We start from the raw sequence: 42,072 nt of genomic DNA, 5'->3' as shown, positions 1-42,072 counted from the left end.
CGTTCATCTACGCCCGCCTCGACGCCAAGGGTCTGTCCATGACCCTGAAGCAGGCGAAGAAGTGGGTCGAGAAGGAACGCAAGGAAGTCTGGGACATCCTCGACGAGGTGATCCGCGAGCACCCGGTTCTGCTGAACCGCGCGCCGACGCTGCACCGTCTGGGCATTCAGGCGTTCGAGCCCGTGCTGATCGAGGGCAAGGCGATCCAGCTGCACCCGCTGGTCTGCTCGGCCTTCAACGCCGACTTCGACGGTGACCAGATGGCCGTCCACGTGCCGCTTTCTCTGGAAGCCCAGCTGGAAGCGCGCGTGCTGATGATGTCGACCAACAACATCCTGTCGCCCGCCAACGGCAAGCCGATCATCGTGCCTTCGCAGGACATGGTGCTGGGCCTGTATTACCTCTCGATGGACCTCGAGGGTGAGCCGGGCGAGGGCAGCATGCTGGGCGACATGGCCGAGGTGCATCAGGCTCTCGAAGTGGGTGCGGTGACGCTCCACTCGAAGATCGTGACCCGCGTCCCGCAGTCGGACGAGGACGGCAAGACCTATCTCAAGCGCGTGGAGACCACTCCGGGCCGCATGCTGATCGGCGAATGCCTGCCCAAGAACCACAAGGTTCCGTTCGAGGTTGTTAACCGCCTTCTGACCAAGAAGGACATCGGCGACGTCATCGACCAGGTCTATCGCCACACCGGCCAGAAGGACACGGTGCTGTTCGCCGACGCCATCATGGTGCTGGGCTTCCGCCACGCGTGCCGTGCGGGCATCTCGTTCGGCAAGGACGACATGATCATCCCCGACGCCAAGGAACCGCTGGTCGAGGAGACCAAGAACCAGGTCGCGGAATACGAGCAGCAGTACCAGGACGGCCTGATCACCTGGCAGGAAAAGTACAACAAGGCGATCGACGCGTGGAGCCGTTGCGGCGACCAGGTCGCGGCCGCCATGATGGACGAGATCAAAGCCCAGCCCAAGGACGAGGACACCGGCCGTCTCAAGCCGATCAACTCGATCTACATGATGTCGCACTCCGGTGCGCGTGGCAGCCCGGCGCAGATGAAGCAGCTGGCCGGCATGCGCGGCCTGATGGCCAAGCCTTCGGGCGAGATCATCGAGACGCCGATCATCTCGAACTTCAAGGAAGGCCTGACCGTCCTTGAATACTTCAACTCCACCCACGGCGCCCGCAAGGGCCTCGCGGACACCGCGCTCAAGACCGCGAACTCGGGTTACCTGACCCGCCGACTGGTCGACGTGTCGCAGGACTGCGTGATCGTGGAAGAGGATTGCGGGACCGAGAAGGCGCTGGAAATGCGCGCGATCATCCAGGGCGGTTCGACCATCGCCTCGCTGGGCGAGCGTATTCTGGGCCGCACGCTGGCCGAGGATATCGTTCACGCCAAGACCGGCGAAGTGCTGGCGACCAAGGGTCAGCTGCTGGACGAATCCGCGATCAAGACGATCGAGGAAGCCGAGACGCAGGTTGCCAAGATCCGCTCTCCGCTGGTTTGCGAAGCGCAGCAGGGCGTGTGCGGCAAGTGCTATGGCCGCGACCTCGCTCGCGGTACGCCGGTCAACATCGGCGAGGCTGTCGGCGTGATCGCCGCGCAGTCGATCGGTGAGCCGGGCACGCAGCTGACGATGCGGACGTTCCACATCGGCGGCGCGGCGCAGCTCAACGAAACCTCGCACCTCGAGGCGGTGTCGGACGGCAAGCTGGTCTATCGCGACATGCCGACCATCACCGACAAGCGCGGCCGCCGTCTGTCGATGGCCCGCAGCGGCGAGATCCTGGTGATCGACGCCGAAGGGCGCGAGCGCGAGATGCACCGCGTGCCTTACGGTACCGTCATCCTGTTCGAGGATGGCGCCGAGGTGAAGCAGGGCGACCGGATGGCCGAATGGGATCCGTTCACGCTGCCGATCATCACCGAGCAGTCGGGTGTCGTGAAATATCAGGACATCATCGACGGCAAGACCATGACCGAGCAAGTCGACGAGGCCACGGGCATCGCCCAGCGCGTCGTCACCGAATACCGTGCCGCGGGCCGTTCCAAGAAGGAAGACCTGCGTCCGCGTATCACCCTGCTGGGTCAGGCCGGAGACGAGACCGAGGCGGCGCGCTATATGCTTGCCCCGGGCACGTCGCTGTCGGTCGAGGACGGAGCGGAAGTGCAGGCCGGTGACATTCTGGCCCGTGCAAGCCGTGAAGCCGCCAAGACCCGCGACATCACCGGCGGTCTGCCGCGCGTTGCCGAGCTGTTCGAGGCACGCAAGCCCAAGGACAACGCGGTCATCGCCAAGGTGTCCGGCCGGATCGAGTTCGTCCGCGACTACAAGGCCAAGCGAAAGATCGCGATCATCCCGGAAGAGGGCGATCCGGTCGAGTACCTGATCCCCAAGTCGAAGGTGATCGACGTTCAGGAAGGCGACTTCGTCAAGAAGGGCGACAACCTGATCTCCGGCTCGCCCGATCCGCATGACATTCTGGAAGTTCTGGGGATCGAGGCGCTGGCCGAGTATCTCGTGAACGAGATCCAGGAAGTCTACCGACTGCAGGGCGTGAAGATCAACGACAAGCACATCGAGACGATCGTGCGCCAGATGCTGCAGAAGGTCGAGATCACGAACGGCGGCGACACCACGCTGCTGCCGGGCGAACAGGTCGATCTGGAAGAGATGCTGGAATACAACGCCAAGCTGGGCAAGGGCAAGGAACCGGCCGAAGGCAAGCCGGTCCTGCTGGGCATCACCAAGGCGTCGCTGCAGACCCGCAGCTTCATCTCGGCCGCTTCGTTCCAGGAAACCACTCGCGTGCTGACGCAGGCGGCGGTCGAAGGAAAGCGGGACTCGCTGATCGGTCTGAAGGAAAACGTGATCGTGGGCCGCCTCATCCCCGCCGGTACCGGTGCGGGCATGAACCGGGTCCGCGTGACGGCCAACAGCCGGGATGCCGCCCTGCGCGCCCAGTATCGCAAGATGCAGGAAGCGCTGATCGCGGCCGACACCGCCGCAGCCGAGCACGAGGCCGAACTGGCCCAGGGCCCGGAAGCGGCGATCGGCGACGATCCGCTGGCGGCGGTCGAGGGCGAGACCCACGGCACCGATGCGGATGCGGGCGATTACCTGAACCCCGATGCGGCGGACGGTGACGACAACGCCTGAATGACGACAGGCCGGCCCCGCTCTCATCTGCAGAGCGGCCGGTAACAGGAACGGGCCCCGGACCGAACGCGACCTTGCGCCGCGTTCGTCCGGGGCCTTTTCTTATCTTTCCTGACCAACCCTGTCCCGCTGCGCAGGGATTGCCACGGACACGTTTTTACAAGGATATTAACTTCTTACCCCTAGGCAAATGCCGGCAGGACTGGTGGGGGGCGAGCTTAGGGCGATGGGTGCGAAGCAGGCAGCGGTGATGAACCGCGACGAATTGCTGCTTGCCCGCCGTCTGGGCGATTATGCCTCGCGCGCGCCGGTGGCGGCGATGCTTTCCGCCCTATCGGCCCTGATCGTGTGCGTCATCAGCCAGCAGGGTCGCACCATGGTCTGGCACGTGGTTTGCGCGATCTGGCTGCTGGCGGTTGGCGCGATCAATGCGCTGCGCGTCAGGCATGCGCACCGGATCGAGGCGGATACCATCGATTTCCGCTATATCCGGCGGCAGGTTCGCCGCGCGGAGAGAATGGCGTTTGGCGATTCTCTGTGCTGGGCACTGGGCCTTGCGATCATCGGACCGACGCTGGATTATCCTGCACGGGTCACCGTCGGCATCCTGCTGACCGGCATGCTCGCCACTGCGGCCATCACGCTGCGATCGCTGCCGCGGATCGGGATTTCGCTGACCGCGGCTTTCGTGATCGGCGGCTGCGCGGCCATTTACATGCGCGATCAGCCTGGCGATCTGGCCAATGTCCCGATCATGATCTTCTATGCCGCGGTCATCCTTCATTGCTTTCGCGCCGATGGCGCCACCTATGAAGCGCGCTTCCATGCCGAACTGACCGTTTCGGAAAGCGCCGAGACGATCGGCCTGCTCCTCCACGATTATGAAGCGCAAAGCGCCGACTGGCTGTGGCGCGTCGATCATGCGGGCTGTCTTGTCGGCGTGTGCGACCGGTTCGGCGAGGCGGCGTCGATGCCCTGCGCCGAGCTGGAGGGGAAGGAGCTGGTCAGCCTGTTCAAGCCCGGCCCGCAGCGCGAGCACCTCTCGCACAGGCTGCTGCGCCGCGAGGCGTTTCGCGACCTGACCGTCCAGCTGGCCGATGCCGACGGAGCGACCGGGGGCGGGCGGTGGTGGATGCTGTCGGCTTCGCCGCGCGAAGACGGCACCACCCGCGGCGTCGCGCGCGACGTGACCGCGACCCGCCAGACCGAACAGCGCGTGGCCTATATGGCGCATCACGACGGGCTGACCGGCCTTGCCAACCGATTCCTGTTCGGAGAGACGCTGGCGGGCCAGCTTGCGCGGCAGAGAAAGGGCGACAGCTGCGCTCTGCTCTATCTCGACCTCGATCATTTCAAGATCGTCAACGACACGCTTGGCCACAGCTGCGGCGACCTGCTGCTGACCGAGGCGGCGCGCCGGATCGCCAGCAAGGTGAAGGACCACGACCTTGTCGCGCGGCTGGGCGGGGACGAATTCGCCGTGCTGCTGACCCGGTTCCGCGGCGAGGAGGAGGCGCGCGCTGTGGCCGACCGGATCGTCACCGCGATTACCGAGCCTTTCCGGATCGAGGGACAGAACCTCAATATTTCGACCAGCGTGGGCGTGGCGTTTCATCGCGGGCCGGGGGGCGCTTCGGACGATCTGCTGCGGCAGGCCGATCTGGCGCTCTATGCCGCCAAGGCGCGCGGCCGTGCCTGTTTCGCCGAATTCGAACCGTGGATGGAGGAGCGCGAACGCGAACGCGCGGCGCTGGAGGCCGATCTTCGCGTCGCGATCAAGGAAGGGCAGTTCGCGCTGCATTTCCAGCCCTTGGTCAATATCGACACCGCCGAGGTGGCCGGGTTCGAGGCGCTGGTGCGGTGGGAGCATCCGCGGCTTGGCGTCGTCATGCCGGGCGAGTTCATTCCCATCGCCGAGGACACCGGGCTGATCGTGCCGCTGGGCGAATGGATCATGCGCAACGCCATCATGCAGGCCGCCTGCTGGCCCGATAATCAGCGCGTGGCCATCAATCTCTCGCCCATCCAGATGCGCAGCCCGCGCCTGATGGCGCAGGTCGTGACCGCGATCGCGCATACCGGCATCGACCCTTCGCGCATCGAGCTGGAGATTACCGAGAACGTGCTGATGCAGGATTCGGAGGCCAATGTAGCGCTGCTTTACAAGCTGCGCGAGCTGGGCGTGCGGATCTCGCTCGACGATTTCGGGACGGGCTATTCCTCGCTCAACTATCTGCGCAGCTTTCCCTTCGACAAGATCAAGATCGACAAGTGCTTCATCACCGATCTCGAAACGCGCGACGACTGCAAGGCCATCGTGCGCGCGGTCACCTCGCTGGCGGGCACGCTGGGCATGGATACGGTGGCCGAGGGGGTGGAGCGCGAGGAGCAGCTGGAATGGCTGCGCGCGGCGGGCTGCAGCGAGGTGCAGGGCTATTTCATCTCGCACCCCGTCAATATCGAGGAGCTGAGCGACGGCCGCCCGCTGGACGGCGAGCCCGAGCCGTGGCGCACCTCGCTGCGGCGGCTGAAGGACGCGGCCTAGGCGCGGGCGGGCCCTGCCGCTTGATGGCGGGGGAAACCGCCTGCTTTTGCAGTTGTCGGCCCGCCATCGGCTTTCTAGACGATAGGCATGGCCGATACGCTTACGATTACATTCGCCCAGCATAACCAGCGTGTCGGCGATATCGCCGGGAACGCCAATGCCATGCTGGCCGCCCGCGAACGCGCCAAGGCGGCGGGCGCCGACCTCATCGTCTTTCCCGAAATGCACCTGATCGGCTATCCGCCCGAGGATCTAGTGCTGAAACCCGCGCTCATCGAACGCGCCGCGGCCGAACTGGAACGGCTGGCCAAGGCGACCGGCGAGGACGGGCCGGGCATGCTGGTCGGCAGCGTGTTCGTGCGCGACGGGGCGCTGCACAACGGGGTGGCGCTGCTGGACGGCGGGCGCATCACGGCGACGCGTTTCAAGCACGAGCTTCCCAATTACGGCACCTTTGACGAGCAGCGCCTGTTCACGCCGGGCGACATGCCCGATCCGGTGCTGTTCCGCGGCGCGATGCTGGGCCTGCCGATCTGCGAGGATATCTGGCACCCCGACGTCTGCCGCCATCTGGCCGACATGGGCGCGCAGATGTTCATCTGCATCAACGGCAGCCCGTACGAGATCGACAAGGACGTGTTGCGCATCGACGGCGTGGCCAAGCGGCGCGCGATCGATACCGGCCTGCCGCTGGCCTATCTGAACCGCGTCGGCGGACAGGACGAGCTGGCCTTCGACGGGGCAAGCTTCGTCATCAACGGCGACGGCACGCTGGCCGCGCAGATGCCCGACTGGGAAGAAGTCGAGATCTCGACCCGCTGGGTCAAGGGGCGCGATGGCTGGTCCTGCGTGCCGGGGGCGCTGCACCGGCTGGCCGACCACCCCGAGGATATCTATTGCGCGATGGTCACGGCCTTGCGCGACTATGTCGAGCATAACGGTTTTCCCGGCGTGCTGCTGGGCCTGTCGGGCGGGATCGACAGCGCGCTATGCGCCGCCATCGCGGTCGATGCGCTGGGTGCGGACCGGGTCTGGTGCGTGATGCTGCCCAGCCGGTTTACCAGCCAGGAAAGCCTGGACGATGCACAGACCTGTGCGAAGGCGCTGGGCTGCCGATTGTCGACCATTCCCATCCAGCCTGCGGTATCCGGGTTCGACGCCATGCTGGAGGGCGATTTCGCGGATCGCGATGTCGACCTGACCGAGGAGAACATCCAGTCGCGTATTCGCGGCGTGACGCTGATGGCGCTGTCGAACAAGTTCGGCCACATGCTGGTCACCACCGGCAACAAGAGCGAGATGAGCGTCGGCTATGCGACGATCTATGGCGACATGGCGGGCGGATACAATCCGCTGAAGGACGCTTACAAGACCACGGTGTTCGAGCTGGCCAAGTGGCGCAATCGCGCGCGCGCCAAGATCGGCAAGGGGCCGGGCGGAGAGGTAATCCCAACCAATATCATCGCCAAGCCGCCCAGCGCCGAATTGCGCGCCGATCAGAAGGATTCCGATTCGCTGCCGCCCTATGATGTGCTGGACGCCATGCTGCACGGGCTGGTCGAGCATGAGAAGAGCGTCGACCAGCTGGTGGCCGAAGGGTTCGACCGCGCGACGGTCACGCGGATCGAGAAACTGCTCCACCTTGCCGAGTACAAGCGGCGGCAGGCAGCGCCGGGCGTCAAGCTGGGCGCGCGCAATTTCGGGCGCGACCGGCGCTATCCGATCACGCATAGTTTCCGGTCCGCCTGATGCGCTGGTTGGTCGCCTGTGCTTTCGCGTTGGTGGCGTGCTGCGGTCCGGCGCAGGACGATGCGCCGCCACCCGCCGGGCAGGATGAAGTTCAGGACATTCCGCAGCCTTCGGGTTCGCGCGTCGATACTCTGGCGGGCGAATGGCGCGTGGCGGGGATCGACGGAGAGCCGTTCGATCAGGATTATGGCATCGCGCTGTCGGCTACGGCGGACGAGATCTGGTGGGAACCGCGCTGCGCCGGGATCCTGCGGCGCTATCGGATCGATGGCGACGCCGTGACCATGATGCCCCCCGAACCGCCGCCCGCGCAGGACGACCTGCCCCGGCCGCCGCCTGCCCTGTGCACCATCGGCGTGCCGGTCGGCGTCGAACGGGCCTTTGTTGCACTGGATGCGGCAGAGACGATCACGCGCACGCCGCAGAACGGCATCGAATTGTTGGGCGGGGGTCATTCGCTGACGCTGTTTTCGCAATAGGGGGTTCTCGCAATAGGGGCGCTTTAATCGCGGGCAAAAGCGCCTATAGCGCTGCGCATGACCGTAACCCGCTTCGCTCCTTCGCCCACCGGGCGTCTTCACGTCGGCAATATCCGCACCGCGCTGCATAATTTCCTGCTGGCCCGCAAGGGCGGCGGGCGGTTCATGCTGCGCATCGACGACACTGATGCCGAGCGCTCGAAGGAGGATTATGTCGAGGCGATCCGCGCCGATCTCGACTGGCTGGGCCTGACGCCCGACGGCGAAGCGCGGCAGTCGGCGCGGCTGGCGATCTATGACGAGGCGTTCGAGCGGCTGAAGGCGGCGGGGCGCGTCTATCCCTGTTACGAGACCGGGCAGGAGCTGGATCTCAAGCGCAAGATCCTGCTGGGGCGCAAGCTGCCGCCGATCTACGACCGCGCGGCGCTGGAACTGACCGAAGCGGATCATGCGCGTTTTGCCGCCGAGGGCACCGCACCGCACTGGCGCTTCATGCTGGACTACGGCGAGGCGATCGAATGGGAAGACGGCGTTCGCGGGCCGCAGCATTTCGACGCGTCGACCATGTCCGACCCGGTGGTGCGGCGCGCCGACGGATCGTGGCTGTATATGCTGCCAAGCTGCGTCGACGATATTGAAATGGGCATCACCGACGTGCTGCGCGGAGAGGATCACGTGTCCAATACGGCGGTGCAGGTCCAGATGTTCACCGCGCTGGGCGCCGCGCCGCCGCATTTCGCGCATGAGGCGCTGCTGGTCGGTGCGGAAGGCAAGCTGTCGAAGCGGCTGGGTTCGACCGGCATCGCCGAATTCCGCGAGCAGGGGATCGAGCCAATGGCGGTGAACTCTCTTCTGGCGCGCATCGGCACATCGCAGCCGGTCGAAGCGCGGGCGGACATGGCGGCGCTGGCAGAGGGTTTCGACCTCTCCACATTCGGCCGTGCGCCTGCCCGTTTCGACGAGGCGGAATTGCTGCGGCTGAATGCCCAGCTGGTGCATGCGATGGAATATGCCGATGTCGCCGATCGCCTGCCGCAGGGCATGGATGAGGCAGCGTGGCTGACGATCCGCCCCAATCTGGAAAGGCTGGGCGATGTGCGGGAATGGTGGCGGGTGGTGACGGGGCCCGTGGCGGCCCCCGCCCTATCGGCCGAGGATGCCGCCTTCGCCGGTGACGCAGCCGATGCCGCCGCCGCAATCCAGTGGGATCAGGGCGCGTGGAAGGCGTTGACCGAAAGGCTCAAGCAATCGTCGGGCCGCAAGGGCAAGGCGCTGTTCCTGCCGCTGCGGCTTGCGCTGACGGGCATGGATCACGGGCCGGACATGAATGCATTGCTGCCGCTGATCGGCAGGGAGCGCGCGGTCGAAAGGCTGCGTCAGGCGGCGTAACCCGCCGCCGGGACGCGGCCTTTCGTCGCGGTCAGGCTGCGACCCGCTCCGGCTCGCTTGCTTCGGGCATCACGACCGGGCGATTGGCCGCGGTGCCGTCCACGGGCTGCACCACCGGTTCGCTGACGAAGGGCGTTTCGGCAGGCTGGGGCGCGGCGGGCTGGGGTTCGGCTGGCTCGGCAGGCTGAACGGATTCGGGCGGGGCCGCTTCGGGGGCGGCCTCGGCGGGCGGTACGTCTTCGTCCGTGGACAGGCCCTGCGCGCCCTGCGATCCGTCGATCAGCGTGGTGCTTTCGCGCACGAAGTCGGTCGGCTGGCCCATGCCGGTCGGCGTCTCGCTGATCGCGATGTCGCAGTTGAATTCCAACCGCTCGCCGATTTCGCCGAGGTCGGGGTTCGCATTGCCCTTCAGCGCCTCGATCTCCGCCTCGCGCTGGATCAGATAGAGGTCGCGTTCGGCGGCGTAGGGATCGCCGCATTTCTCGCGCACCGATGCGATCTGCGCGTCCTTGTCGACGCGGTCGTTCAGCGAATTGAGCGTGCCCGCGGCGGTCGCGTAATAGGGATTGTTGAGCGGCTGGCCCACCGCGGTCGGGACGACCGAGAGGTCGGCGATACGCCCGAACAGGTCGCGCACCGTGGTCGATCCGATCAGCGGCAAATAGAGATAGGGACCGGGGCCGACGCCGTAATAGCCCAGCGTATTGGCAAGCCCGTTACGCTGGTGTTCGAGGTAGAACGGTTCCTTTGCGGCGACATCGAAAATGCCGGCAATGCCCAGCGTCGTGTTGATCGCAAACCGGCCCAGCGTTTCCAGCGCGCGGCCGGGCTTGAGCTGAAGCAGATAGTGCAGCGCGCTGACCGGCTCGCCCAGATTGGTCAGGAAATTGTCGACACCATCGCGGATCGGTTCGGGGATGGCGCTGCTATAGGCATCGGCGACGGGCTTTACGACGGCCGTGTCGACCGCATCGACGACTTCATAGCTGAGTGCGTTGACGCGTTCGGCGGGATCGCCCTCGGGCGCGCCGACTTCGCCGGAAACGATGATTTCACCGCCTGCAGCCGCATCACCGGCGGGCGGTACGTCGGGCTCGGTCGCATCGGCGGGGGGTGTCGCCGCATCGGCGGGGGCCTGTTCGCCCGGCTGGGCGGGCGCGGCGCCCTGAACGTCCTGCACCAGCGGCAGGCGCATGACATTGTCGACCTGCTTGCTGTCGAGCACGCGCAGCAATTCGGCGGGCAGCGGGGTTGCCGCCGCCAGCGCGGTGCGGGATGCCGTTTCACCATGAAAAACATGCGCGCGACCCGTATCGTCGGCAACGCCGGCGCCGCCAAGGGCGATCGCCGCCGCCAAACCAGAAATTACCATTCCACCTCACCTGATACGATCCCCGCGGGACCGTCCCCGTTGCCAGCAAGCGCCCGATGATCCGGCCCGATCAGCCGAAGGGCCTCTTGCGATAGCAGGGCGTTATAAACCGTGACTTAACTCACCGGACGGCAATTTGTGCCGATCGCGGCGGGTTTCGCCGAAACTGTGTCCGCTAGGCCGCGGCTTCCTCGGTCGCCCGGACGGCCTCGAGCAGTTTCGCCTCGATGGCCTTCATGCGGCTTTCCGAATGGATCTTGTCGCCCAGCAGATCGGTCACATAGAACGTATCGGCCGCCCTTTCGCCATAATTCGTCACATGCGCCGACTGTATCATCAGCCGCTCCTCGAACAAGGCGCGCGCCAGGCGGTTGAGCAGGGCGGGGCGGTCGCGGGCGCTGACCTCGATCACGGTGAAGCGGTTCGAGGCGTCGTTGTCGAATTCGATGCGGGGCTTCACCTCGAACGCATGGGCGCGCGGGCGCGGCAGCGGACGGGCGGCGAGTTCGGGCACCAGCTCGTTCCGGTGGGCCAGCGAATCCTCGATCGCCTGCTTCAGACGGTCGATCTGATGCTGTTCGTGGAATGGGCGGCCCAGCGGGTCCTGCACCAGCAGATTGTCGACCGCGACGCCGTTGCGGCTGGTGTGGAAGCGCGCGTCGATGATGTTGCCCCCCGCCAGATGGATGCCGCCTGCGATGCGGCTGAACAGGCCCGGATGGTCGCCGACGATCACGGTGACCAGCGTCGCGCCGCGATTTTCCGAATAATGGCATTCGATCGACAGGTTGCGGTGGCCTTCCATCGCCTGAATCTGCCGCAGGTTGGGGACGATCACCTCGGGCGCCTCGGCGATCCAGTAGGATGCCAGCATCGCGCTGCCCGCGCTTTCGATCAGATCCTTGTCCTCGCCCAGCAGCTCGGCGACCTGCGCCTTCTTGATCTCGACGCCCTTTTCGCGGCCCACACTCTTGTGGCCCAGCCTAATGCGTTCCTCCGCGGCGTGGAACAGGTCGGACAGCAGCTGGCTCTTCCAGCTGTTCCACACGCCGGGGCCGACCGCGCCGATATCGACGACGGTCAGCACCATCAATTGCCGCAGCCGTTCCAGCGACTGCACCTCGGCCACGAAATCGGCGATGGTCTTGGGATCGGCAAGGTCGCGCTTGAACGCGGTCGCGCTCATCAGCAGGTGCTGGCGCACCAGCCACGAGACAAGCTCGGTCTCGGTCTCGTCCAGCCCTAGCCGCGGGCCGACCTTCAGCGCGTCCTCGGCCCCCAGTATGGAATGGTCGCCGCCGCGCCCCTTGGCGATATCGTGCATCAGCACCGCGACATAGAGCGCGCGGCGATATTTGATCTTGCCGACGATCTCGGTCGCGGTCGGGTGGGTTTCGGCGCTTTCGCCCGATTCGATCTGGGCCAGCGCGCCGATCGCGCGGATCGTGTGCTCGTCCACCGTGTAGTGGTGGTACATGTCGAACTGCATCTGCGCCACGACGCGCCCGAATTCGGGCATGATGCGGCCGAACACGCTGGCCTCGTTCATCCAGCGCAGCGCCAGTTCGGGATTGCCGCGGCTGGTCAGCAGGTCGAGGAACAGCGCATTGGCGCGCTTGTCGCGGCGGACATTGTTGTCGATCAGCCCCGAATCGCGGTCGGCGAGGCGCATGGCATTGGGATGGACCTCCACCCCCTCGGCATTGGCGAGGGTGAAGATCTCGACCAGACGCACCGGGTCCTGCTGGAAGAAATCGTCGCCGGGCACGTCGATGCGCCCGCCCGAGATCTCGAACCCGTTCACATGGCGGGTCCGGTCGCGGAAGCGGGTCATCAGGCTGGGTTTCTTGGACCGCGCGAACTGGTCGTCCAGCTGGGCGAGGAACACGCCGGTCAGGCTGCCCACGCGCTTCACCTGCAGGAAATAGAACCGCATGAAGCGTTCGACCGCGCTCTTGCCCGGGCGGTCGACGAAATTCATGCGCGCGGCCACCTCGCGCTGCATGTCGAAGGTCAGGCGGTCTTCCTCGCGCCCGGTGATGGTGTGAAGATGGCAGCGCACCGCCCAGAAGAAGTTCTCCGCGCGGCGGAACGCGCGATATTCGGTGCGCGTCAGCAGGCCGGCATCGACCAGTTCGGCGGCCCTGCGCACCTTGTGGATGTACTTGCCGATCCAGTAGAGCGTGTGCAGGTCGCGCAGGCCGCCCTTGCCCTCCTTGACGTTGGGTTCGACCACATAGCGCGAATCGCCCATGCGCTTGTGCCGCTCCTCGCGCTCCTCCAGCTTTTCGGCGACGAACTGCTTTTCCGATCCGGCGACGACTTCGCTCCAGAACCGTTCGCTGGCTTTCTGGTAAAGCGGCTGGTCGCCCCACAGAAAGCGTCCTTCCAGCAGCGCGGTGCGGATCGTCAGGTCCTGCTTGGCCATCTTGACCATGTCGTCGAGGCTGCGGCTGGAATGGCCGACCTTCAGCCCCAGGTCCCACATGAAATAGAGCATCGCCTCGATCACCTGTTCGCACCACGGCGTGTTCTTGATCGGGGTGATGAAGGCGATGTCGACATCGGATTGCGGCGCCATCTCGCCGCGGCCGTATCCGCCGACGGCGACAAGCGTCAGCCGCTCGCCCGCGCTGCGATTGGCGGCGGGATAGACATGGGTGATGACATGGTCATGGATCACGCGGATCAGCTGGTCGATCAGAAAGCTTTGCGCCGCGGCCGATTTGTGGCCCGCCGACGGCTCGGCGATCAGCCGGTCGGCGATTTCCTTGCGCCCGCTGGCCAATGCATCCTTGAGCACCGCCATGACCTTTTGCCGCGCGGATTTGCCGCCGCCGCCCTTTTCGACCGCCGCGTCAACGGCGGCGGAGACCTTGCGCCTGTCGATGATGGCGCGCTGATTGGGTATGCGGGGCTGACTCATGCAAATCCGTGTGGGTTGGGGATGGGGTCGGGCGATCCGTCCCTGTCATATGGGGCTGCCCTACCGGTTTTTCCAATTGCTTTCCAATCGGGGCGCCGGTGATGTGCCCGTGAATTGCGCCGCCCGGAAAAGCGTCTCTTTCATAGGGCAGCGCCCTGTGCCAAAGAGCGCGCGCTGTGCGGGCGGCGACGAACCATTCGACAGGCCGCCCGCCATCCGACAGGAGAATTGCGAGTGTCGCTCGAACTGGCCGCCGCGGCGGCGAATGCGCCGATCTATTGGGAGAACCTCGGCCTCAGGCCCGGTATCGACCTCGGCTTCTTTACGCTGCGCTGGTATTCGCTGGCCTATCTGGCGGGCATCGCGCTGGGATACTGGCACCTGACGCGCATGATCAAGTCGCCCGGCGCGCCGCTGGCACAGCGCCATGCGGAGGATCTGTTCTTCTGGTGCACCATCGGCATCATCTTTGGCGGGCGGCTGGGCTATGCCACTTTTTACGAGCCTTCGCTGTGGTCCGACCCGATGGCCCTGCTATCGGTGTGGAACGGGGGGATGAGCTTTCATGGCGGCCTGATCGGCACCGTGCTGGCGATCGCGTGGGTGTCGTTTCGCGGCAAGCTCAATTTCATCCGCGTGGCCGATTATATCGCGGTCAACGTGCCCTTCGGTCTGTTCTTCGGGCGGCTGGCGAATTTCGTGAACGGCGAGTTGTGGGGCCGCGCGGCGGGGCCGGATGTGCCGTGGGCGATGGTCTTCCCCATGGGCGGACCGGTCGCGCGCCACCCCAGCCAGCTGTACGAGGCGGCGCTGGAAGGGCTGGTGCTGGGCGCGGTGCTGCTGTGCCTGTTCTGGCTGACACGGGCGCGCTGGCGGACCGGGCTGCTGGTGGGCATTTTCACGCTGGGCTATGGCCTTTCGCGCTTCATCGTCGAGTATTTCCGCGAGCCTGACCAGCAGCTGGCCGATTTCGCGGTGCGGACCGGATTCTCGATGGGTCAGTGGCTGACGATGCCGATGATCCTTGTCGGGCTGGCGCTGATCGCCATCGCGCTGATGCGCCCGCCGCAGGGCGCCGCGACCCGCACCGGCAAGCCTGCCGCATCGGCGTAAGGCCGGGGGTGAGCGGAGAGCAATCCAGTCTGGCCGGGCGCCTTGCGCGCACGATCGCGAATCTGGGGCCGATCCCGCTGGCGCAATACATGGCCGAGGCGAATGCGCATTATTACGCGCATCGCGATCCGCTTGGCGTGGCGGGCGATTTCATCACCGCGCCCGAGATCAGCCAGATGTTCGGCGAGATGCTGGGCGGCTGGCTGGCCGATATCGCGGTGCGGGCGGGGGTGCGGAGCGCCTGTTATGTCGAGCTGGGACCGGGACGCGGTACGCTGGCGCGTGATGCGCTGAGGGTGCTGACGCGCACGGGTGTGCAGGCCGAGGTGCATCTCGTCGAAGGCTCGCCCGCGCTGCGAGAGGCGCAGGCCCGCCTGCTGGCCGATCGCGCGCCAGTGTTCCACGACAGCGCGGCCAGCCTGCCCGATGACCGCCCCCTGCTGATCGTGGCGAATGAATTCTTCGACGCGCTGCCGATCCGGCAGTTGGTGCGCAGCGCGCAGGGCTGGCGCGAAATCGTGGTGGCGCTGGCGGGCGATAGCGCCACGGGGGAAAAGCAAGCGCAGCGTTTTGTGCCCGTTCCGGGCGACCGCCCGATGGATTCGGCCGTTCCCCAGGCGCGGGCGGACGCTCCCGAAGACACGATCATCGAGGTGTGCCCTGCCGCCAATGCGATCATGCACGAGTTGGCAGGGCGGATCGCGCGGCAGGGCGGGGCGATGCTGGCCATCGATTACGGCCATCTTGCCAGTTTCGAGGGGTCGAGCCTGCAGGCGGTGCGCGCGCATGAGAAGGTCGATCCCTTCGCCGATCCGGGCATGGCCGACCTGACCGCCCATGTCGATTTCGCGGCGCTGGCCGAAACCGCGGCTTCTGCGGGATGCCGCGTCGACGGCATGGCGGAGCAGGGCGAATTCCTGTTGTCGCTGGGCATCGCGCAGCGCGCATCGGTACTGGCGCGCACCAATCCGCAGTCGGCTGGCGAGGTCGCACAGGCGCTCGACCGGCTGGTGTCGCCGCAGGCGATGGGGGCGCTGTTCAAGGTTCTGGCGCTCGCCTCGCACGCTTGGCCGACGGGGGCGGGACTGACCCCTGCGCGATCATAGGTCAAAATCGCTGTTGGAAATTTGCAGCTTCGTGTCTATGGGGTCCCCGGAACAAGGCTTGCCGCCGCCTTGGGTTTCGTGAATCTCACGGACACGGGCGGCGAATGGACGGGACGCATGCTTCACGCTATCGGCCCTTCCCGGGACTTGGAACATTCGTAGCGAAGCGGTGGGCGCATGTCGCGTGCCTCCGCGCAGTCAGTTCAGGGATTTGGCATGGCAGACGCGACCATCGACACCACAGGGACCGTCGAGGGTACCAGCGAAGGCGAGACCGGGGTCCGCCGCCGCGACTTTATCGAGATTGCGGCCGTCAGCGCGGCTGGCGTGGGCGGTCTGGCGGTGCTCTATCCGCTGATCAGCCAGATGGCGCCGTCGAAAGACGTGCTGGCCGAATCCACGACCGAGATCGATCTTTCGGCCATCCAGCCGGGCCAGGCGATCAAGGCCGTTTTCCGCAAGCAGCCGGTATTCGTTCGCAACCTGACCGAACGGGAAATTGCCGAAGCGGATTCGGTTCCGCTATCAGCATTGCGCGACCCGCAGACCCTGGAAGAGCGCACGGCGGTCGATCACGTCAACTGGCTGATCACCATGGGCGTGTGCACCCATCTGGGTTGCGTGCCTCTCGGCGCTGCCGAAGGTGAGAACAAGGGCGAGTTCGGCGGTTATTTCTGCCCCTGCCACGGTTCGCACTACGACACTGCCGGCCGCATCCGCAAAGGGCCTGCGCCGTCCAATCTGGAAGTGCCGGAGTACGAGTTCACTTCCGACACCACCGTGGTTCTGGGCTGAGGATAGAGTACGATGAGCTTCCCCTGGGCAAAGCATTACGAGCCGAAGCTGCCGGTCATGAAGTGGCTGGACGAGAAACTGCCGCTTCCGCGCCTCGTCTATAACGCTGTCGGTGCCGGCTATCCCGTGCCGCGCAACCTCAACTATTTCTGGAACTTCGGCGTGCTGGCAGGCTTCTGCCTGATGCTGCAGATCGTCACCGGCGTGATCCTGGCGATGCACTATGCGCCGAACGCGCTGGTCGCCTTCGATTCGACCGAACACATCATGCGCAACGTCAACTGGGGCTGGATGCTGCGCTATGCGCATGCCAACGGCGCCAGCTTCTTCTTCGTCGTGGTGTATATCCATATTTTCCGCGGGCTGTTCTTCAGCTCGTACAAGGCCCCGCGCGAGATGATCTGGCTGCTGGGCGTGGTCATCTTCCTCCTCATGATGGCGACCGCCTTCATGGGTTATGTGCTTCCCTGGGGGCAGATGAGCTTCTGGGGCGCGAAGGTGATTACCGGCCTGTTCGGCGCGATCCCGCTGGTGGGTGAGCCGCTGCAGATCTGGCTGCTGGGCGGTTTCGCGCCCGACAATGCCGCGCTGAACCGCTTCTTCTCGCTGCACTTCATGCTGCCCTTCGTGATCGCGGGCGTCGTGATCCTGCATATCTGGGCGCTGCATATTCCCGGTTCGTCGAACCCGACGGGCGTGGAAGTGAAGCAGGAATCGGACACGGTGCCGTTCCACCCCTATTACACCGCGAAGGACGGTTTCGGCCTGGGCGTGTTCCTGGTGCTCTATACGCTGTTCGTGTTCTTCATGCCGAACGCGCTGGGTCACCCGGACAACTATATCCCGGCCAACCCGCTTTCGACGCCGGCGCATATCGTGCCCGAATGGTACTTCTGGCCGTTCTACGCGATCCTGCGCGCCTTCACCCAGGACTTCCTGTTCATGCCGGCCAAGCTGATGGGCGTGATCGCGATGTTCGCCGCCATCCTCGTCTGGTTCTTCCTGCCGTGGCTGGATCGCTCGCCGGTGCGTTCGGGTCTCTATCGCCCGCTGTTCCGCAAGTTCTTCTGGTTCGGCCTCATCCCGACGATGGCGGTGCTGTTCTATTGCGGCGGCGCGCCTGCCGAGGAACCCTATGTGATGCTGAGCCAGATCGCGGCGCTGTATTACTTTGCCCACTTCCTCATCGTGCTGCCGCTGGTGTCGAGCTTCGAAACGCCGAAGCCGCTGCCCGGTTCGATCACCGAGGCGGTGCTGGGCGACAAGACCGGCGGACATGACGCGGTTCCGCTGGGTACCACCAACGATGCCCCCGCGGGCCGTCCGGCCACGGCCTGAGACTGACGAGACAAGAGAAAGACGCGTAGAAAATGGCACGCCTTATTTCAATTTTCGTCGGTTTGGCCTTTGTCGTCGTACTGGCCTATTCGTTCATCGTCGGCGCCTATACCGCGGCGACCGACGATGCGGCGCCGACCGCAGAGCACGAATTCCACCTGCACCCGCGCGACGCCCATCTGCAGAGCGCGGGCTGGACCGGCACCTTCGATTTCCAGCAGGTCCAGCGCGGCTATCAGGTGTACAAGGAAGTGTGTTCGGCCTGCCACTCGCTGCGCCACATCGCGTTCCGCAACCTGGCCGAGCTTGGCTATAGCGAAGCGGAAGTGAAGGCCGAGGCTGCCAGCTGGCAGGTTCCGGGCATCGATCCGAACACGGGCGAGCCGGCCATGCGTCCGGCGCTGCCGACCGACAGCTTCCCGATGGTCTATCCGAACAATGTCGCGGCCGCGGCGGCGAACAACAATGCTGTGCCGCCCGATCTGTCGCTGATCACCAAGGCGCGTCACGACGGCGGCAACTATGTCTATTCGCTGCTGACCGGCTATGCGGACCCGTCGACCTACACGCATGACGGCAAGTCGCTGATGGAGGAATTCCCGGACTTTTCGACTCCGCCGGGCCTGCACTTCAATCCCTATTTCCCGAACCTCAACCTTGCGATGGCCCCGCCGCTCGCGGGTGACGGGCAGGTGACCTATGCCGACGGTACCGAGGCGACCGTCGACCAGATGGCGCGGGACGTTTCGGCCTTCCTGGTCTGGACGGGTGAGCCGACGCTGCAGAAGCGTCACCAGACGGGCTTCCCGGTGGTGCTGTTCCTGATCTTCGCGACCGTGCTGGGCTTCCTTGCCTATCGCAACGTGTGGCGGAACATGAAGCACTAAGGCTTCGGGCACGCAAAGCGAAAAGGGGGCCGCCGGCATCTGCCGCGCGGCCCCCTTTTTTCGTGCTGGCGTCACAAGATTGATGCGATCGGCAATTGACGAATGCCCCTGCATGATGGCAAGCAGCGCGTCGCCCACAGGCCGGAGCCGAGCGGGTATAGCATAGTGGTAATGCTCTAGCCTTCCAAGCTAGCTAGAGGGGTTCGATTCCCCTTACCCGCTCCAGCCTTTCGTTCGGTCCTCACCGCAGCGGCAGCCTTGCGCGCCTGCAGGCCTGTCATGCTTTCGAACCGGCCGCGTCGTCCTCGGTCCTGACCCTGCGCGCTTCGATCCAGCGCGTGGCCGAAAGCACGATCCCGAACAAGGTGACGCCGATTCCGACTCCCAGTGTCGTCGGTTCCACTCCTCCCTCGACAAAGGGGAGGCTGGCGGAATAGGCGCCGCCGATCACGGCCGCACCCAGACCGGTCACCGAAATGGCTGGCGGCCTGTTTCGATCGAGCCGCTCGGTCAGCAGGGGGATCTGGTCCGGGGCGGTTTCCAGCGCCTTCTGGATGGAACGGTTGATCAGGAAGCTCGATAGCATCCGGCGAAGCTCTGCCAGTAGAAATACGGGCGTCGCCATGACCACCGCGACCAGAACAAGCTCGTCCAAATTATCCTCCTGTCGTCAACGCTCAAACGTCGTCGGCGCTGATCATCTCGGCGCGGTCGATCTCGCCCGTCATCACCGCCACGGTGGTTGCCACGGCGGCGTCACCCGACACGTTGGTGGTGGTGCGCATCATGTCCATGATCCGGTCCACGCCCGCCACGAAGGCGATGGTCTCCAGCGGGACGCCGACGCTTGAGAACACCAGCGTCATCATGATCAGCCCCGCGCCGGGAATGCCCGCCGCGCCGACCGCGCCCAGCGTCGCAGTGATCGAGATCATGAAGTAATCGGCCCACGACAGATCGACGCCGAAGATCTGCGCGCCGAACAGAGTGGCGAGCCCCAGATACATCGCGGTGCCGTTCATGTTGATCGTCGCGCCCAGCGCGATCACGAAGCTGGCGACGGAGTTGGACACGCCCAGATTGCGCTCTGCGCAGCGCAGCGTGACGGGCAGGGTCGCATTGGAACTGGCGGTCGAATAGGACACCGCCATCGCGTCGATGATACCGCGAAAGAAATCGCGCACCGGCAGTTTGGCCAGGAATTTGATCATCAGCGAATAGATGCCGAAAATGATGATCAGGCAGCCGAGGTAATTAAGCCCCACCAGCTTGGCGAGCGAGAGCAGCGCGTCGACGCCAAAGCTGCCCGCGACCCATGCCATCAGCGCAAAGACGCCGAAGGGGGTCAGCTCCATCACGATCATCGTGACCTTTTGCATGACCACCGATCCCGCATCGAAGATCCTTGGCAGCGGATGGCCTTCCTCGCCCGCCATCAAGATGCCGATGCCGATCAGCAATGCGAACACGATCAGAGGCAGCACGTTGACGTCGGCCATCACCTGCACGGGGCTTTGCGGGACGATCGACAGGATCATCTCACGCCAGCTTTGCGTCGCGGCTTCGGGCACGGTGCCCATTTCGATGCGCGACTGGTCAAGCCCTTCGCCGGGTTTCAACAGGGTGCCCATGGCCAGCCCCAACCAGACCGCGATCTGGCCGGTGACGACGAACAGGATCAACGCCCGTCCGCCGACCGCGCCCAGCTTTCGCAGATCGCCGATGGCAGCCACCCCTGACACGAGGCTGAAGAAGATCAGCGGCACGACCAGCATCTTGATCGAGGCGATGAAGACATCGCCGATGATCTTGATGCTCTCCGCCTCTGGCCCCCAGGCCAGACCGACAATGACGCCGAGGACGAGCGCAGCGATGACCCGCTGCCACAAGGGGATACGGAACCAGGTGGAAAGCATGGAGGCTGAGAGATCCCTTGCGAAAGCGGAAGCCGGAAAACGGCGGTCAGACCGGTGTTAGTGCCCGTCTGCCGTTCCGCCCGCAAGGGGGGGCCGGGGTTTGCGCGGAACTGCGTGGGGGTCTAGGGCGCGGCGGATGCGGATCATCGACAAGATCATCTCGGACCGCGGGTCGAAATATGCGGTGTCGGGCGCGCCCTGTGCTTCGGCGGCCGAGGCGGCGGAGCTGCTGGCAGAGCTGAAGCGAGGCAAGCGTTTCGCCAATGCCACGCATAACAGCTGGGGCCTGATCTGCAGCGCCGACGGGGGCGATGGCGGCCCGATCAAGAATGACGACGGCGAGAGCGGAGCGGGCATGGTGATCCTGCGCATGCTGGAGCGCGAGGGGCTGAACGATCACCTCGTCGTCGTGACCCGCTGGTATGGCGGCAAGCATCTGGGCGGCGACCGCTTTCGCCATGTGCAGGACGCGGTGCGCATCTATCTCGACGCGCTGAAAACCGACCCCTAAAGCGCCAGCGCCGCGCGCGCCGTGCGTTCGTATATGCCGACCAGCGCGTCGAGATCGGCCAGCGCAATCGCCTCGTCCCTCTTGTGCATGGTGGCGTTGCAGGGGCCGAATTCGATCACCGGGCAGATGTTCTTGAGGAAACGCGCGTCGGAGGTGCCGCCGCCGGTCGACAATTCGGGCTCCATGCCCGTTTCGGCGCGGATCGCGTCGGCCAGCAGCGTACTGAAATCGCCCGGCTCGGTCAGGAAGGGTTCGCCGCTGATGACGGGGCGGGCGATGCCGCCGTGCCGCCGGGCGATCTCGGTCACGCGGGCGGACAGCTGCGCGCCGGTGTGCAGATCGTTGAAGCGGATCGACAGGCGTGCCCTCGCCACCGCGGGAATGACATTGGTTGCGGGATTGCCAACCTCCAGATCGGTGATCTCGAGGTTCGAGGGCTGGAACCAGTCCGTCCCCTCGTCCAGCTGCAGCGCGTCGAGTTCGGCCAGCATGCTGACTAAGCGCGGGATCGGATTGTCGGCGAGATGCGGATAGGCGACGTGGCCTTCGTTGCCATGCATCTCCAGCCAGATGTTCACGCTGCCGCGCCGGCCGATCTTCATCATGTCGCCCAGCCGCTTCACGCTGGTCGGTTCGCCGACGAGGCACAGGTCGGGCACGATGTCGCGCGCGGCCATATGCTCCATCAGCGCCAGCGTTCCAAAGCGGGCGGGGCCTTCCTCGTCGCCGGTGATGATGAAGCTGATGGTGCCTTCGTCGGCCGCGATGCGGGCGGCGGCGGCGACCATGGCGGCGATCTGGCTCTTCATATCGACCGCGCCGCGGCCATAGAGCAGCTCGCCGCGCACTTCGGGGGTGAACGCATCGCTCGACCAGCCATTGCCGGGGGGAACGACGTCGAGATGGCCTGCAAACGCGAAATGGCGGCTGCCCGACGGGCCGGGGCGTACGGCCAGCAGGTTCTCGACCGGACCATCGGGCGCATCGCCGTCGAGCGTGCGCAGCACGTTGAAGCCGAGGGGGCGGAGCATGCCCTCAAGCGCGTCGAACACCGCGCCGGTGGCGGGTGTCACGCTGGGGCAGGCGATCAAACGGCTGGCAAGCTCCAGCGGCGACATGGTGGCGAGTCCGGTCATCGCCGGTGGGACTAGCCCAACCCGGCGCATCCGCAAAGAGCGTCAGCAGGCCGCGGCGTGCGTAACCGGTTCAGAAGGGAAAATAGGGCCCGGCGAGGATCAGCGCGGCGGCGCTGCCCGCGACGATGGCGAAACGCGCAATGCCGGCCATGGCCGCCGCCGTATCGAAGGCGGGCTGCAAGGTGACGGCGCGGGCGATTCGTTGGGCCATGCAGACATCATGCACCGCCAAACCCTACCAAAAGGTAAATGCGTGCTTAACCTTCGGCCAGCCACAGATGCAGCGCGCCAAGGCAGCTGCGCCCCAGCTGCATGGATCGTTCCGCGCTCCATCCTTGCACGGGGTCGGCCATGTCGTCGTGATCCTTGAACGGCATTTCCAGCGTCATCGAAACGCAGCCATATCGCGAGGCAAGCTGGTTCGTCGCCATCGCCGGATTGCCGCGCCCGGCGGGCGTAACCGGATAGCCGTGAAGGGTCTGGAAATCGGGCGTCTGGGCGGCGAGCAGCGCGCCATAGCGGTCGAAGCCCGGCTTCTGGTGGTCCTGCAATCCGGCCATGCCTTCGAACCCGGCCAGAAAGACATGCGGAATGGCTTCGTCGCCATGGACGTCCATCGCGAAATGCACGCCGGTTTCGTCCATCGCATTGCGGATGGCGAGCACCTCGGGCGAATTCTCGGCGGTAGGCTCGTTCCATTCGCGGTTGAGGTTGGCGCCCGCCCCATTGGTGCGCAAATGGCCGCGAAACGATCCGTCGGGATTGCAATTGGGCACGATGTGGAACCGCGCTTTCTGGCGGAGAGACCGTGCGACCGGGTCGCTGCGATCGGTGAGCCGGTCGAGCGCGCCTTCCATCCACCATTCGGCCATGCTTTCGCCCGGATGCTGGCGCGCGATCAGCCAGACATGCTTGTCGCCTTCGCCCATTTCGAGGCAGTCGATCGGCCGCCCGTCGAGCGACCAGCCCAGCACGCGGTGATCCACGCCCTCGGCCAGAGCGCTGCGTGCCACCAGTTCCATGTGCCGTTCGAGCGAAAAAGGCGCGAAATAGGCGAACCATGCCAGATCGCCCCTGGGCGTGAAGCGGATGGTCAGCGTGCCGCCATCCTCGTTCTGGTCGAAGCTGCTGGGCGCGCGGTTCCAGCTCAGCCGGTCCTCGCTGACGCAGGCGTTATAGTCGGGCCAGCCCGCGGGATAGGCCGAATTGTTGAGATCGCTGATACGCAGCACCAGCTCGCGCCCCGCTGCGCCGGTGACGCCGAAATGGAACCATTGCTTGAAGGCGTTCCCCGGATCGGCGCGCAATTCCAGCCATGCTTCGGCCCCGGCGATGCGGCGTACTTCGATATTGCCGCTGTCGAAGGCGGCATGGACGGCGATAGGCGGCACGAAACGATCCTTATGCGCAATATGGGCGGTCGGCGAGCGGTTACTTCTGCTTTACGTCGTAGGTTTCGCCGTTCTCGCCCGGAAAGTCCACGAACAGCGCCTGCGCCAGCTTGCGCGCCGAAGCGGCAGGCTGGGCCAGGTCCTGGTTGGTCGGGATCACCTGTTCGGCGCGGCCTTCCCATACCGACTGACCGCTCGACCGGTCGCGGATCACGACCGAGACCTGCGTGGAAACCTGTTCGGGCGGGGGACCGGAAAGGTCGATGCCCAGCCCGACGCCGACGCCCGATCCATAGCTGCCCGTCGATCCGCCGACGCCGACGCTGACGGGGCTGCCGTCGCGGCCGGGCTGCCACGTGCTGCGGTCGAGGCGGATTTCGGCAACCCGCTCGCCCTGGCCTGCGGCGGCGGGGGTGAAGCCGATCTGCGCCAGTTCGGCCATGACCGCGTCGCGATAGGGGGCAAGCGCCAGCGAGTCCTCCGTCCCCGGCGCGGGTTCGACCGCAATCGAGCCATACGGACCCTGCGGCGCGAGTTCGGGCGCGTGAAAGCGCGTCACTTCGATCGGTTGCAGCGACGGGGCGCAGCCTGCCGTCAGCGATGCCGCGAGCAGGGCAGGAAGAAGCGCGGCGGGGCGCAGCGGGAACTGGATCATGGGCGTATTGCCTTCGCAGGACCCGCGAAGTGCAGGCCGTTGGCCTATCGATTTGGGGCGAAAGGCGCGGCAGTTCAAGTCGCTAGGGCGCAGAGGGCCCTCAGGAAGCGAGGATGAAGATGAGCATGGCCGCCATAAACAGCGAGATCACCCCGATGCGCGGCAGCCACAGGCGGCACCAATCGCGCAGATGGGAAAAGTCGCGGATTTCCTTGAACTCTGCCTCTACGATGGCGTTCGTCTCGCGGTAGCGCCTTTGCCCCCGCGAGTGTTTCAGCCTCTCAAACCGCTGGGAAGACAGGCCCACGGGATCCTGCGGGCCGCCGGCAAAGCGGCTGGAAATGCCGTCGAAGAACGAGGTGAAGCGGTGATGCTCTTCGCGGTAGCGGCCATTGCCGGACACGACCAGCGTGCGCCTCTGCGTCTGGGCCGTGATCTCGGAGCGCCCTTCGCCCGGCTGCCACCAGCGCGATCCGCATTCGCCGCAACGCATGTCGCGCCCCTCGCCAATGAAAAGCTGGCTGGGGACGCTGTAGTTTTTCTCGCAATGATCGCAGGTGATGCGCATGGTCAGAGCCGTTTGCTTTCAATAGTTTCGACTTTCAAGCGAGCGACCGGGTTCTAGCGAGTTTTGCTGTGGGTTTAGACCACAGCATTAACGGCTCCTATTCCCCATGGGTAGTCCGCATTCGACCTTTCGGGCAGGGCCGGCATGGGGCAGGGTCCCGGCCATGTCAGAGGATCTCCATCCGAGTCCCGCGCGGGCGGCTGCTGCCTGCGAGGCATATGCTGCGCCAGATGACGCGGGAGAGCCGGTTGGGGCAGCGCGCCCCGGTGTGGTGCTGCGCAGCGCGACGATCATCGGTATTGGCGCGCCGCTGCTGCTGGCGGGCGCAGCGCTGACGGTCTGGGCGCTGGCGGGTGGCGATTCCGCGCCATCGACCAGCGTGTCGGTAGCCACGGCCGCGCCCGTCGCTGCCGGATTGCCGCCGGTGCAAAAGGCTGCCGAAGAGACGGCGGCGCTGCAGCTGATGGAAATCGACGAGGAAAGCGCTTCGCTTATCAACGAAGAGCGGCCTTTCGACGGCAAGCCTGAAATGCCTGCCGCCTTCCGCTTTGGCGCGGGTCTGGAAGACCGCGACCGTGCCGCCGATTGCCTGGCCGCCGCCGCGTTCTACGAGGCCGGTGCGGACCGTGAGGGGCAGCGCGCAGTGGCGCAGGTCGTGCTCAATCGCGTGCGTCATCCGGCCTATCCCAAGAGCGTGTGCGAAGTCGTCTTCGAGGGGGCCGAGCGCCAGACCGGTTGCCAGTTCACCTTTACCTGCGACGGCGCGCTGCGCAGGCGGCCCAGCGACCGGCAGTGGCGCGATGCGCAGCAGGTGGCGCAGGAGGCATTGGGCGGCGCGATCGACAAGTCGGTCGGCACCGCGACCCATTATCACGCGTCCTATGTCGTGCCGTACTGGAGCCCAAAGCTGCAGAAGATCGCGCAGGTGGGCCCGCATATCTTCTATCGCTGGCCCGGCGGCTTTGGCAGCCGACGCGTCTTCCGCGACCAAGGCAAGCGCGACGAGCCGCGGATCGCGAAGCTCGCATGGCTGGGCCATCATGGTGAGGGCGATGACAGCCTGCCCCTTGGCCCCGAACCGGCCAGTTTCGCCGAAATGGTGGCGGCAGGCTCGCAAGCGGTAGAGGCGAAAGCCGGTCTGCCGGTGGCAGGACAGCGGATCGTGCTGGGTCTGGACATGAAGCAGGCGCCGGGGCGCTGGGCGATGACGGCGCTGGATGAATGCGACGGGCGCGCGGATTGCCAGGTGGTCGGCTATCCCATGGGGCGCACGCCAGGGGGGCGGCCCGCGTTTCTCTATACGCGTGACGGCAATTCGGGGCTGGACCGCGCCTTGTGGGATTGCCGCACCGTGACCCGGCCATCGGCGGACCAGTGCCTGCCTGAGGACGAGGCGGCCCTGCGCCATATGATGCGCGACCGGTCCCGGCTGGCCGCGAACTAGGCGCGGCGCTCCGCCCGACGCTCAAAAGAGCTGACGCTCAAAAGACCAGACGCTCCAAGGAAAAGGGCGCCGCGATCCCCCCGACCGCGCCGCCCTTCCTTTTTGAACGCCAGCCCGGCTTACATCGCCAGCAGCTGCGCCCCCATGGACGAATGGGCACCCACGCTTTTGTTCGTGGCCCAGATGGCGGCCTGCGTACGGTTGCCGACCTTGAGCTTGCGCAGGATCGCCTTCACGTGAACCTTGACCGTCGCTTCGCTGACATCCAGCGAGCGGGCGATCACCTTGTTCGAATGGCCCGCCATCAGGCAGCACAGAACGTCGGTTTCACGCTGCGAGAGATTGGCCGAGTCCAGCGCCTTTTCGGCACCGGCCGGGTCGGAGAAGCTGATCGCCTGACCCTCGAGCGCGTCGATCACGTTCGGCGGCACGATCTTCTGGCCCTGCGCCGCCAGCTTGAGCGTGGTGACGAGCGGGACATAATCCATGTCCTTCACCAGATAGGCATGCGCACCGGCGCGGAATGCGTCGAGCATCACCCGCATGTCCAGCATGTCGACCAGAAGCACGCACTTCAGCGTGGGGTTCTGGGCTAGGATGGACTGGACGGCGCCGACCGCGTCGGTCGTCATATCGGTGTCGATCACCGCCAGCGCATTGCCGTCGGTGGCCGCCCAGTCGATGTCGCGCACGTCGGCAGCGGACGAAAGAACGTCGAAATCCGACGCCGACAGGATCCGGGCGAGCCCTTCACGTTGAAGCGGATTACGGCAAACAAGAGAAACAAGATCGGTCATTATGGAACCCCCACATCATGGCCGGTAGATCGGCCAGTTCGACACTTTCGGATGAGGTACTTCGCCACCAATCCCCCCCAGGAGGTGTCGAATCATCCGTTCGCAGTCGCAACAAATGGGAATCCGCGCCGAAACGCAATTTCAAAAGTTTACGGATTTTTAATGTCTCGATCTGGGACAGTTAAAGGAACGATTCCTCGATGATAACCGTGTCGCCCGGAGCGATCATAAGTGGTTCATCCGTAAGCTTAATTGCACGGGGCGTCGACCATGCCGCGCGCTGCAGCACGACCATCGTCTTGTTGGCGCGCGGCGTAAAACCGCCGGCCTTTGCAATAGCCTGAAAGAACGTGAGGTCCGGAGAATAAGGATATTCACCCGGCTGATCGACTTCGCCCAGTACATAGACCGGACGATACGCAAGCACTTCGACCGAAACCTTGGGGTCGAGTACATAGCCGCCCGACTTGAGTTCGGTTCCGATCGCCTGCGCGACCTCGTTCGGGGTCTTACCGGTCACCGACACCTTCTCGATCAGCGGCATGGCGAGGTCGCCGGAGCTGTCGACCTGAAACTCGCCGGTCAGCGACGGTTCGTCGAACACGGTGATCTTGATATTGTCGCCCGCCGCCACGGCATAGCCCGAATCGACCGAGGTATTGGCCTCTGCGACGCTGGCGGAGGGATAGCCGGTGCTGGCGCAACCGGAAAGGGCAAGGGCCATGGCGGCCATCGCGCCGGATATCAGCGCTGCGCGGAAAGGCGGCAGGCCCGGGCGACTGCTGGAACGCGCATCGGCGCGTTTAAGCTCGGCAGGCCGTCGAAGCTCGCAAGGCAAGACCATCTCTTCATTCTCCCGTCGAAACAGATCTTTCGCGACTCCCCATGCAGAAGCTCGCATGGGTGAACTTTAGGGTTCCCGAACGTTTTCAACCATTACCAATAGGAGACAACCCCTTTTGCCTCCCCGTATCGCCCCACCGGATAGGCAGGGGTAAGTCCTATGCGCGTTTGCCCCAAAGCGACGCTCGGGCGATCATGCACGATAGATTGATGTCATATGGATTGCGAATTGCTCGACTGTTTCACACCATTTTCCGGACACGACCATGACGATTCCCGGCCGGGTGCCGGCGATCGGCGCATGGCCGATCCCTCGCGTCAGCCCTCTTTCCGTGGTGGGCGCCGGGTGCCGTCCAGCGGCGCGGCGGCCGATCGGCGTGCGCTGGATGCGATCGATGCGCTGGCCGGATCGCTGACGCCGGCGATGCGCGCGGAATGCCGCAAACGCGCCGAAAAGCGGGCTTTTTCCGGTCTGGGCGATGTGTCCGACCCGTGCATCTGCGGAGAGGCGCAGCTCTTGATGGAGGCCGCGCGGCAAGGTGCCGGACGCGCTCCGGCTGCGTGTTTCGACGGGCTGGGTGACGTTCGGTGAACGGGCATGACCGTAAGCCGGAGGTGGCCGCTGCACTGGCTGGATTCGGAGGAAACCGAAGATTCACAGTTAATGTCCATAAGGCTGCCACGGACGCCGCTGGGGCGACCGTGGGGGAGCTTTCCTTGGCGAAGCATTCAAGTAGCCGAGATCGAAAGAGTTACGACTTTTGGGGGTCAGAAATCATTCGTACGAATAGAGGGGGCGCATTCGCCCGTCAGATGTCGCGCAAATTCTCGCGCCAGCTTTCCCGCCAGGCGTCCAGGGGCCTGCGCCGCGGCGTACCCGGGCTAGGCCTGCTGGGTCGGCCTGCGATGCGTGTTTCGGTGACCTTTGCCGCGGCGCTGGCCGTGCAGGGCGCCGCGCATGCACAGCCGCTGGACGTCGATACGCCCGAAAGCCTGCTGCTGCGCCCCGAGACCGAGGGCGTGCGGGTCAATGGTGTGGTCGTGTATCCGCAGATCGAGTTCGATCTCGCGCACGATACCAATATTTACAACACCGAGAGTTTCGAGATCGAAGACACGGTGGCGATCTTTCGTCCCAGCGTGATGGTGCGGCCCGATCTGGCTCGCCATGAAATCGCGCTTGAGGCCGATGCGCTGCTGCGCCGCTATTTCGACACCACCAGCGAGAATTCGGACCAGTGGGGCGTGCAGGCGCGCGGCAGGCTGGATTTCGCCGAACGCACCTCGGCGAATGGCCTTGTCCGCTATGCGAGCCGGATCGAACCGCGCGGTACATTCGGCGACCAGTTCCTGACGGACGAGCCAATCAGCTTCGACCTGTTCGAGGTTCGCGGCGGGCTTGAGCGCACCGGCGGCATTCTGGAACTGCGGGCGGGCGCCAACTGGTCGAAGGTCAGCTATGACGATTCAACGCTGAACGGCGAGCCGCTGGACAATATCTGGCGCGACGAAAACACGCTGGGCGGCTTTGTCCGCGCCGATTACGAGGTGTCGGGCAAGCTGCGCACCTTTGTCGAGCTGAACGGCAACCGCACCGATTACCGCGACAATCCGCTGGACGCCCCGCGCGATTCCGACGGTTTCGGCGCGCTTGTCGGCGTGCGCAGCGAGGTGACCGACCTGATCGATGCCGAGGCGGCGATCGGCTATACCCACCGCAGCTTCGAAGATCCGACGGTGGACGATTTCAACGGGTTCAACTTCCGCGTGTCCGGCCGCTGGACGCCGACGCCGCGCTGGCTGTTCGGCCTGGAAGGCGCCCGCACGTTCGAGCGTTCGCCGCTGATCGAGGTGCCCTCCGTTTTGCAGACGCGCCTGCGCGGCGTGGCGCAGCGCAGCCTTGGCCGCCGTCTGCTGACGGGTGTCGAGGTGACCTACGACAACTGGGATTACCAGGGCATCGATCGCAGCGAGAACCGCTTCGGCGGCGAAGTGACGATGCGCTACCTCCTTCTCGACCAACTGACGCTGCTGGCCGGTGCCGGCTATCGCAAGCAGACCGGGTCGGGCGACGTACCCCGCGTTTACGAAGGGGCCAGCTTCCGCGTCGGCCTGTCGGTATCGCTTTGATACCGACGCCGCGCCTTTCAGCCACGGCACGTGCCGCGGCGTCCCGGCCCTTACGGTGCCAGAGTGTGGAATGGACATGCCGATGAACGTCTCTCAGCAGATCATGCAGCCGGGTGTTCCGGGACGGGCGCTTGTCGAGGTGGGCGATCAGCTTCCCGCCCATACCGACCGCGTCGACATCTCGAAGTCGATCTCTTTCCTGCAGCGCCATTTCTGGCTGATCGCGGCCGTGATCGCGGCCTGCATGCTGGTGGGCGCGCTCTATTCGGTGCTGGCGGACAAGACCTATACGGCCACCGCGGTCACCAGCCTCGAGACATCGAACGAGGAGCTGGTGAACACCAGTTCGCAGCAGACCGGAACCCCCGCACCCGATCTGTCGGCCGCGTTTATCGAAACGCAGGTAGAGATCATCACCTCGCGCGAAATGGCGAGCCGGGTGGCCGAAGCGCTCGAGATGCTGGAAGGCGCGGATGCGCCGGAACGGCGGCAGATCGTCGATACGCTGCAGGACAACGTGGCCGCCGGGCGTTCGGGCGAAAGCTATGCGCTGTCGATTTCCTATGACGCGCCCACGCCGGAGGAGGCCGCGAAGATCGCCAACGAGTTTGCGCGCCAGTTCACCTTGTGGAACGTGCTGGCGACCCAGACCCGCACGGGCGAGGCGATGGGCACCATTAGCGAGCGGCTGGAGGAGCTGCGCGCGCAGGCACAGGCCGATACCGCCGATCTGCAAAGCTATCGCATCGCCAACGACCTGCTGTCGACATCGGGCAGTTCGCTGACCGAGCAGGAAATCTCGAGCTATAACCAGGAAGTGACGCGCGCCCGCGCCGAGGCATCGGAAGCGCAGGCGCGGCTCAACACCGCGACCGCACAGCTGCGCAGCGGGTCGAGCGGCGAGGATGTCGGTGCGGCGCTGGGTTCGGGCGTCATCGGTTCGCTGCGTGCGCAGGAATCGACGCTGGCCGGACAGGTTGCGAACCTGTCGTCGCGCTATGGTCCCAACCACCCCGAACTCGTACGTACCCGCGGCGAGCTGGCGGAAGTACGCCAGCGTATCCAAGCCGAGATCAACCGCGTCATCTCGAACCTTCGGGCCGAGCGTGACGTGGCCAACCAGCGGCTTGCCTCGCTAACCGGATCGCTGGGCGCGGCGCAGGCCAAGCTGTCGCGGTCGAATGCCGCGATGGTCGGGCTGAGCGAGCTTGAGCGCAAGGCCGAGGCATCGCAGGGCCTCTATGAAACCTATCTGTCGAGCTACAAGCAATTGCTCGCCGCCGAGGGCACCGAGCGGCCCAATGCGCGGATCATCACGCTGGCGGAAATTCCGAGCAAGCCAAGCGCGCCGAACACGATCCTCAACATGGCGCTGTCGCTGGTGCTGGGCGTCGGGCTGGGCGTGTTCGCCGCGATGATAGCCGATGCGACCAGCAAGGGCATTTCGACGCCCGAGCAGATCGAGCAGGAGCTGGGGCAGAACTATCTCGCCTCCATCCCGCTGCTGCAATCGGTCAGCAAGGGCGCGACGGGCGTGGGCGCCGTTCTGGAAGAACCGCGCTCTCCGTTTACCGAGGCGTTCCGTTCGCTGATGATCGCGGTCGAACAGCAATGCGAGACGCCGCCGCAGGTGATCGCGATCACCTCGACCCTGCCCAAGGAAGGCAAGACGGTGACGTCCACCTGCCTTGCGCAGATGCTGGCAATGCAGGGGCATCCGACGCTGCTGGTCGATTGCGACTATGTGAAGCGCGGCGTGTCGCGCCTGCTGAACCTGTCGGACGAGACGCAGGGTCTGCTTGACGTGCTGTCGGGCAAGGCGACCCTGTCGGAAGCGATCCGCCAGGGCAGCGAAGGGCTGGCCATCCTGCCCATCGTTTCCACCAGCGAGCGCGCGGAATCGCTGATGAGCGGGCCCGAGTTCGAGGAATTCCTGACCGCGCTGCGCCAGGGCTTCAAATATGTGATCCTCGATCTGCCGCCGGTGCTGCCGATCGCGGCCACCCGTTCGATCGCGCAATATGCCGATACGACGATCATGCTGGCGCGCTGGCGCAGCACGACCGTTCCCGCGGTGCAGGCGGCGCTTCGCCAGTTGCCCCGCGGCCGCGTTTCGCGCGCGGGCATCGCGCTGACGCAGGTCGACCTGCGCAAGCGCGGGCTTTTCTCCAAGCGCGATCCCAATTTCTACTACAAGGAATATCGGGAGTATTACGCGTGAATGCGCTTCAGCCCGTAAGCCTGCGTATGGACGACGATGCGCCCCGGCCCCGCTTTTCGCAGCCGAGGGTGGCGATCATCCACTATTGGCTCGTGTCGATGCGCGGCGGGGAGCGAGTGCTCGAACGGTTGATGCACCTGTTTCCGCAGGCCGATATCTTCACCCATGTCTATGACCCGACGAAGATGTCGAATGTCATCAACGAGGCGAAGGTCACCACCAGCTTCATTAACAAGATGCCGCTGAGCCGCAGGTGGTACCAGTATTACCTGCCGCTGATGCCGATGGCGCTCGAACAGTTCGATCTCAACGGCTATGACCTGATCATCTCGTCGGAGAGCGGGCCGGCCAAGGGCGTGATCACCGATCCGACCAGCCATCACATGTGCTATTGCCACTCGCCGATGCGGTATTTGTGGGATCACTATCACCAGTATCGCAACGGGGCGAACCCGATCGCCCGCGCGGCCATGCCGATGCTGTATCACAAGCTGCGCGAGTGGGACGTCTCGTCCAGCGCGCGGGTCGATAATTTCGTCGCCAATTCGAACTTCATCCGCCAGCGCATCATGAAGAACTGGCGGCGCGAGGCCGACGTGGTGCACCCGCCGGTGGAAACGAACCTGTTCACCGCATCGACCGAGATCGACGATCATTATCTGTGGGTCGGCCAGATGGTCCCCTACAAGCGGCCCGACCTCGCCGTCGAAGCCTTCAACGCCAGCGGCAAGCCTTTGCTGATGGTCGGCGTGGGCGGCATGGAAAAGCAGCTGAAGAAGATCGCCAAGCCCAACATCAAGTTCGTCGACCGGCTGAATTTCGACGATCTGCGCCGCGCCTACGCGCGCGCGCGGGCGCTGGTCTTCACTGCCGAAGAGGATTTCGGGATCGTCCCGGTCGAGGCGATGGCTTCGGGCCGTCCCGTGCTGGGTTTCGGACGCGGCGGCATTCTCGACAGCGTGGTGCACGAACGCACGGGCATCTTCTTCGACCGTCAGACGCCGGAATCGCTCGCGCAGGGCATTGCGGAGATGGAGCGTTGGTTGCCCCACTTCAATCCGTCGGATGCCGTCAGCCATGCGCAGAATTTCGCGCCCGAACGCTTCGACGAGAAGATCCGGCAACTGACCAAGCAATATAGCTGATGCGCATAGATCCCGCAGGCGCTAGGTGGAGCGAAGGCTCTGCCGTGGACGCGTCGGCCGAAGGGCCATGCGGTAGGGCGGTCGAGGCAATGGGGACGACGGCGGATCCTACATGACGGTTACGTTCATCGGGTTGATCATGGCCGCCATCGGCCTGCTGTTGCTGATCCGTGGATCGCTGGCGGCCATGCTGGCCTTCCTGATGCTGGCCGGCATGATGGGCGGGTCGGCGGCGATCATCCTGTCGGCGATCGGGGGATCCTCGATCCCGCCGGGGCAATTCGCGCTGGCCTTTATCTGGCTGCGCATGGTCATTCCGGGCAGCCGCTTTCTCGATTCGCTGGGCCCCGCCTTTCGTGAGAATTTCTGGCTGATCGTCTTCGTCCTTTACGGCGTCGCCATCGCCTATGTCGCGCCGCGGCTGTTCGCGGGGCAGATCAATGTCACGCCGCTTCGTTTTGAAGGCGCCGGTGGAGGGCTGTTCGATACGGCCCCGCTGATGCCGACGTCGCAGAACATGACCGCGTCGGTCTATCTCATCGGTGCCCTGCTGACGGCGGTGGCGACTTATGTCGCGTGCCTGTACCGGGGCGGCGCGAATACGCTGGTCAAGACGGCGGTCGTGATCGCCTGGGTGCATTGCCTGACCGGCGTGCTGGGCGCAGTCGGTCGGGGAACGCCGATCGATACCGTTTTCGAGCTGATGCGAAACGCGAACTACACGCAGCACAGCCAGGCCTATGAAGGCTTTATCCGGATCAACGGCATCTTCCCCGAACCATCGTCATGGGCGGCCTTCGCGTTTTCGTGGTTCGTCTTCCTTGCTGAATGCTGGTACCGCTCGGTCGAACCCAGGGCGACGGGGCGTGCTGCACTGCTGCTGGCGGTGGTGATGTTCTTCTCCACCTCCTCGTCCGCCTATGTCGGGCTGGGCGGCTATGCGCTGTTCTTTGCCGTCAGAATGGTGTTCTTCCCCAGCCTCGCCAGCCATTCGCGGATGAAGGAAGCCGCGATCATCGGTCTGGCCGGGGCAGTCCTGACGGCCATCCTGCTTGCCGCGCTTCCCGCCTTTACCGAGGCGATCGGCAAGATGATCGACGACATGCTGTTCGCCAAGGCCGACAGCGAATCGGGTCGCCAGAGGCTGTTCTGGGCGCTGCAGGGCTGGGACAGTTTCGTCGTTTCCTGGGGCCTTGGCATCGGTCCGGGCAGTTTCCGCTCGTCAAGCCTTGCGACCGCCATTCTGGGGTCGAGCGGGATTATCGGCGTCGTCAGCTTCGTGGCCTATCTGCTGACGGTGTTCGAACCACGGCGCGGATCGTCATGGGGCGCGACGGGTTCGGTCGCGGCGCGGCTGGGCGGTGCGGCTGCGACGGCGGCTGTGGTGTCGCAGATACCCGCGCTGGTCGCGGCGGCGTCGCCGGTGCCGACCAGCGAATTCGCCATCCTCGCCGGGGCGGCGCTGGCGCTGCGCAGGGTAAGACAGCCCGCGGCGCAGACGGGCGAGGCCGAAGAGGCGGCCGTACCGGACATCGAGATCGAGGAGCCGGCCCCCGTGCGGCGCGGCTGGCGGGTCAGGGAAGGCAGCTGACGCCAGCCATCCCGACGGCTCACGGTTCTTTCGAACTGGTTGTGAAAGTCAGTGAAGCGCGTCGTCGCTGTCGATGCTGTCGGCCATGGATCGCAGGATCGTCGGCAGCACGTCGCGCATGCCCAGCATGTCATAGAAATTGACGGTGGCACCCAGCATGGCCATGCCGATCGCTTCCGGCCTGAAGCCGCTGCTCACCAGCAGGCTATAGCCGTCCAGCATGCGTTTCGACACATGGGCAAATGCCTCGAACGGCGGCGATCCCGCCGCGTCGGTGGGAAAACCGGGCAGATGCGGCAAACCGGGGGTGCCGTCTTCATCGTCCACGCAATATCCTTCCCGAAGCAGCTTGTCTTTCGCAATTCGATCGAACATTCGGCATCGCCTCTTCCCGTCCCATGAAAATTGTTTCGCGCTGGGACATGCTGTTTCAATTTACCCGATGCGATTGACAAGAAAAGTATCCCTATCCGTGCGCGCACATCATGACTCGAAATCGAAACCTTGGGTCCGAATGGTTAGTTTAACCCGCGTTTTCGTTTCGTCATCCGTGTATCGACGGGCAGGGCGGCGGCGAATATGCCGATGAGTCAATGCGGTATGCCCTCCCGGTTCCGGCACGGACCTCCACCTTATTGCTAAATCGGATTACCCCGCGAATTGCGCATGGTGGGCGCGCAATGGTTGGCGCATGGTCGCGGCGGCGTCGACCCCTATGGGCAGGACCCTGCTTCCCCGTGGCAGGTCTTTATGTGCCAAATTGAACTCGACCGCAGCCGGTGCATCCTTTTAATCGATGCCATGTTATTGAAACGGGTACGCATATTATGAAAGTCGCCTTACGCCGATGCTAGCACGAAAAGTCTTTGCCTCTTCGGCATTCCTGACCGGCAGTCGCTTTCTGGGCCGCGGTCTGGACATTTTGGCGGCGCTGGTCATGGCGCGTTTCCTGTCGCCTGCCGATTTCGGCGTCGTGACCCTTGGGCTTGCGGCGCTGATGGTGCTCGAATCCTTTACCGAGCTTCCGGTCGAGGATGCGCTGCTGCGCGAAAAGGAATTGCGGCGCGAAGATGTGAACACCGCCTACACCCTGTCCGTGCTGCGCGGGCTGTGCGTTGGCGCATTGCTGTGCGCAGCCGCGGTCCCGCTGGCGATGATCTATGACGACGACCGGCTGATTTTGCTGATCTGCCTGCTGGGCATCGCGCCTGTCGCGCGCGGGCTGCGCAGCCCGATGATGGTGCGATTTGCGCGCGACGTGAACTACCGGCCCGCCGCGACGATCGATGCGGTGTGCCGCATCACCTCTTTCCTGCTGGCCGTAACCTGCGCGTGGTATACCGAATCCTATCTCTCGCTGGTGCTGCTGTCGGTCACGCCGCAGATTATCGAGATGATCGCGACCCATGTGATCGCGCCGTATCGGCCGCATTTCACACTGGCGAAGATGCGCTTCATCCTGTCCTTCGCGGGACAGGTCACGATCTCGCGCGTGTTGGCGACCCTTTCGTCCGAGGGTGACCGTTTCATCGTCGGCGGATTCGTCAGCAAGGCGGCGCTGGGTTTCTTCTCGATGGGACGTAGCGTCGCCACCACGGCAAGCTGGTCCATCGCGATGCCGCTGCTGGCCGTCATGTACCCGGGCCTTGCGCAGATCCGCCACGATCCCGAACGCTTTCGCCGCAGCTATTTGCGGGGGCAGGCGATGATCGTATTCGCGATCCTGCCGATCTCGCTTGCCATGGCGGTGCTCGCCGACCCGCTCGTGCGTCTGGCGCTGGGCGAAGAATGGTTGCCGGTCGTGCCGGTGATGCAGGCGATCTCGGTGCTGAACGGGACGGCGACATTCTCGATGTCCGCCCATTCGCTGGTGATGGCGACCGGGCAGATCCGCCAGATGATCTGGCGCGAGCTGGTGACGCTGATCGTTTCGATCCCGGCGGTGACCTTTGGCGCGATGTATTACGGGCTGGTCGGCGCGGTGGTGGGGCGGGTGCTGGCGAGCCTGGTGCATACGGGCATGAGCTTGCAGATGGTCTCTCGCCTTGCCGATCTGCCGGTCTTGACTCAGCTGACCAATCCGTGGCGGTCCATATTGTCGAGCGCGGTTTTCGCAGCCGTTCTCTATCTCGTCGCCGATGCCATGCCGGGCAGCAACTGGATCGAGCTGGTGGTGCAGCTGGGCGTGGCAGGCATCGCGGGCGCGGTCAGCTATGTCGCGGTTCATCTTGCGCTGTGGAAGCTGGCGGGCCTGCCAGAAGACAGCCCGGAGCATTTCCTGATCGACCTGATGCAATCGGGCCTTCGCCGGTTCGGGACCGCCTCGGCCCAGTCCTGACAGGGACCGGCCCGATCACTCCGGTGTTGCGGGCCCTTAGGCGCCAGCGGCGATGTCGAGTTCGATCAGCAGGGGCAGGTGATCCGATCCCAGTTGCGGACCGGTGCGAACCTCAGCCTCGACACGTCCGCGCAAATAGAGCTGGTCGAGCGGCAGGCGCAGCAATGCCGGATTGTCGGACGGCCAGCTGGTGGTAAAGCCGCTGCCCAGCCGGAAATCCCCGCTGGCGCCGATCCGCCGGACCGCATGCGTCCATGGCGAGGAATTGAAATCGCCGGCCATTATCGCCGGACCGGTCACCCCCGCCACCGCCTTGCGCATCGGTTCGATCCAGTTCTCCTGTTCGCCCAGCGGCCACGGGCGGTCGAGATGGGCGGCGAACACGGTAAATTCGGTCCCCTCGACATCCAGCCGTGCGGTCAGTGCCGACAGCGCCTTGCGATTATCCGCGTCCCCGTCACCCGCCAGCGCGTCATGCGCCAGCAGCGGAAAGCGCGAGAAGATCACGGTCGAGCAGGGGTAGTGCACCGAACAGGACACCATCACCGGATATTTCGCCTGCAGCACCGCGCCCCATTCCTTCTGCATGCGCGACGCCTCAAGCAGGACCAGGATGTCGGCATCCTGCGCGGCCAGCCACTCGGCGTCGGCGCGGGACTGCGGATTGGTCTTCAGCATGTTGTATTCGATCATGCTGACATGGACCGTGCGGTGCCCCATCGGCGGGGCCGCTTGCAGGATCGGGCCGAACAGCACGATGCCGGTGCCCAGCGCAGCGATCAGCACGATGATGGCCGGTGCCACAACTTGCCGGCGGCGCAAGCGCCATGTTGCCAGCAACACGGCGACGACGAGCGCAGGCCACCAATAGGCAGCCGCGATGTTGAGATTGTCGGCCAACGGCAGCCACAGGCCCAGCCACGATATCGCCAGCGTAACCAGGGCCAGAACCAGCACCGCAATCGACACGAGATGGCTCCCGCGATGCGATCGGTCGGGCCGGCGCCGATACCTCAAAGGTCGAGCAGGCTGTTGACGAGATTGCGGGCCGCCCGCTCCCACGTCAGCTTTTTTGCCCGATTGAGCGCGCGCTGGGAAAGCGCCTCGCGGTCCGGGGCGCCGTCATACACGGCTGCGATCGCCTTGGCCCATGCAGCCGGGTCGTCGGCAGCGACATAGAGCGCGCCGTCGCCGCATGCTTCGGGCAGGGCGCCGCAGGGCGCGACGATTGCCGGCGTGCCAAGGCGCATCGCTTCCAGCGGGGGCAGGCCGAAGCCTTCCGTCGTCGAGGGAAAGGCGAACAATTGCGCGTTTTCGTAAAGGGCGCGCAATTCGCCGTCGCTGACTCGCCCGGTGAACAGGACATTGGGCGGCACCCGCCGGCCCGCTTCGATGAATTGCTCTCGCCGTCCGGAGCCGAACAGGACGAGCGTGCGGTCCTTCAGTTCCGGCCGGGCGAAGGCGCGCAGCAGCACGACGATGTTCTTGTGCTTCTGCAGGCTCGACAATGCGAGCGTGTATCCGCCCTTTTCGAGGCCCATCCTGCCGAGAATGCTGTCGTCGGCGCGGTCGGCCAGCACATGATCGCAGCCGTTCTGGATGACCGTGATCTTTCCGGCAGGCGCGACGCCGGCCTCCACGATCTCGTCGCGGGAATATTTGGACACGGTCAGGATGCGGCGGTGGCGGCGGCCGGCCATCGGCTGTTGCAGGCGGTACCAGCGGCGGAAATTGGCGGAATAGCTTTCGGGTGAAAGCAGCACCTGCACGTCGTGCAGCATGGTCACCGCATTGCGCCGCAGCACCGGACCCACATTGCAAAGGCTGACCACCGTGGCCCGGCCCGCGCGCAGCGGCAGCGTCAATTGCTCCCACGCATTGCCCGTCAGCGGGCCGACGATGCGGTAGGGGACCCCCAGTTCCTTCGCGCGTTCCTCTGCGTCGGCGGGGATCAGCAGGTCGAACCGGATGCGCGCGGCCAGTGCGGGGTCGTTTGCGATCAGCGCATGGGCATGGCGCACGATCTCGGTCGCAACGCGGTGCACGCCGACGGGCTGCGCGGCGAGGAACCGGCCATTGATGACGAAGCGGCGCGGACCCGCTTCGTTGCGGGTGTCGTCCATGAAGCTTGCGGGCCCAGCCGCCGCCCGCGCGGCGGGCGCAGCCTCGGCAGCGGGGGTTCTGGCACCGTTGTCGAGCAGGTCACGCATAATGAATTTACGCTGCTATGGCTGGGCAAGAAGGACAAGCGCGCAAAGGGATGATTCGCCCTTCTTGCGGGGGCCTCGCCCTATCTCGATAGTGCGTAGTGCCTGGGGCGCGCGCGGTTCAGACGATGCGAGGATCGGGCAGGGGCATGATAAACCGCCCGCCCGCCTCGCGATAGGCGCCCTGCTGCGCGATGATCTCCTCGGCGAAATTCCATGCCAGAAGCAGGGTGAAGTCGGGCCTTTCCTCGAACAGGGCTTCGGATGGCTGGATCGGCAGATGGATGCCGGGCATCAGCCGGCCCTGCTTGTGCGGGCTGAGATCGGCGACGAAGTCCAGATGATGGCGGCCCAGCCCGCAGGCATTGAGAAGCGCGGCTCCCTTGGCGGCAGCGCCATAGGCCGCGACCGAATGACCCTTAGCGCGAAGATCCGCGATCAGACCGACCAGCTTTTCGCGAAGCGCCGCGATGTCGCCCGCAAAGGAAGCGAAATAGCCGGGCGAGGCGATGCCGATCGTTTCTTCCTCGGCCAGCATATCGGTCACGCTGTCCTCGCGCTGGTCCTGCTTTGCGGCGAATACGCGCAGCGATCCGCCGTGGATGGCATGACGCTCCACCCGGTTGGCGAACAGGCCGCCCGACCGCAGCAGGCGATCGAGCGCGGTGAGCGAGAAATAGCAGAGATGCTGGTGATGGATCGTGTCGAACTGAAGACCTTCGACCAGATCGCGCAGATAGGGCACCTCGATCACCGCGATGCCGTCGGGTTTCAGCAGCGCGGCGACGCCCCTTGCGAAGCCGGCGGGATCGGCCGCATGGGTCAGCACATTCGCGGCGTGAACGATATCGGCGGCGCCGCGTCTTTGCAGGATCTCGGCCGCCAGATCGACGGTGAAGAATTCGGCAATCGTGTCGACCCGCCCGGCGCGCGCGGCCTTGGCCGGGCCCTCGGCCGGATCGACGCCAAGCACGGTGACGCCCGCCGCGACATAGTTCTTGAGCAGATAGCCGTCATTGCTGCCGATCTCGACCACCAGGCTGGACCGCCCCAGCGCCCTTTCCTTCAGCCGCGCCTCGACATTGGCTCGCGCATGGCTGAGCACCGTGCGCGAGACGGACGAGTAATAGGGATAGTCGTCGGCGAACAGCACCTCTGGCCGGACCGTCTCGGTCAGCTGGACCAGCGAACATTCAAGACACAGCACGGCGGCCAGCGGAAACCGGGGTTCCGCCCGGCAATCCCATTCGGACGAGAGGAGGCGATCGGCCAAGGGCGCTTCGCCAAGGTCGATGACGGGGTGAAGCGACTGCGAACCGCACGACCGGCACGCAGTTTCGCGGCGGGACAGCGGCCGGTTGTCGAACACGGGGCTGAGCAGGCGACTGTCGGCAGGCATCAGGCGGCAGATATCGGGGCGGCAGGGCCCCAAGCGCACGGGCACGAACCGGCCCTTGCGGCACCAACGCCTGCGATCACGATGATCATGCACTGCCCCCTTTCGGCACCAGCCCGTCCGCGAAAGCGAGAACCTTGCGGCAGGGCGCCGATCAAGAGGCCCTACGCCCGCGAACCCCGGCCTTGCGCCCGGTGCCGACGATAGGGAGCATGAGTTAACGATTCGATGCAACAGATCATCGAGGCAGACCCGCACGATTTCGGAGAATCCGCCCTTGGCGAGCATGCGCCGTCCTGGCGCTGCACCGAAAGGCGGGACCCCGAAGGGGGGTATCGATTCGGGAAAATCTGGTGCGGTCGAGAAGACTCGAACTTCCACGGGCTTTCGCCCACAACGACCTCAACGTTGCGCGTCTACCAATTCCGCCACGACCGCATCCAGGGAGAGGGGCAGGCCGTCAACTGACCGGCTGCCCCGTGGTAGGCGCGTGCCATTAGCAACGTCGCTCCGCCCGCGCAACCGGCAAATGCAGCGGAGTGAAAAGCCCATGCGCGGCGGCCGTATGCAGCCACCGGCACGGGGTGAGTCAGCTGGGTTTCCAGCCGATGTCGACGATGCGGGCCGAACGCGGCACGTCGGTCACCATCTGGCTGACCTTGACGCTCTCGCCGGGGCCAAGCTCTGTCTGAGCCGGTTCCATTTCCCAGCTATAGACGATTCGCTCCTGCGAATCGCGCAGCACCACCAGGACGGGCGGGACATGCTCTGTCCGGCTGCCGGTATTGGTGATCGTGCCGCTGGCGGCGAACAGCTGCCGCCCGTTGGGCAATTCGCGGCGGTCCTGCTCGTCCGCGGGGAAATCTAGCACCAGCGCCTCTGACGCCGGGGCGAAGGTCGTCTGGCCGACGGGCAGC

General features: G+C 65.1%; 34 protein-coding genes and 2 tRNA genes (1 of these 36 running past the window's edge). 19 read left to right on the top strand and 17 right to left on the bottom strand.

The features are described from left to right. The 5 genes from rpoC to gltX all read left to right on the top strand — a co-directional run. Positions 1 to 3,167: DNA-directed RNA polymerase subunit beta' (gene rpoC, locus AC4FIJ_RS09390; protein WP_490336453.1), on the top strand; the 3,167-nt coding region annotated here is incomplete at its 5' end. Between the two features lie 226 nt (positions 3,168 to 3,393). Next, positions 3,394 to 5,712: a putative bifunctional diguanylate cyclase/phosphodiesterase gene (locus AC4FIJ_RS09385; protein ID WP_490336452.1), complete on the top strand. Its 2,319-nt coding sequence runs from the start codon at positions 3,394 to 3,396 to the stop codon at positions 5,710 to 5,712. A gap of 87 nt (positions 5,713 to 5,799) precedes the next feature. Next, complete coding sequence (locus AC4FIJ_RS09380) at positions 5,800 to 7,461, top strand: NAD+ synthase (RefSeq protein WP_490336451.1); 1,662 nt, start codon at positions 5,800 to 5,802, stop codon at positions 7,459 to 7,461. Next, a complete protein-coding gene (locus tag AC4FIJ_RS09375) occupies positions 7,461 to 7,940 on the top strand; it encodes a hypothetical protein (RefSeq protein WP_490336450.1) in 480 nt (159 codons plus the stop codon). The genes AC4FIJ_RS09380 and AC4FIJ_RS09375 overlap by 1 nt, the downstream gene beginning before the upstream one ends. Positions 7,941 to 7,997: 57 nt before the next feature. After that, the gene (gltX, locus tag AC4FIJ_RS09370; protein ID WP_490336449.1) at positions 7,998 to 9,329 is read left to right on the top strand and encodes a glutamate--tRNA ligase; all 1,332 of its coding nucleotides are present in this window, start codon (positions 7,998 to 8,000) and stop codon (positions 9,327 to 9,329) included. 31 nt (positions 9,330 to 9,360) lie between these two features. Here gltX and AC4FIJ_RS09365 read toward each other — a convergent pair whose 3' ends face one another. Further along, positions 9,361 to 10,701 (bottom strand): MlaA family lipoprotein, encoded by a 1,341-nt coding sequence (locus AC4FIJ_RS09365; protein ID WP_490336448.1) that lies wholly within the window; start codon positions 10,699 to 10,701, stop codon positions 9,361 to 9,363. A gap of 175 nt (positions 10,702 to 10,876) precedes the next feature. Further along, a complete protein-coding gene (locus AC4FIJ_RS09360) occupies positions 10,877 to 13,627 on the bottom strand; it encodes a [protein-PII] uridylyltransferase (RefSeq protein WP_490336447.1) in 2,751 nt (916 codons plus the stop codon). 234 nt (positions 13,628 to 13,861) lie between these two features. Between AC4FIJ_RS09360 and lgt the strand changes: the two genes are divergently transcribed. The 6 genes from lgt to AC4FIJ_RS09330 all read left to right on the top strand — a co-directional run bounded on the left by lgt (position 13,862) and on the right by AC4FIJ_RS09330 (position 19,091). Beyond that, on the top strand, positions 13,862 to 14,740 hold the full coding sequence (gene lgt / locus AC4FIJ_RS09355; protein WP_490336446.1) for a prolipoprotein diacylglyceryl transferase: 879 nt from the start codon (positions 13,862 to 13,864) through the stop codon (positions 14,738 to 14,740). A gap of 8 nt (positions 14,741 to 14,748) precedes the next feature. Beyond that, a complete protein-coding gene (locus tag AC4FIJ_RS09350; protein ID WP_490336445.1) occupies positions 14,749 to 15,846 on the top strand; it encodes a class I SAM-dependent methyltransferase in 1,098 nt (365 codons plus the stop codon). A 216-nt stretch (positions 15,847 to 16,062) separates the two neighbouring features. Next, positions 16,063 to 16,641, top strand: coding sequence for a ubiquinol-cytochrome c reductase iron-sulfur subunit (gene petA / locus AC4FIJ_RS09345; protein WP_490336444.1), 579 nt, complete (start codon positions 16,063 to 16,065; stop codon positions 16,639 to 16,641). A 12-nt stretch (positions 16,642 to 16,653) separates the two neighbouring features. Continuing rightward, positions 16,654 to 17,979, top strand: coding sequence for a cytochrome b (locus tag AC4FIJ_RS09340; RefSeq protein WP_490336443.1), 1,326 nt, complete (start codon positions 16,654 to 16,656; stop codon positions 17,977 to 17,979). Between the two features lie 32 nt (positions 17,980 to 18,011). Further along, complete coding sequence (locus AC4FIJ_RS09335) at positions 18,012 to 18,866, top strand: cytochrome c1 (RefSeq protein WP_490336442.1); 855 nt, start codon at positions 18,012 to 18,014, stop codon at positions 18,864 to 18,866. Positions 18,867 to 19,017: 151 nt separating this feature from the next. After that, a tRNA-Gly gene (locus AC4FIJ_RS09330) sits at positions 19,018 to 19,091 on the top strand. A gap of 52 nt (positions 19,092 to 19,143) precedes the next feature. Here AC4FIJ_RS09330 and AC4FIJ_RS09325 read toward each other — a convergent pair. Both AC4FIJ_RS09325 and AC4FIJ_RS09320 read right to left on the bottom strand, forming a co-directional pair. Then, complete coding sequence (locus AC4FIJ_RS09325; RefSeq protein ID WP_490336441.1) at positions 19,144 to 19,521, bottom strand: hypothetical protein; 378 nt, start codon at positions 19,519 to 19,521, stop codon at positions 19,144 to 19,146. 22 nt (positions 19,522 to 19,543) lie between these two features. Then, positions 19,544 to 20,782, bottom strand: coding sequence for a dicarboxylate/amino acid:cation symporter (locus tag AC4FIJ_RS09320; RefSeq protein WP_490336440.1), 1,239 nt, complete (start codon positions 20,780 to 20,782; stop codon positions 19,544 to 19,546). 136 nt (positions 20,783 to 20,918) lie between these two features. Here AC4FIJ_RS09320 and AC4FIJ_RS09315 point away from each other — a divergent pair, with 136 nt between their 5' ends. Continuing rightward, complete coding sequence (locus AC4FIJ_RS09315; RefSeq protein ID WP_490336439.1) at positions 20,919 to 21,293, top strand: YigZ family protein; 375 nt, start codon at positions 20,919 to 20,921, stop codon at positions 21,291 to 21,293. Here the strand turns inward: AC4FIJ_RS09315 and dapE are convergent. The 5 genes from dapE to AC4FIJ_RS09290 all read right to left on the bottom strand — a co-directional run bounded on the left by dapE (position 21,290) and on the right by AC4FIJ_RS09290 (position 25,043). After that, positions 21,290 to 22,429, bottom strand: coding sequence for a succinyl-diaminopimelate desuccinylase (gene dapE, locus AC4FIJ_RS09310; protein ID WP_490336438.1), 1,140 nt, complete (start codon positions 22,427 to 22,429; stop codon positions 21,290 to 21,292). The two genes, AC4FIJ_RS09315 and dapE, sit on opposite strands and share 4 nt — an antisense overlap. 70 nt (positions 22,430 to 22,499) lie before the next feature. Further along, a complete protein-coding gene (locus AC4FIJ_RS09305; protein WP_490336437.1) occupies positions 22,500 to 22,640 on the bottom strand; it encodes a hypothetical protein in 141 nt (46 codons plus the stop codon). 46 nt (positions 22,641 to 22,686) lie between these two features. Further along, positions 22,687 to 23,820, bottom strand: coding sequence for a M14 family metallopeptidase (locus AC4FIJ_RS09300; protein ID WP_490336436.1), 1,134 nt, complete (start codon positions 23,818 to 23,820; stop codon positions 22,687 to 22,689). Between the two features lie 40 nt (positions 23,821 to 23,860). Then, positions 23,861 to 24,475, bottom strand: coding sequence for a DUF4136 domain-containing protein (locus AC4FIJ_RS09295; RefSeq protein WP_490336435.1), 615 nt, complete (start codon positions 24,473 to 24,475; stop codon positions 23,861 to 23,863). A gap of 100 nt (positions 24,476 to 24,575) precedes the next feature. Continuing rightward, positions 24,576 to 25,043: a zinc-ribbon domain-containing protein gene (locus tag AC4FIJ_RS09290; protein ID WP_490336434.1), complete on the bottom strand. Its 468-nt coding sequence runs from the start codon at positions 25,041 to 25,043 to the stop codon at positions 24,576 to 24,578. Between the two features lie 163 nt (positions 25,044 to 25,206). On the opposite strand from AC4FIJ_RS09290, the gene AC4FIJ_RS09285 reads away from it, so the two are divergent. Next, entirely contained in the window at positions 25,207 to 26,487 is a 1,281-nt protein-coding gene (locus AC4FIJ_RS09285; protein WP_490336433.1) for a cell wall hydrolase, read from the top strand. Positions 26,488 to 26,606: 119 nt separating this feature from the next. Here AC4FIJ_RS09285 and AC4FIJ_RS09280 read toward each other — a convergent pair whose 3' ends face one another. Next, entirely contained in the window at positions 26,607 to 27,284 is a 678-nt protein-coding gene (locus AC4FIJ_RS09280; protein WP_490336432.1) for a LuxR C-terminal-related transcriptional regulator, read from the bottom strand. Between the two features lie 181 nt (positions 27,285 to 27,465). After that, the gene (locus tag AC4FIJ_RS09275) at positions 27,466 to 28,017 is read right to left on the bottom strand and encodes a polysaccharide biosynthesis/export family protein (protein ID WP_490336431.1); all 552 of its coding nucleotides are present in this window, start codon (positions 28,015 to 28,017) and stop codon (positions 27,466 to 27,468) included. A 411-nt stretch (positions 28,018 to 28,428) separates the two neighbouring features. Here AC4FIJ_RS09275 and AC4FIJ_RS09270 point away from each other — a divergent pair, with 411 nt between their 5' ends. The 5 genes from AC4FIJ_RS09270 (at position 28,429) to AC4FIJ_RS09250 (ending at position 35,214) form a co-directional block, all read left to right on the top strand. After that, positions 28,429 to 28,719, top strand: a complete 291-nt coding sequence (locus AC4FIJ_RS09270) for a hypothetical protein (protein ID WP_490336430.1) — start codon at positions 28,429 to 28,431, stop codon at positions 28,717 to 28,719. A gap of 314 nt (positions 28,720 to 29,033) precedes the next feature. Then, positions 29,034 to 30,257 carry an outer membrane beta-barrel protein gene (locus AC4FIJ_RS09265; protein ID WP_490336429.1) on the top strand — a complete coding sequence of 408 codons (1,224 nt, stop codon included), beginning with the start codon at positions 29,034 to 29,036 and terminating at the stop codon, positions 30,255 to 30,257. An 82-nt stretch (positions 30,258 to 30,339) separates the two neighbouring features. After that, positions 30,340 to 32,478 carry a GumC family protein gene (locus AC4FIJ_RS09260; RefSeq protein WP_490336428.1) on the top strand — a complete coding sequence of 713 codons (2,139 nt, stop codon included), beginning with the start codon at positions 30,340 to 30,342 and terminating at the stop codon, positions 32,476 to 32,478. 26 nt (positions 32,479 to 32,504) lie between these two features. Continuing rightward, on the top strand, positions 32,505 to 33,623 hold the full coding sequence (locus AC4FIJ_RS09255) for a glycosyltransferase (protein ID WP_490336459.1): 1,119 nt from the start codon (positions 32,505 to 32,507) through the stop codon (positions 33,621 to 33,623). A gap of 112 nt (positions 33,624 to 33,735) precedes the next feature. Further along, complete coding sequence (locus tag AC4FIJ_RS09250) at positions 33,736 to 35,214, top strand: glycoside hydrolase (protein WP_490336427.1); 1,479 nt, start codon at positions 33,736 to 33,738, stop codon at positions 35,212 to 35,214. Between the two features lie 48 nt (positions 35,215 to 35,262). On the opposite strand, the gene AC4FIJ_RS09245 is transcribed toward AC4FIJ_RS09250, so the two are convergent. Continuing rightward, a complete protein-coding gene (locus AC4FIJ_RS09245; RefSeq protein WP_490336426.1) occupies positions 35,263 to 35,541 on the bottom strand; it encodes a hypothetical protein in 279 nt (92 codons plus the stop codon). Between the two features lie 520 nt (positions 35,542 to 36,061). Between AC4FIJ_RS09245 and AC4FIJ_RS09240 the strand changes: the two genes are divergently transcribed. Further along, complete coding sequence (locus AC4FIJ_RS09240; protein WP_490336425.1) at positions 36,062 to 37,552, top strand: lipopolysaccharide biosynthesis protein; 1,491 nt, start codon at positions 36,062 to 36,064, stop codon at positions 37,550 to 37,552. 36 nt (positions 37,553 to 37,588) lie between these two features. On the opposite strand, the gene AC4FIJ_RS09235 is transcribed toward AC4FIJ_RS09240, so the two are convergent. The 5 genes from AC4FIJ_RS09235 to AC4FIJ_RS09215 form a co-directional block, all read right to left on the bottom strand. Next, entirely contained in the window at positions 37,589 to 38,521 is a 933-nt protein-coding gene (locus tag AC4FIJ_RS09235) for an endonuclease/exonuclease/phosphatase family protein (RefSeq protein WP_490336424.1), read from the bottom strand. Between the two features lie 44 nt (positions 38,522 to 38,565). Continuing rightward, positions 38,566 to 39,762 carry a glycosyltransferase family 4 protein gene (locus tag AC4FIJ_RS09230; protein WP_490336423.1) on the bottom strand — a complete coding sequence of 399 codons (1,197 nt, stop codon included), beginning with the start codon at positions 39,760 to 39,762 and terminating at the stop codon, positions 38,566 to 38,568. Between the two features lie 118 nt (positions 39,763 to 39,880). Continuing rightward, the gene (locus AC4FIJ_RS09225) at positions 39,881 to 41,203 is read right to left on the bottom strand and encodes a class I SAM-dependent methyltransferase (RefSeq protein WP_490336422.1); all 1,323 of its coding nucleotides are present in this window, start codon (positions 41,201 to 41,203) and stop codon (positions 39,881 to 39,883) included. Between the two features lie 303 nt (positions 41,204 to 41,506). After that, positions 41,507 to 41,593 (bottom strand) — tRNA-Leu (locus tag AC4FIJ_RS09220). 151 nt (positions 41,594 to 41,744) lie between these two features. Then, a protein-coding gene (locus AC4FIJ_RS09215) for a zinc-ribbon domain-containing protein (protein ID WP_490336421.1) crosses the window boundary here: on the bottom strand, positions 41,745 to 42,072 show its final stretch. It continues 599 nt past the right edge of the window; 328 of the gene's 927 nt are visible here — the last part of the coding sequence; its start codon lies beyond the right edge, outside the window; it ends in the stop codon at positions 41,745 to 41,747.

The organism is Croceicoccus sp. (assembly GCF_983967925.1).
The sequence above is the reverse complement of the archived record's forward strand: the minus strand, read 5'-3'. Positions and strand labels throughout refer to the sequence as shown.

Excerpts from the sequence above, each read along its gene's own strand:
- AC4FIJ_RS09305 (WP_490336437.1), bottom strand. The coding sequence starts at position 22,640 with ATGGCCCAACGAATCGCCCGCGCCGTCACCTTGCAGCCCGCCTTCGAT.
- AC4FIJ_RS09250 (WP_490336427.1), top strand. The coding sequence starts at position 33,736 with ATGACGGTTACGTTCATCGGGTTGATCATGGCCGCCATCGGCCTGCTG.
- AC4FIJ_RS09285 (WP_490336433.1), top strand. The coding sequence starts at position 25,207 with ATGTCAGAGGATCTCCATCCGAGTCCCGCGCGGGCGGCTGCTGCCTGC.
- AC4FIJ_RS09385 (WP_490336452.1), top strand. The coding sequence starts at position 3,394 with ATGGGTGCGAAGCAGGCAGCGGTGATGAACCGCGACGAATTGCTGCTT.
- AC4FIJ_RS09290 (WP_490336434.1), bottom strand. The coding sequence starts at position 25,043 with ATGCGCATCACCTGCGATCATTGCGAGAAAAACTACAGCGTCCCCAGC.
- dapE (WP_490336438.1), bottom strand. The coding sequence starts at position 22,429 with ATGACCGGACTCGCCACCATGTCGCCGCTGGAGCTTGCCAGCCGTTTG.
- AC4FIJ_RS09230 (WP_490336423.1), bottom strand. The coding sequence starts at position 39,762 with ATGCGTGACCTGCTCGACAACGGTGCCAGAACCCCCGCTGCCGAGGCT.
- gltX (WP_490336449.1), top strand. The coding sequence starts at position 7,998 with ATGACCGTAACCCGCTTCGCTCCTTCGCCCACCGGGCGTCTTCACGTC.
- AC4FIJ_RS09320 (WP_490336440.1), bottom strand. The coding sequence starts at position 20,782 with ATGCTTTCCACCTGGTTCCGTATCCCCTTGTGGCAGCGGGTCATCGCT.
- AC4FIJ_RS09280 (WP_490336432.1), bottom strand. The coding sequence starts at position 27,284 with ATGACCGATCTTGTTTCTCTTGTTTGCCGTAATCCGCTTCAACGTGAA.
- AC4FIJ_RS09255 (WP_490336459.1), top strand. The coding sequence starts at position 32,505 with ATGGACGACGATGCGCCCCGGCCCCGCTTTTCGCAGCCGAGGGTGGCG.
- AC4FIJ_RS09275 (WP_490336431.1), bottom strand. The coding sequence starts at position 28,017 with ATGGCCGCCATGGCCCTTGCCCTTTCCGGTTGCGCCAGCACCGGCTAT.
- AC4FIJ_RS09270 (WP_490336430.1), top strand. The coding sequence starts at position 28,429 with ATGGCCGATCCCTCGCGTCAGCCCTCTTTCCGTGGTGGGCGCCGGGTG.
- AC4FIJ_RS09380 (WP_490336451.1), top strand. The coding sequence starts at position 5,800 with ATGGCCGATACGCTTACGATTACATTCGCCCAGCATAACCAGCGTGTC.
- AC4FIJ_RS09360 (WP_490336447.1), bottom strand. The coding sequence starts at position 13,627 with ATGAGTCAGCCCCGCATACCCAATCAGCGCGCCATCATCGACAGGCGC.
- AC4FIJ_RS09240 (WP_490336425.1), top strand. The coding sequence starts at position 36,062 with ATGCTAGCACGAAAAGTCTTTGCCTCTTCGGCATTCCTGACCGGCAGT.
- AC4FIJ_RS09365 (WP_490336448.1), bottom strand. The coding sequence starts at position 10,701 with ATGGTAATTTCTGGTTTGGCGGCGGCGATCGCCCTTGGCGGCGCCGGC.
- AC4FIJ_RS09295 (WP_490336435.1), bottom strand. The coding sequence starts at position 24,475 with ATGATCCAGTTCCCGCTGCGCCCCGCCGCGCTTCTTCCTGCCCTGCTC.
- AC4FIJ_RS09375 (WP_490336450.1), top strand. The coding sequence starts at position 7,461 with ATGCGCTGGTTGGTCGCCTGTGCTTTCGCGTTGGTGGCGTGCTGCGGT.
- AC4FIJ_RS09315 (WP_490336439.1), top strand. The coding sequence starts at position 20,919 with ATGCGGATCATCGACAAGATCATCTCGGACCGCGGGTCGAAATATGCG.
- AC4FIJ_RS09340 (WP_490336443.1), top strand. The coding sequence starts at position 16,654 with ATGAGCTTCCCCTGGGCAAAGCATTACGAGCCGAAGCTGCCGGTCATG.
- AC4FIJ_RS09335 (WP_490336442.1), top strand. The coding sequence starts at position 18,012 with ATGGCACGCCTTATTTCAATTTTCGTCGGTTTGGCCTTTGTCGTCGTA.
- petA (WP_490336444.1), top strand. The coding sequence starts at position 16,063 with ATGGCAGACGCGACCATCGACACCACAGGGACCGTCGAGGGTACCAGC.
- AC4FIJ_RS09265 (WP_490336429.1), top strand. The coding sequence starts at position 29,034 with ATGCGTGTTTCGGTGACCTTTGCCGCGGCGCTGGCCGTGCAGGGCGCC.
- AC4FIJ_RS09260 (WP_490336428.1), top strand. The coding sequence starts at position 30,340 with ATGAACGTCTCTCAGCAGATCATGCAGCCGGGTGTTCCGGGACGGGCG.